Source organism: Bacillus sp. M5A3_1b, from assembly GCF_053345335.1.
Genome location: NZ_JBKEZY010000012.1, coordinates 57,672 through 115,342 on the forward strand (window position 1 = coordinate 57,672; position 57,671 = coordinate 115,342).

51 protein-coding genes, 2 pseudogenes and 4 riboswitches (1 of these 57 only partly in view) are annotated in these 57,671 nt (G+C 35.4%); of the genes and pseudogenes, 37 read left to right on the top strand and 16 right to left on the bottom strand.

Annotation, left to right across the window (positions count from 1 at the left end):
- Positions 1 to 408 carry the end of a M20 peptidase aminoacylase family protein gene (locus ACLBWW_RS24945; RefSeq protein WP_048542007.1) on the top strand. 708 nt of this gene lie to the left of the window's left edge, so only the last 408 of its 1,116 coding nucleotides appear in the window; its start codon lies off the left edge, out of view; the stop codon is at positions 406 to 408.
- A gap of 214 nt (positions 409 to 622) precedes the next feature.
- Positions 623 to 1,231 (top strand): SAM-dependent methyltransferase, encoded by a 609-nt coding sequence (locus ACLBWW_RS24950; protein ID WP_048542006.1) that lies wholly within the window; start codon positions 623 to 625, stop codon positions 1,229 to 1,231.
- Positions 1,232 to 1,279: 48 nt separating this feature from the next.
- Here ACLBWW_RS24950 and ahpF read toward each other — a convergent pair whose 3' ends face one another.
- Together ahpF and ahpC are read right to left on the bottom strand one after the other, a co-directional pair.
- The gene (gene ahpF / locus ACLBWW_RS24955; RefSeq protein ID WP_098633423.1) at positions 1,280 to 2,806 is read right to left on the bottom strand and encodes an alkyl hydroperoxide reductase subunit F; all 1,527 of its coding nucleotides are present in this window, start codon (positions 2,804 to 2,806) and stop codon (positions 1,280 to 1,282) included.
- A 14-nt stretch (positions 2,807 to 2,820) separates the two neighbouring features.
- Positions 2,821 to 3,384 carry an alkyl hydroperoxide reductase subunit C gene (gene ahpC / locus ACLBWW_RS24960; protein WP_000924420.1) on the bottom strand — a complete coding sequence of 188 codons (564 nt, stop codon included), beginning with the start codon at positions 3,382 to 3,384 and terminating at the stop codon, positions 2,821 to 2,823.
- A gap of 585 nt (positions 3,385 to 3,969) precedes the next feature.
- Here ahpC and mtnK point away from each other — a divergent pair.
- The 5 genes from mtnK (at position 3,970) to ACLBWW_RS24985 (ending at position 8,682) form a co-directional block, all read left to right on the top strand.
- A complete protein-coding gene (mtnK, locus tag ACLBWW_RS24965) occupies positions 3,970 to 5,199 on the top strand; it encodes an S-methyl-5-thioribose kinase (protein WP_098221309.1) in 1,230 nt (409 codons plus the stop codon).
- Positions 5,200 to 5,211: 12 nt separating this feature from the next.
- The gene (gene mtnA / locus ACLBWW_RS24970) at positions 5,212 to 6,255 is read left to right on the top strand and encodes an S-methyl-5-thioribose-1-phosphate isomerase (RefSeq protein WP_098068503.1); all 1,044 of its coding nucleotides are present in this window, start codon (positions 5,212 to 5,214) and stop codon (positions 6,253 to 6,255) included.
- Positions 6,256 to 6,309: 54 nt separating this feature from the next.
- Positions 6,310 to 6,951: an L-fuculose-phosphate aldolase gene (locus ACLBWW_RS24975; protein WP_000926561.1), complete on the top strand. Its 642-nt coding sequence runs from the start codon at positions 6,310 to 6,312 to the stop codon at positions 6,949 to 6,951.
- A 416-nt stretch (positions 6,952 to 7,367) separates the two neighbouring features.
- Positions 7,368 to 8,309, top strand: a complete 942-nt coding sequence (locus ACLBWW_RS24980) for a hypothetical protein (protein WP_447614290.1) — start codon at positions 7,368 to 7,370, stop codon at positions 8,307 to 8,309.
- A complete protein-coding gene (locus tag ACLBWW_RS24985) occupies positions 8,278 to 8,682 on the top strand; it encodes a hypothetical protein (RefSeq protein ID WP_223265779.1) in 405 nt (134 codons plus the stop codon). The genes ACLBWW_RS24980 and ACLBWW_RS24985 overlap by 32 nt, the downstream gene beginning before the upstream one ends.
- Positions 8,683 to 9,021: 339 nt before the next feature.
- Here the strand turns inward: ACLBWW_RS24985 and ACLBWW_RS24990 are convergent, their stop codons facing one another.
- From ACLBWW_RS24990 to ACLBWW_RS25000, 3 genes are read right to left on the bottom strand one after another with little or no spacing between them, the layout of a single operon-like run.
- On the bottom strand, positions 9,022 to 10,029 hold the full coding sequence (locus ACLBWW_RS24990) for a FecCD family ABC transporter permease (RefSeq protein ID WP_048541994.1): 1,008 nt from the start codon (positions 10,027 to 10,029) through the stop codon (positions 9,022 to 9,024).
- Positions 10,026 to 11,066 carry a FecCD family ABC transporter permease gene (locus ACLBWW_RS24995; RefSeq protein WP_048541986.1) on the bottom strand — a complete coding sequence of 347 codons (1,041 nt, stop codon included), beginning with the start codon at positions 11,064 to 11,066 and terminating at the stop codon, positions 10,026 to 10,028. The genes ACLBWW_RS24990 and ACLBWW_RS24995 overlap by 4 nt, the downstream gene beginning before the upstream one ends.
- Positions 11,067 to 11,114: 48 nt before the next feature.
- Positions 11,115 to 12,032, bottom strand: coding sequence for an iron-hydroxamate ABC transporter substrate-binding protein (locus tag ACLBWW_RS25000; RefSeq protein WP_000732569.1), 918 nt, complete (start codon positions 12,030 to 12,032; stop codon positions 11,115 to 11,117).
- A gap of 331 nt (positions 12,033 to 12,363) precedes the next feature.
- Here ACLBWW_RS25000 and ACLBWW_RS25005 point away from each other — a divergent pair, with 331 nt between their 5' ends.
- Positions 12,364 to 13,413, top strand: coding sequence for an NAD(P)/FAD-dependent oxidoreductase (locus ACLBWW_RS25005; RefSeq protein ID WP_048541985.1), 1,050 nt, complete (start codon positions 12,364 to 12,366; stop codon positions 13,411 to 13,413).
- A gap of 273 nt (positions 13,414 to 13,686) precedes the next feature.
- On the opposite strand, the gene ACLBWW_RS25010 is transcribed toward ACLBWW_RS25005, so the two are convergent.
- Complete coding sequence (locus ACLBWW_RS25010; protein WP_048541984.1) at positions 13,687 to 14,055, bottom strand: hypothetical protein; 369 nt, start codon at positions 14,053 to 14,055, stop codon at positions 13,687 to 13,689.
- Positions 14,056 to 14,234: 179 nt separating this feature from the next.
- On the opposite strand from ACLBWW_RS25010, the gene ACLBWW_RS25015 reads away from it, so the two are divergent.
- From ACLBWW_RS25015 to ACLBWW_RS25045, 7 genes and pseudogenes are all read left to right on the top strand, one after another.
- Positions 14,235 to 14,474: a helix-turn-helix domain-containing protein gene (locus ACLBWW_RS25015; RefSeq protein ID WP_002006755.1), complete on the top strand. Its 240-nt coding sequence runs from the start codon at positions 14,235 to 14,237 to the stop codon at positions 14,472 to 14,474.
- 232 nt (positions 14,475 to 14,706) lie between these two features.
- On the top strand, positions 14,707 to 15,222 hold the full coding sequence (locus tag ACLBWW_RS25020; protein WP_048541983.1) for a hypothetical protein: 516 nt from the start codon (positions 14,707 to 14,709) through the stop codon (positions 15,220 to 15,222).
- A gap of 19 nt (positions 15,223 to 15,241) precedes the next feature.
- On the top strand, positions 15,242 to 15,691 hold the full coding sequence (locus tag ACLBWW_RS25025; protein ID WP_048541980.1) for a hypothetical protein: 450 nt from the start codon (positions 15,242 to 15,244) through the stop codon (positions 15,689 to 15,691).
- 163 nt (positions 15,692 to 15,854) lie between these two features.
- Complete coding sequence (locus tag ACLBWW_RS25030; RefSeq protein WP_001004279.1) at positions 15,855 to 16,523, top strand: hypothetical protein; 669 nt, start codon at positions 15,855 to 15,857, stop codon at positions 16,521 to 16,523.
- Positions 16,524 to 16,760: 237 nt separating this feature from the next.
- Positions 16,761 to 18,026 (top strand): S-adenosylmethionine decarboxylase related protein, encoded by a 1,266-nt coding sequence (locus ACLBWW_RS25035; RefSeq protein ID WP_098633425.1) that lies wholly within the window; start codon positions 16,761 to 16,763, stop codon positions 18,024 to 18,026.
- Positions 18,027 to 18,235: 209 nt separating this feature from the next.
- Positions 18,236 to 18,397 (top strand): annotated as a pseudogene (locus ACLBWW_RS25040) (ATP-binding protein); the annotation flags it as partial.
- Positions 18,398 to 18,621: 224 nt separating this feature from the next.
- Entirely contained in the window at positions 18,622 to 19,002 is a 381-nt protein-coding gene (locus ACLBWW_RS25045) for a hypothetical protein (protein ID WP_000424111.1), read from the top strand.
- Positions 19,003 to 19,029: 27 nt separating this feature from the next.
- On the opposite strand, the gene ACLBWW_RS25050 is transcribed toward ACLBWW_RS25045, so the two are convergent.
- Positions 19,030 to 19,662: a cyclase family protein gene (locus ACLBWW_RS25050; RefSeq protein WP_048541972.1), complete on the bottom strand. Its 633-nt coding sequence runs from the start codon at positions 19,660 to 19,662 to the stop codon at positions 19,030 to 19,032.
- A gap of 84 nt (positions 19,663 to 19,746) precedes the next feature.
- Positions 19,747 to 19,859: riboswitch (SAM riboswitch) on the bottom strand.
- A 150-nt stretch (positions 19,860 to 20,009) separates the two neighbouring features.
- Here ACLBWW_RS25050 and ACLBWW_RS25055 point away from each other — a divergent pair.
- Positions 20,010 to 21,119 carry a PRK06851 family protein gene (locus tag ACLBWW_RS25055; RefSeq protein WP_048541970.1) on the top strand — a complete coding sequence of 370 codons (1,110 nt, stop codon included), beginning with the start codon at positions 20,010 to 20,012 and terminating at the stop codon, positions 21,117 to 21,119.
- A gap of 121 nt (positions 21,120 to 21,240) precedes the next feature.
- On the top strand, positions 21,241 to 22,023 hold the full coding sequence (locus ACLBWW_RS25060) for a nucleotidyltransferase domain-containing protein (protein WP_048541968.1): 783 nt from the start codon (positions 21,241 to 21,243) through the stop codon (positions 22,021 to 22,023).
- Between the two features lie 15 nt (positions 22,024 to 22,038).
- On the opposite strand, the gene ACLBWW_RS25065 is transcribed toward ACLBWW_RS25060, so the two are convergent.
- Positions 22,039 to 23,340 carry an MFS transporter gene (locus ACLBWW_RS25065; protein WP_048541964.1) on the bottom strand — a complete coding sequence of 434 codons (1,302 nt, stop codon included), beginning with the start codon at positions 23,338 to 23,340 and terminating at the stop codon, positions 22,039 to 22,041.
- A gap of 142 nt (positions 23,341 to 23,482) precedes the next feature.
- Positions 23,483 to 25,009, bottom strand: a complete 1,527-nt coding sequence (locus ACLBWW_RS25070; RefSeq protein WP_048541963.1) for an FAD-dependent oxidoreductase — start codon at positions 25,007 to 25,009, stop codon at positions 23,483 to 23,485.
- A gap of 580 nt (positions 25,010 to 25,589) precedes the next feature.
- Between ACLBWW_RS25070 and ACLBWW_RS25075 the strand changes: the two genes are divergently transcribed.
- Positions 25,590 to 26,675 (top strand): fatty acid desaturase family protein, encoded by a 1,086-nt coding sequence (locus ACLBWW_RS25075; protein WP_048541961.1) that lies wholly within the window; start codon positions 25,590 to 25,592, stop codon positions 26,673 to 26,675.
- Positions 26,676 to 26,726: 51 nt separating this feature from the next.
- Here the strand turns inward: ACLBWW_RS25075 and ACLBWW_RS25080 are convergent, their stop codons facing one another.
- From ACLBWW_RS25080 to ACLBWW_RS25090, 3 genes are all read right to left on the bottom strand, one after another.
- Positions 26,727 to 27,419: an amino acid ABC transporter permease gene (locus ACLBWW_RS25080; RefSeq protein ID WP_000461606.1), complete on the bottom strand. Its 693-nt coding sequence runs from the start codon at positions 27,417 to 27,419 to the stop codon at positions 26,727 to 26,729.
- Positions 27,420 to 27,512: 93 nt separating this feature from the next.
- Positions 27,513 to 28,307 carry an ABC transporter substrate-binding protein gene (locus ACLBWW_RS25085; protein ID WP_048541958.1) on the bottom strand — a complete coding sequence of 265 codons (795 nt, stop codon included), beginning with the start codon at positions 28,305 to 28,307 and terminating at the stop codon, positions 27,513 to 27,515.
- A gap of 121 nt (positions 28,308 to 28,428) precedes the next feature.
- Entirely contained in the window at positions 28,429 to 29,151 is a 723-nt protein-coding gene (locus ACLBWW_RS25090) for an amino acid ABC transporter ATP-binding protein (protein WP_048541956.1), read from the bottom strand.
- Positions 29,152 to 29,521: 370 nt separating this feature from the next.
- Here ACLBWW_RS25090 and ACLBWW_RS25095 point away from each other — a divergent pair.
- Positions 29,522 to 29,707 (top strand): annotated as a pseudogene (locus ACLBWW_RS25095) (HAMP domain-containing protein); the annotation flags it as partial.
- Positions 29,708 to 29,722: 15 nt separating this feature from the next.
- Positions 29,723 to 30,649, top strand: a complete 927-nt coding sequence (locus ACLBWW_RS25100; RefSeq protein WP_407707385.1) for a methyl-accepting chemotaxis protein — start codon at positions 29,723 to 29,725, stop codon at positions 30,647 to 30,649.
- Positions 30,650 to 30,681: 32 nt separating this feature from the next.
- Here ACLBWW_RS25100 and ACLBWW_RS25105 read toward each other — a convergent pair whose 3' ends face one another.
- The gene (locus ACLBWW_RS25105; protein WP_447614291.1) at positions 30,682 to 32,013 is read right to left on the bottom strand and encodes an FAD-binding oxidoreductase; all 1,332 of its coding nucleotides are present in this window, start codon (positions 32,011 to 32,013) and stop codon (positions 30,682 to 30,684) included.
- A 243-nt stretch (positions 32,014 to 32,256) separates the two neighbouring features.
- On the opposite strand from ACLBWW_RS25105, the gene ACLBWW_RS25110 reads away from it, so the two are divergent.
- The 4 genes from ACLBWW_RS25110 to ACLBWW_RS25125 all read left to right on the top strand — a co-directional run bounded on the left by ACLBWW_RS25110 (position 32,257) and on the right by ACLBWW_RS25125 (position 39,783).
- Entirely contained in the window at positions 32,257 to 33,921 is a 1,665-nt protein-coding gene (locus ACLBWW_RS25110; RefSeq protein WP_048541949.1) for a glycoside hydrolase family 13 protein, read from the top strand.
- 206 nt (positions 33,922 to 34,127) lie between these two features.
- Positions 34,128 to 35,765: a PTS transporter subunit IIBC gene (locus ACLBWW_RS25115; protein WP_048541948.1), complete on the top strand. Its 1,638-nt coding sequence runs from the start codon at positions 34,128 to 34,130 to the stop codon at positions 35,763 to 35,765.
- Between the two features lie 4 nt (positions 35,766 to 35,769).
- Entirely contained in the window at positions 35,770 to 36,561 is a 792-nt protein-coding gene (locus tag ACLBWW_RS25120; protein ID WP_048541946.1) for an endonuclease/exonuclease/phosphatase family protein, read from the top strand.
- 306 nt (positions 36,562 to 36,867) lie between these two features.
- Complete coding sequence (locus ACLBWW_RS25125; protein WP_048541944.1) at positions 36,868 to 39,783, top strand: YhgE/Pip domain-containing protein; 2,916 nt, start codon at positions 36,868 to 36,870, stop codon at positions 39,781 to 39,783.
- 41 nt (positions 39,784 to 39,824) lie between these two features.
- Here ACLBWW_RS25125 and topB read toward each other — a convergent pair whose 3' ends face one another.
- Entirely contained in the window at positions 39,825 to 42,014 is a 2,190-nt protein-coding gene (topB, locus tag ACLBWW_RS25130; RefSeq protein WP_098221303.1) for a DNA topoisomerase III, read from the bottom strand.
- A gap of 428 nt (positions 42,015 to 42,442) precedes the next feature.
- Positions 42,443 to 42,552: riboswitch (TPP riboswitch) on the top strand.
- A 63-nt stretch (positions 42,553 to 42,615) separates the two neighbouring features.
- On the opposite strand from topB, the gene thiM reads away from it, so the two are divergent.
- The gene (gene thiM, locus ACLBWW_RS25135; protein ID WP_338390610.1) at positions 42,616 to 43,431 is read left to right on the top strand and encodes a hydroxyethylthiazole kinase; all 816 of its coding nucleotides are present in this window, start codon (positions 42,616 to 42,618) and stop codon (positions 43,429 to 43,431) included.
- A 16-nt stretch (positions 43,432 to 43,447) separates the two neighbouring features.
- Positions 43,448 to 44,107 (top strand): thiamine phosphate synthase, encoded by a 660-nt coding sequence (gene thiE / locus ACLBWW_RS25140; protein ID WP_098641708.1) that lies wholly within the window; start codon positions 43,448 to 43,450, stop codon positions 44,105 to 44,107.
- 115 nt (positions 44,108 to 44,222) lie between these two features.
- On the opposite strand, the gene ACLBWW_RS25145 is transcribed toward thiE, so the two are convergent.
- Complete coding sequence (locus tag ACLBWW_RS25145) at positions 44,223 to 45,536, bottom strand: anaerobic C4-dicarboxylate transporter family protein (RefSeq protein ID WP_000498712.1); 1,314 nt, start codon at positions 45,534 to 45,536, stop codon at positions 44,223 to 44,225.
- A 283-nt stretch (positions 45,537 to 45,819) separates the two neighbouring features.
- Positions 45,820 to 45,904: riboswitch (cyclic di-GMP riboswitch) on the top strand.
- A 143-nt stretch (positions 45,905 to 46,047) separates the two neighbouring features.
- Here ACLBWW_RS25145 and ACLBWW_RS25150 point away from each other — a divergent pair.
- From ACLBWW_RS25150 to ACLBWW_RS25175, 6 genes are all read left to right on the top strand, one after another.
- Complete coding sequence (locus ACLBWW_RS25150; RefSeq protein WP_098641709.1) at positions 46,048 to 47,787, top strand: methyl-accepting chemotaxis protein; 1,740 nt, start codon at positions 46,048 to 46,050, stop codon at positions 47,785 to 47,787.
- A gap of 61 nt (positions 47,788 to 47,848) precedes the next feature.
- A riboswitch (TPP riboswitch) is annotated at positions 47,849 to 47,950 on the top strand.
- A gap of 100 nt (positions 47,951 to 48,050) precedes the next feature.
- Complete coding sequence (locus ACLBWW_RS25155; RefSeq protein ID WP_000082897.1) at positions 48,051 to 48,371, top strand: MTH1187 family thiamine-binding protein; 321 nt, start codon at positions 48,051 to 48,053, stop codon at positions 48,369 to 48,371.
- On the top strand, positions 48,343 to 49,116 hold the full coding sequence (locus ACLBWW_RS25160) for an ABC transporter permease (protein ID WP_048541932.1): 774 nt from the start codon (positions 48,343 to 48,345) through the stop codon (positions 49,114 to 49,116). Before ACLBWW_RS25155 ends, ACLBWW_RS25160 begins: the two co-directional genes overlap by 29 nt.
- Entirely contained in the window at positions 49,113 to 50,111 is a 999-nt protein-coding gene (locus ACLBWW_RS25165; RefSeq protein WP_048541931.1) for an ABC transporter substrate-binding protein, read from the top strand. Before ACLBWW_RS25160 ends, ACLBWW_RS25165 begins: the two co-directional genes overlap by 4 nt.
- On the top strand, positions 50,108 to 50,857 hold the full coding sequence (locus tag ACLBWW_RS25170; protein ID WP_098132553.1) for an ABC transporter ATP-binding protein: 750 nt from the start codon (positions 50,108 to 50,110) through the stop codon (positions 50,855 to 50,857). Before ACLBWW_RS25165 ends, ACLBWW_RS25170 begins: the two co-directional genes overlap by 4 nt.
- Before the next feature lie 396 nt (positions 50,858 to 51,253).
- Positions 51,254 to 52,798, top strand: coding sequence for an ABC-F family ATP-binding cassette domain-containing protein (locus ACLBWW_RS25175; protein WP_048541927.1), 1,545 nt, complete (start codon positions 51,254 to 51,256; stop codon positions 52,796 to 52,798).
- A gap of 446 nt (positions 52,799 to 53,244) precedes the next feature.
- Here ACLBWW_RS25175 and ACLBWW_RS25180 read toward each other — a convergent pair whose 3' ends face one another.
- Positions 53,245 to 55,269 (bottom strand): glycosyl hydrolase family 18 protein, encoded by a 2,025-nt coding sequence (locus ACLBWW_RS25180; protein ID WP_447614292.1) that lies wholly within the window; start codon positions 55,267 to 55,269, stop codon positions 53,245 to 53,247.
- A gap of 505 nt (positions 55,270 to 55,774) precedes the next feature.
- Here ACLBWW_RS25180 and ACLBWW_RS25185 point away from each other — a divergent pair.
- The 5 genes from ACLBWW_RS25185 (at position 55,775) to ACLBWW_RS25205 (ending at position 57,622) form a co-directional block, all read left to right on the top strand.
- Complete coding sequence (locus tag ACLBWW_RS25185; RefSeq protein WP_048541924.1) at positions 55,775 to 56,146, top strand: DnaJ family domain-containing protein; 372 nt, start codon at positions 55,775 to 55,777, stop codon at positions 56,144 to 56,146.
- A 10-nt stretch (positions 56,147 to 56,156) separates the two neighbouring features.
- Positions 56,157 to 56,471, top strand: a complete 315-nt coding sequence (locus tag ACLBWW_RS25190) for a thioredoxin family protein (protein WP_048541922.1) — start codon at positions 56,157 to 56,159, stop codon at positions 56,469 to 56,471.
- A gap of 13 nt (positions 56,472 to 56,484) precedes the next feature.
- Positions 56,485 to 56,736, top strand: a complete 252-nt coding sequence (locus ACLBWW_RS25195; protein WP_048541920.1) for a hypothetical protein — start codon at positions 56,485 to 56,487, stop codon at positions 56,734 to 56,736.
- 80 nt (positions 56,737 to 56,816) lie between these two features.
- Complete coding sequence (locus ACLBWW_RS25200) at positions 56,817 to 56,960, top strand: hypothetical protein (protein ID WP_048541918.1); 144 nt, start codon at positions 56,817 to 56,819, stop codon at positions 56,958 to 56,960.
- A gap of 80 nt (positions 56,961 to 57,040) precedes the next feature.
- On the top strand, positions 57,041 to 57,622 hold the full coding sequence (locus ACLBWW_RS25205; RefSeq protein WP_048541915.1) for a TetR/AcrR family transcriptional regulator: 582 nt from the start codon (positions 57,041 to 57,043) through the stop codon (positions 57,620 to 57,622).
- The last annotated feature ends 49 nt before the right edge of the window (positions 57,623 to 57,671 follow it).

A 57,671-nucleotide genomic window follows, 5' to 3' on the forward strand; every position in this document is an offset into this window, starting at 1 on the left:
AGCTTAGATGTTAGGGCAGAGAGTAATACATTATTAGAAGAATTGAAGAAAAAAATAGAGCATGTAATAGAATCGGCCGCATCGATGGGATCGAAAACCTCATACAAATGGATCGACCTTGCACCAGGAGCTGAAGTGTCAGAAGAAGCTGAGCGCTTTATGCGAAAAGGAATTCTTGAAGTATACGGGGAAGAGGGATGCACTGGACCGCTGTATACGACAGGAAGCGATGATTTTCATTACTACACAGTGAAGAGACCACATTTAAAAGCTGTCATGCTTGGACTAGGGGCAAACTTACAACCTGGATTACACCATCCATATATGAAGTTCGATCATAGGTGTATTATGGATGGAGTAGAAATATTGAAACAAACTGTATTGAAAGTGTTAGAAGGCAGGGGCTAGAGAGCTCCTGTTTTTTTGTAGGAATTTGTCGTTAAGTCGATATCCTTTGTCGAAACGTCGATATATTGAGAAAATCGTTGATATATTTGAAATTACGATAGATATATTGAGAAAATCGTCGATATAATTTCACGTACCTATTGACTTGATGAAAAATGAGTCTCCAGTACATGGTGTATAATAATAAGTACCATTTCTTAATAGGAGAAGTCGAATGAACGAACAATATTATGATGCAGTTTTACATATAAAAACAGTCGGTGAGCAAAAAGGATTTAACAAGTCTATGCATTATCATCGTTATGAACCGACGCCGTATAGCGGATTAGATGAGTTATTGAATCAATATGAAATAAGAAGTAGCGACCAGATTATAGACTTTGGATGTGGAAAAGGACGATTGAACTTTTACATGCACCATAAGTGTGGTGCTTCAGCGATTGGAATTGAAATGAATGAAGAGTTTTATAAAGAAGCGTTGGATAATCTTGATCGTTATGCACGCAAGGTAAGAAACAGTAAAGATAAAATTCGGTTTGAATGCTGTTTAGCGCAGGAGTATGAGATTAATCCACGTGATAACCGGTTTTATTTCTTTAATCCATTTTCTATACAAGTATTTATGAACGTAGTAAATAATATTTTACTTTCGGTAGAAGAGGCGGAGAGAGAAGTTGATATTATTTTATACTATCCTTCTGAAGATTATATTTTCTTCTTGGAGAATCAGACTGCGTTTGAGCTGAAGAGGGAAGTAAGGTTGCCTGGGGCTTATGAGAAGAATGGGAATGAGAGGTTTTTAGTTTATACATTAAGATTATAAAAAAGCAGGTGCCGAGGCACCTGCTTTTCTTTACTCACGTCTATATAATTAGTTACGGATTAAGTAATCAAATGCACCTAAAGCTGCGTTTGCACCTGAACCCATAGAGATGATGATTTGTTTGTACGGATTATTTGTACAGTCACCTGCAGCAAACACTCCTGGTACATTTGTAGCGCCGTGCTTGTCTGTTACGATTTCACCGCGAGCGCGTTCAACTGTTTCGCCTAACCAGTCTGTGTTTGGCACAAGACCGATTTGTACGAATACACCTTGTAATTCAACGTGATGAACTTCTTCAGTTTCACGATCGATGTAAGAAATACCGTTTACTTTATCAGTACCAGTGATTTCTTTCGTTTGAACGTTTTTCAGAACAGTTACGTTTGGTAAGCTGTTAAGACGCTCTTGTAATACAGCATCAGCTTTTAATTCTGGCATGAATTCAAGAACAGTTACGTGCTTAACGATACCTGCTAAGTCGATAGCTGCTTCAATACCAGAGTTACCTCCGCCGATAACTGCTACGTCTTTTCCGATGAATAATGGACCGTCACAGTGTGGGCAGTATGCTACACCTTTATTTTTGAACTCAGCTTCACCTGGTACGCCAACGTTACGCCAGCGAGCACCTGTTGAAACGATTACGCTTTTACTTTTCAAAATAGCGCCGTTTTCAAGTTCCACTTCAATAAGTTCTTTTTTCTCTAAACGTTTCGCACGTTGTAGATTCATTACATCGATGTTGTATTCTTTTACGTGCTCTTCAAGGCTTGCTACTAGCTTAGGACCTTCAGTGCGTTTTACGCTGATGAAGTTCTCAATGCCCATAGTATCCATTACTTGACCACCGAAGCGCTCAGCAACGATACCAGTGCGGATGCCTTTACGTGCTGCATAAATTGCTGCACTTGCACCAGCAGGGCCGCCACCAACAACAAGAACATCGTATGGATCTTTATCAGAAAGCTCTGATGCATCTGGACCGTTACCCATTTTAGCTAAAATTTCTTCAAGTGTCATACGACCGCTTCCGAAAGATTCGCCGTTTAGGAAAACTGTTGGTACTGCCATGATGTCTTTGCTTTCTACTTCCTCTTTGAATGCAGCGCCATCAATCATAGTATGTGTAATACCAGAGTTTAGAACGCTCATTACGTTAAGAGCTTGTACAACATCAGGACAGTTATGACAACTTAGGCTGATATAAGATTCAAAATGATATTCGCCTTGAATGTTTTTAATTTGATCGATTAATTTTTGTTCAACTTTTGGAGCGCGTCCACTTACTTGTAGTAAAGCTAACACTAATGAAGTAAATTCGTGTCCTAATGGAATACCAGCGAATACTACACCAGTGTCTTCACCAGGGCGATTTACGCTAAAGCTTGGTGTTCTCTCTAATTCAACTTTTTCTACTGTAATCTTAGATGACATAGTAGCTAATTCGTCTACTAGAGCTAACATATCTTTAGATACGTCGTCGTCTCCAGCGCTTACTTTAAGTAAAATATCGTTCTCCATTAACTGAAGGTATTGGGATAGTTGTGTTTTTATATCTGCATCTAGTATCATTTTGATCGAACTCCTTAGATTTTGCCTACAAGGTCAAGGCTTGGTTTAAGTGTTGCAGAACCCTCTTGCCATTTAGCTGGGCAAACTTCACCTGGGTTGTTACGTACGTATTGAGCTGCTTTAATTTTGTTAACAAGAATGCTTGCGTCACGGCCGATACCGTCAGCATTGATTTCCATAGATTGGATAACGCCGTCTGGATCGATGATGAATGTACCACGAGCAGCAAGACCTTCTTCTTCCATTAAAACGTTGAAGTTTGTAGTGATTGTGCGAGTTGGGTCACCAATCATAATGTATTCGATTTTGCCGATAGTTTCTGAGCTATCATGCCATGCTTTGTGAGTGAAGTGAGTGTCTGTAGATACAGAGTATACTTCAACGCCTAAGTCTTTAAGAGTTGCATATTGGTTTTGTAAGTCTTCAAGTTCAGTTGGACAAACGAATGTGAAGTCAGCTGGGTAGAAACAAACTACACTCCATTTTCCTTTTAAACTTTCGTCAGTAACTTGGATAAATTCTCCATTATGGTAAGCATTAGCTTTAAACGGTTTTACTTCTGTGCCGATTAATAACATATTAAAATTCCTCCTAAATGTTGGTTTTGAGCATCAAAAAATAGTGTGCTCATAAAATATATTTTTTAATTAACTATAATAATTCTAATTCGATATTAATTATCATATAGAAGTGGTTATTTTGTCAAGAGAATAAACCAACTTTATATCAATTTAATTAATATTTATTCTCAATTAAGGGTGTTAGAGAATGAAAAGGTAGTTTTCATGTAATCGATTTTCAATGAGTATGTAAAAGTGTAGTGTGTATGTTAGAGACATGGTGTAAGTATAAATTGTTAGGAAGAGAATACTTCTTAGAAGTTGTGGAGTTGAAAAGGATTGCTTATTTCTATTTTACAAAGAATTGTGTGATAAATAAAATAAAATGAATTAAAATCTTTTTGAACAATTTTTATCATCTCAAATATATAATTAGGAAGTATATTGCAATGATAGAGAAACATTGACTCAAGATGTTAACAAGATATAATAAAACCTAGATATACCTTTCAAAAAGACGATATAATATAGGATGAAAAAATTTCAACCTATTATTTTTTATAGCTTTTAGAAAACGCTTACAATTGGTGTGGAGGGGAAACCATGTCTAAGTTCACAAAGTATTTTTTAATGGAAGCTAATGATGTGATTGTATATGTGAAAGAGAAATTATGTAAGTTTGAGGATGCAAAGGGGTTACAGTGTAAAGAAATAGGTGATGGTAATTTAAATTATGTATTCCGCGTTTGGGATGAACAGAAGAACATTTCTGTCATTGTAAAACAAGCTGGGGATACTGCAAGGATTTCAGATGAGTTTAAGTTGTCGACGGATCGTATTCGTATAGAATCAGATGTTTTGCAGTTAGAGGAGGAGTTAGCACCTGGGCTCATTCCAAAGGTGTATTTGTTTGATAGTGTGATGAATTGTTGCGTAATGGAAGATTTATCGGACCACACAATATTGCGTACAGCACTTATAAAACATCAAATGTTTCCGAAGCTTGCGGATGATTTAACGACCTTTTTGGTAAATACACTTTTATTAACATCGGATGTTGTAATGAATCATAAAGAAAAGAAGGAGCTTGTGAAAAATTATATAAATCCTGAATTATGTGAGATTACAGAAGACCTCGTATACGCTGAGCCATTTACAAATCATAATAAGCGTAATGAGTTGTTTCCGTTAAATGAAGGATGGATTAGAGAGCATATTTATAGTGATAAAGAGCTTCGTATGGAAGTCGCAAAACTTAAGTTTTCTTTTATGACGAATGCACAGGCGCTTATTCATGGTGATCTGCATACTGGTTCTGTTTTTGTAAAAAATGATTCCACAAAGGTTATTGATCCTGAGTTTGCCTTTTATGGACCGATGGGATATGACGTTGGGAATGTAATGGCGAATTTAATGTTTGCTTGGGTGAATGCAGATGCGACCATGACGCCTGGCGCTGAGAAGGATACGTATATGAGTTGGCTACAAGCGACAATGGTAGAGGTAATTGATTTGTTTAAGAAGAAATTTTTAGAGGCTTGGGATATTCATGTGACCGAGATTATGGCGAAAGAAGAAGGCTTTAACGAAGTATATTTACAATCTGTATTAGAGGATACAGCTGCAGTGACGGGGCTTGAGTTAATTCGTCGTATTGTTGGGCTAGCGAAAGTACAGGATATTACTTGCATCGAGAATGAGGAAGCACGTGCTAGAGCAGAACGTATTTGTCTTCAAGTAGCGAAGAAATTTATTTTACGGGCTAATCAATATAAAACAGGCACAAGCTTTGTAGAAACGTTAAAAGAACAGTCAATGCACTATGCAAAGTAAGGGGAGAAGATGATGGAAGAGCAATTAATACCCATCCAGTGGAAAGGTGATTCTTTAGTTTTATTAGATCAAACATTATTACCAAATGAGGTTGTCTATGAATCTTTCAAGACAGCTGAAAGCGTTTGGGATGCCATTCAAGTAATGAAAGTAAGAGGAGCGCCAGCAATTGGTGTTTCAGCAGCGTATGGTGTGTATTTAGGAATAAAGGAAGTTATTCAAAGTACGATGGAAGACTTTATAGAGGAAGTCAAAAAGGTATGTGCATATTTGGCAACATCAAGGCCGACAGCAGTAAATTTATTCTGGGCACTTGAAAGAATGGAGGCAGTCGCAGCAGAGAACTCACATTTATCAATCGCTCAGTTGAAAGATAGATTACTAGAAGAGGCAAAAGAGATTCATAGAGAAGATCAAGAAATTAACCGTCAAATCGGAGAACATGCATTAACATTATTCCATGATGGAATGGGAGTATTAACACATTGTAATGCTGGTGCGTTAGCGACGACTAAGTATGGTACTGCAACAGCTCCAATGTACTTAGCGAAAGAAAAAGGATGGGACTTAAAAATTTATTCAGATGAAACTCGTCCTAGATTACAAGGTTCAACGTTAACAGCATTAGAACTACAGCGGGCGGGAATTGATGTTACAGTCATTACGGATAACATGGCAGCTATGGTCATGTCACAAGGGAAGATTGATGCGGTAATCGTTGGGTGCGATCGTGTGGCAGCAAACGGTGATGTAGCAAATAAAATTGGTACATTAGGCGTATCTATTTTAGCAAAATACTACAACATTCCGTTTTATGTAGCAGCACCAACACCGACAATCGACTTAAAAACACCGACAGGAAAAGAAATTCCAATCGAGGAAAGAGATGCTTCTGAAGTGATTAATCGCTTCGGACAATATTCTGCTCCGAAAGAAAGTAAAGTATATAATCCGGCATTTGATGTCACGCCACATGAAAATGTAACAGCGATTATTACGGAAAAAGGGATTGTAAAAGCACCGTTTACGGAGAACTTAAAAAAGCTATTTCAATAAGTAGATAGATTTAAAAGGTCAGTCATCATAAGCTTCATACTTAGGGGGATGTATATGTTATTACAAAAAGAAAGAGAAGAAATTGTAGCGTATGGAAAGAAAATGATTTCTAGCGGTTTAACAAAGGGGACTGGGGGTAATATTAGTATTTTCAATCGTGAACAAGGTCTTGTTGCGATTAGCCCAAGTGGTTTAGAGTATTATGAAACAAAACCTGAAGATGTAGTTATATTAAACTTAGATGGTGAAGTGGTAGAGGGAGAGAGAAAACCGTCAAGCGAGCTCGATATGCACCTTATTTATTATAGAAATCGTGAAGATATAAATGCGCTTGTGCATACACATTCACCTTATGCGAAGACAATTGCATCATTAGGGTGGGAGCTTCCTGCTGTATCATATTTAATTGCTTTCGCAGGCCCGAATGTACGCTGTGCACCGTATGAAACATTTGGTACGAAGCAATTAGCAGATGCTGCTTTTGAAGGCATGATTGATCGCCGTGCCGTTTTACTTGAAAACCACGGTTTAATTGCAGGTGCAAATAACATAAAAATGGCGTTTACTGTTGCAGAAGAAATTGAGTTTTGTGCGCAAATTTATTATCAAACGAAAAGCGTCGGAGAGCCGAAGCTATTGCCAGAAGATGAGATGGCGAATTTGGCGAAGAAGTTTGAAGGGTATGGGCAGCAGTAAAATGGAGCAAAAACTGAAGTGAACCCGAATAGTGGTATATGAAAAAATACCTCTGGAATTCGCATACTTAGTATGCGAATTCCAGAGGTGTTTTCGTTTGAAGACAAGAGGATTCGGGTGCGGAAATTTCAAGGTAATCACAAGTGTGATCCAAAATTTAGATACACCGATACCGTTACTTTAAAAAGGTGTGTAATTGGTATTGGGAAGAAAAAATGGTTCAAATGGACGCACTATCAGTCTGATATTGTGGTTACCCCATTTTTAAAAATGACTAAGTGTCTAATAGGGTCATCAGTTTTTTGAATGTTCTATATATTCATCTTATCATAATAAATAAATGTATTGTAGACTATTAATCGGATTAGTTATTATTTATAATTAAGGAAAAAAATTACTAAAAAGGAGAATGTTATATGAATTTTTTATCGAAAAAGATTTTAACAGGGCTAATTGTGGGAGCTATGAGTATATCTGTATTAACTCCATCAATTAATGCTGAGATTAACGACTCGCAAAAAGAGGCAAACTCTACAGCTCAAATAATTGAAAAAAACACAGGAATCGATGATGTTTTAAAGGATTTTAAAATGGGATCAAAAGAAACAAAAATTATTGAAAATGCATCAGGTACAGTGAATATTCCAACTACATTAAACTCAGAACCTATTACTATTAAGGATAGAGCGGAATCTTTACATATTTCTCTTCCAGACCTGAATTCAAGTGAAGTTATTCAAACAGATAATGGAACTCTTATTTATCAAGATGAAAATCAACCAGCTGATTTAGCGGTACAAACTACTAAAGATGGTGTTCGATCGTTAATTAAAATTAAAAATCAATCCGCTCCAAAAGAGTATGAGTTTGCTATTGATATTCCAAGTGGTGGTAAACTAGTTGCATCTGCAGAATATTTGGGTGAAGAATTTGATACAGGCGAAGTATTTATAGTTGATTCGGAAAATATTATTCAAAGTGTCTTTTTACCAGCTTGGGCGAAAGATGCAAATGGAAAACCGGTTTCTACACACTATAAAATCGATGGGAATAAATTGATTCAAGTGGTAGATTTTGATGAAAACACTGCATTTCCAGTGATTGCTGATCCAGATTGGATGAAAATAGCTAAATGTTCAGGTGCTTTAGCTGCTTTTGTAGGTGGAAATTTAATTGCTGTTTCTAAATTAATTAAAATTAAACAATATATTAAATCATTAGGTGGTTTTGGTGAAGCTGCAAGAGCTCTTGTAGGAGCGTCTACTTGGGAAGAAAGAATGCGTGTTGGTGGAAAAGCTCTTGTAGGCCTAGCTGGAGAATTAACTGGTGCTACAGCTGTTTGGGCTGCATGTAAATAGGTTTTTTATGATGGAATGGATACTTGTAGGGATTAATGTTTTATTTGGCTTATTTATTTTGATATCTGGATTAATATATCTTAAAAATACAGTTATGACTTATAAAGAGGATATTGAAACTAAAAATAGTAATAAAGAATCTGATTTTTCTAGTGTAGTAGATATTGTTATTGTCTGTATTTTTATACTTATGCCAACTTGGATTAATAATTCGAAGGTTGATTTTTTAGTAGATATAATATTACCTGGTTTTATTATCGCAGGTGGCATAAAAAGCATTCAATATCTTTTTCCTAATAGGATATCAGGCACAAAATATCTAAAATATCTCATATTTATTATTTTAGGTGTTTTAAATGGAATACTTATTTAATGCTAAGATAGGAAACTAAAAAGTCTAGCTAGTAATACTAAAGTGAACCCGGATAGTGGTACATGAAAAAAACACCTTCTGAATTCGCATACTAAGTATGCAAATCCAATGGAGGTGTTTTTCGTTTGAAAACAAGAGTTTATTCCCCAGAAGAAATAAATTGGAAAGTGATTGAAATGAAAAAGGATGCTTATTCAAATTGTACTATTATGGGAAAACCTGGAATTAAAAATGTTTCCCAAATTAAGACATGGATGAAAAAGAATTTAGGAAACAGATGGTTTAGGTGGTTTGATAAGTGTCCCTTTTTCGGGGTCACTTCACTCTTGAGGGTGTTTCTTACGCCTTCTTAAGCAACAAATACATAAAGTAAGGAGCACCAATTAAAGCAACGACAATACCTGCTGGGATGCCATTAGGATCAACGATGTTTCGTCCGATTGTGTCTGCTAATAGCAATAGCCATCCGCCGATTAAAAGGGCGATAGGCATGAAAATTTGATGTCTTGGACCTACTAAAGATTTCGCGATATGAGGAGCCATTAGTCCGATAAAGCTAATTCCTCCTGTTACGGAAACAGCTGCAGCTGCAAGCGCAACGGCTGCAACTAATAAGTATCTGCGTTCTTTTTCAATTTCAATTCCAACACCGATTGCGACTGGCTCGTTTAATGCTAGGATGTTTAATCGATTTGCTTTATAGAAAACGAACGGAATTAATACGATTAACCATGGGAGCATTGCTAAAACGAAGATCCAGTCATCTCCCCAAATATTTCCGGCAATCCATTTTGAAATAAAGTCCACTTTCATACGATCAGCGGATGAAATAAGGACAATCATCATTCCAGATAGTGCAAATGAAAAACCGATACCAGTTAATGTTAATCGTATTGGCTGAAGTCCAGTTGATTTACTATATGAAAATACGTAAATTAGAATAGCTGTCAGAAAAGCCCCGATAAATCCAACGACAGGTAGTAAGTAAAGGAATGAACCTACATCTATTGGAAAGTATAAAAAGAAAATAGCGACAGCAACACCGGCCCCAGAGTTGATTCCGAGAATACCAGGTTCAGCTAAATCATTTCGAGTAATTCCTTGCAGAATAGCCCCTGATAAAGCGAGAGCCATACCAGCTAATAATGTAATAACAATTCTAGGTAGTCTTAAAGAGTATAAAACAAACTCCTCTTTAAAAGTCCCCTGTCCCATTAATGTTGGGAGTAGTCGATCATAAGATAAAGATGCTGCACCAAGTCCCATTCCAACTACAATGGTGGTGATGGTCAGTATTAGTAAAGCGAGTATAATAAGACGTTGTTTTCTTAGAATAGATTGCATCATGAGAATGTTTTTCCTCCTTTACGTACAACGAATAGGAAGAATGGCAGCCCTACAATTGCGACAATAGCGGCAACTGGTGTTTCGTATGGAGCGTTAATAGTACGTCCGATTGTATCTGCAAGTAGCATAAAGGAAGCTCCAGCAATTGCTGACATCGGTATAACAAATCGGTAATCTGGACCGACAATTGGGCGTACCATGTGAGGTACCATTAAACCGATAAATGCCATATTTCCGACAAGCGCTACAGAAGCACCAGCAAGTAAGATAATAATGATAAATAGAATGGTTTTAATAACAATAATTTTTTGACCTAGTCCAATAGCCACTTCTTCACTGAAGCTAAGAACTGTCAATTTTTTTGCTAGTAAGATAGCGATAAAGATACTAATTGAAATGACTGGAATAATAATTTTCAATTGGCCCCAAGTTGTTCCAATTACGCCCCCAGCAGTCCAAAGTGATACCTCTTGTGAAATTTTAAAGTAAATGCCGACACCTTCTGAAATTGCAAGGAGAAATGCGGAAACGGCAGCACCAGCTAATACAATTCGAAGAGGAGAGAGCCCACCTTTTTTCACCATGCCAATGCCAAATACCATAATTGCGCCAATTGCAGCACCGATAAAGCAAGCAAATGTTAAGTAAAGATAGCTGATGGAAGGGTTGAAGGCTAGCGTTAACGCTAGTGCAGCATTTGCTCCACCAGATAGCCCTAATAATCCAGGATCTGCAAGTGGATTTCGTGTTAATCCTTGCATAATTGCTCCAGAAACAGCAAGTCCAGCTCCTACAAAAATAGCAGCTACTTCACGTGGTAAACGAATTTCGCGAATAATAGATATTTTGTCCCCTTTAGCGGAGGATGTGAGCGCTAACCATACGTCTTTTATTGAAGTATCTGCGGCACCTAATACCATTGCCACCATAAAAATAAGAAAGAATGCAATTAAGCTCAAAATGAGTTTGTATGTAAAAGCTATAGAACGTGGATTGTCGTGATCTTTTGTCATTCGTTTCACATCTTTTCTGTTCATAGAATAAAGGAAGAGGAATTCTTAAATTAAGAATTCCTCATGTTTGTATTATTTACCAAGAAAGCTCTTCTTGAAGAAATCTAGTTGGAAATCTAATGTAAGTGGATCATTGAAATAGAATTCCATCATGTTTGCTTCATATACGCGATTATTTTTTACTGCTGGGATGTTTTTATATGATTCTGTCTCTTGGAATGAGTTATCAGTATCTTTGTTCTTACTTACGATTAAGTAATCACCAGCAAATTCAGGTAATACTTCAGTAGATAATGCGTAGTAACCTTCTTTTAATGCTTTTTCTTTTACTTTTTCAGGCATTTTTAATTTCATTTCTTGGTACAGAATTTCTGTTCCACGGCCCCAGTTCTCGCCGTATACATAAAGCTGTTTGTTGAAGTTTTCTACAACAGAAACTGTTGCATCTTCACCGATTTTTGCTTTAATTTCTTTACCAGCGTCTTGTGCACGTTTCTTGAAGTCATCAACCCAAGTTTTTGCTTCTTTTTCTTTGTTTAATAATTTACCGATTTCTAAATGCTGTGTTAAGTAATCAACTTTTCCGTAAGTGTACGTTACAGTAGGAGCGATTTTCTTTAACTTATCGACATTTTTAATATTTGATAAACCAATGATTAAATCTGGATTTAGTTCAGCGATTTTTTCAACGTTTTCATCTGATACTTCAGCAACATCTTTCAGTTTGCTATCAAAGCGTGGGTTTTGTTTAGACCATGAATCTACCCCAACAAGATTTACATCTAATGACATTACGTTACCAGCGAATGATGATAAAACAACAACGCGTTTTGGGTTTGCAGGAACTTCTACTTTACCATTTTCAGATTGGTATGTAATTGTTTCTGATTTACTACCTTTTGCATCGTTCTTTTTGTCTGTAGAGCCATTGCTACAAGCGCTCATAACAAGAACGAAAAGAACTGTTAGTGAAATAAATAACTTCTTCATAGTCTTTCTCCTTTAGCATAGATGATATGTGTATACAATAATTTGTTTAACTGCAATCTGTTTGAAAGAGTAGTGGTAATGCAAAATACTTATTAAAAATCTTGAATATGAGATTTTACAATATAGTATTAACCATATTAGTGAAAGAAGATGTAATCTCAAATTTGCTAATTATTAACAAAATGATAATGATTATCACTATTGATTCTTTAAATACTATAATTTTATATAGGTGTATTGTCAATAGTGATTTTGATTGTAAATTTTGCGGAAACAGGTTATATTTTATTGAGAATGATAATCAATAACTAGTAGCTGAGGAGTGACACGAATGAATCAAGAAGAATTGTTTGATGTAACTGTGATAGGCGGAGGACCTGCAGGGCTTTATTCAGCTTTTTATAGTGGACTCAGAGAGATGAAAACGAAAATAATAGAATTTCAACCACAGTTAGGTGGAAAAATACATGTTTACCCGGAGAAGATGATTTGGGATATTGGCGGACTATTACCGGTTACTGGTGAAAAATTAATTGAGCAACTGGTACAACAAGGTTTAACATTTCAGCCTGAAGTGGTATTGGATACAAAAATAGAATCGATTATTCGTAACGAAGATGGCACTTTCACATTAAAAACAAGCACTGGAGGAGAACATTTTTCAAAAACAGTGATTGTTGCAACTGGAAGTGGTATATTGAATCCACAAAAGTTATCAATTGAAGGTGCGGAGCGATTTGAGGTATCAAACTTAAATTATACAGTTAAATCGTTAAAACGTTTCAAAGATAAAACGGTCATTATTTCAGGCGGAGGTAACTCGGCAATTGATTGGGCAAATGAGTTAGAACCAATTGCGAAAAAGGTTTATTTAACATATAGAAAAGAAGAGTTATCTGGTCATGAAGCGCAAGTGAAGCAACTTATGAACAGCTCAGCGGAGTGTTTCTTTAATACCTCTATTACAAAATTAATTGCTGGTGATAATCATGAAGCAATTGAATATATAGAATTAACGAATCATGAAACAAGTGAAATTTCACATTTACCTATTGATGAAGTGATTATTAACCATGGATATGAACGTGACATTACGTTATTAGAAAATAGTGAGTTAGACGTTGCAATTATAGATAATTATTATATTGCAGGTAATGCGAATAGTGAGTCCTCTGTAGATGGATTATATGCTGCGGGAGATATTTTAAAGCACGAAGGGAAATTACACTTAATTGCGGGAGCATTCCAAGATGCTGGAAATGCTGTAAATAAAGCGAAACAATTTATTCAACCTGATGCAAGTGAGTACGGAATGGTTTCTTCGCATAATGAAGTATTTAAGAAGAGAAATCGTGAATTGATCAAGCAGATGATGAAATAATAAAGTGAAACTGTAATCAGTGGGGCCATAATCAGTGGGGCCATTCTCCGCTGATTATGGCCGCACACTAATAGCGGGATAAAGAAACAAGTAACCCCCATTTACTTCTCTATTCGAGTGACGAGAGAGGTAAATGGGGGTTTTCCTGTTTACTATATTTTCAATCATTATAATGACACCGGTTTCATCAGTTCATGTGATATGAACGTTTTATTTGTAAATCTTCCTAGAAAACAATGAATCTATGTTTTGCTGACGCAGAACAGTATTACATTATGCTGTCCCTTTAGCTCGTTCGTTAGGAAATGGCATATTTAATATAGACGCAATATACTGTTTTCCATGCATTCGAGCTAATGATTCTAATATTTGACGGACGCGTTTTGTAAGATGTCCTTGTCCCTTTATAGCTTCACAATATGCGTCATAGAAAGCGTATTTAGCCCAAAGGAAATCGTCTTGTTGGAATAAAAAATGATTTTTGTACCATTCCCCAATTGTATGGTAACAATTGTTTTCATGTATTACTGAGCTTTGAGAAAGAATACGATCAGATAAAGATGTAGTTAAATGAGAAATTGTGTTTTCTGTTTCAACCTGTAATGTTTTTTCTAACATTGTAATGATGTGACGAGTAGCCATATGTTAACTCTCCTTTGTGTAAATGGGTAATACCATTCTATATTTAAAAAATCCTTACTATATTATTATACAATATATGGAATGCATCCACCTTCTTTTTAAATTGCATTTACAAAATCTTTTTTATTTGTTTACAAAAATAAAGTAAGATACAGTATATAGGAAAAAATAATAAAGGAATGAACGCGTTGTATATAACAGTAGAAGAAGCTGCAGAGTATTTGAATTTACCAAAGTCGTATATTGAAGAGCTAATTCAGCAAAAGAAAATTCGTGCATTATTTGATGGAGAGCAATATTTATTAAATAAAGAACAATTCAATACACATTTAGAACAAATGGAGAAATATAAGCAATTAGTGGAAGATATATTGAACGAACCAATTCCAGAAGATATGGATGTTAAAGACGAAGATTAAACTATGGGAGATCCCGTATGAAGATATGCAGAAATGTATCTTCATACGGGATTTTTTTGAAGATATTAAAAGCCTAAGGAGCGTTTAGCATTTATTCGAATTTTGATAGGTAGTAGTCTACCATGTTAAAAGCATATTTTTTTCTAGCTAGGACAAACATAGAGAACGTAACCTGTACAGATACATATACTATCAGTGCAAAAGCTTATAAATTAATGGAAGGGGTTTTCTCGTGAGTTTATTTCATTGTGATTTTCTGAAAGATTTAATTGGATCTTTTGTAAGAGTAAACAGGGGTGGTCCAGAATCTCAAAAAGGGACAATAGTCGCAGTATGTTCGGATTACTTTGTATTAAAGAATGAAAAAGGAGAGCTCTATTACTATCAGATTCGTCATCTGAAAAGTGTTACAAAAAATGCGAAAGATTGTAAAGCAGATGATTGCGGATGGTTTGAATGTGAATGTGAAGATGACTTTGAAAAGCTACTTCAAAGCTTCAAATATCGCTGGGTGAAAATTAATCGTGGCGGTCCAGAGAAAGTTGAAGGTATTTTACAAGATGTTTCTTGTGAATTTGTTACATTAATTGTAAAAGAAGAAGTTATATTAGTTGCGGTATCCCATATTAAGAGTGTCACAGTAGAGTGTAAAGAGAGCGATGAGAGCGACGAGAGCGACGATAGTAAGGAAAGTAGCAATAATTCAGGTCGCGCTCGTGCACAAAGACAATCAAGTAGAGGAAGATAATAAGAAAGGGGATATAAATTTGGAGAGTGTATTATGCTGTGAGCAAATTAAATGTTTAGTCGGTGAGACTGTAAAAGTAAATCTCCGTGGACCAGAGAGTCGAGTGGGGGTACTTGTATCGTTAGGGAGAGATTATCTTACATTACAACTACCTCTTGGTGAATTAGTATATTACCAATTGAAACACGTGAAAAGTCTAGTGAAGAAAGTGAAAGAAAGTAAATGTGGCGATTGCTATGTTTCATGCTTCTGTTCTGATGATGATACTTTTGTCGATGTATTACGTGACTTGAAGTATAAGTGGGTAAAGATTAATCGTGGTGGCCCAGAGTGCGTGGAAGGTTTATTAAGTGAAGTGCATGAAGAATGTATTACACTAGTAAACTGCGATGAAGTTATTTATATCATTAATTATCATATTAAGAGTGTAAGTCAAATAGTTAAATGTAAAAAGAATGAAGAAGAATAATGTTTGATAAATAAGAGGGGCATTATGGTTGAAGGTGAAGAACGATTTCTTATTTCGGATAGTATGAAAAGGAAGTCCTTACTCTTAAGACGGAACATTGCCCCTGATTATTTTTTGGAATGGAGAATAGGAAAGCAAAAAATTTATAGGAAGGAGGATATAGATGAATGAATTAAACAAAAGTATTGGAGAAAATATATATGTTAAACTAATCGGTGAAAAAAGATTTAAAGGTGTATTAATAGACGTAGGAAATGATATTGTTGTTCTTTACAATGGACAAGACTACGTATATATATCTTTATACCATGTACAATATTATAAATTTTTAAGACCATATGATGAGGAAATATCAAAACCAGATGTTGATTCTGTAATTAAGAGGGAATCGCCTTCTATTTCTTTAAGAAAAGTATTAAGCACTTCTAAAGGGATTTTTACAGAGGTTTATGTAGCAGGAAATGCTCCAATACATGGTTATGTTACAAGTGTAATGAACGATTATATTGTTTTTTATAGTCCAGTTTACAAAACAGTATATATATCTTTAAAGCATTTGAAATGGTTAATTCCGTATAAAGAAAATCAAGTCCCGTACGCCCTCAATAAAAATGAACTCCCCGTGAATCCATTAAATATTACGTTAGCTAGAACATTTGAAGAACAGCTAATTAAAATGTCCGGCAAAATCATGGTGTTCGATTTAGGTGAGGAATCTAATAAAATCGGAAAGATGGCAAAGATTGATGAAGGGCATATTGAAATATTAAAAGCACGTGATGCAAAAATGTATGTGAATATTCAACATGTGAAATCTGTCCATTGTCCGTAGACTAGTTGAAAGGGCTGGCTTTTTCTTTTATATGCAGAAGAAAAGGTCGAGCCTATTTATTTAGTTTGATTTGGATGTGAGGGGAAAAATGAATTGAATATAAATGTATTAGCCAGATCTATGAAGAGCTAATCTTGTGCAAAATTATAAAAAATATGTACGAGCCATTTTTTCATATATTCAATTTATTTTTTTGAGGGAGAACTGTTCAACTACTATATTAAAGGGGTTTTGTTGGTGGAACAGTTTTCAAATTCGTTATCGATTACATTGCTTGGTAGTGCTGGTGGAGCAGCAAAAGCAGTTTTAGCAATTTTAAATCAAGCGATAGCAAATGAAAAAGACCCGATTTATGAAGCGATAAAGAATGTTACATTTCATTTGGTTGATATAAAACAAAAAGATAGGACGTATTATGACGAGTTGTTTCCAAATTTGAAAGATCAATTGTTTTTATATGAAATTGACCTTCAAGATGTAGTGAAATTCAAACAACATTTGAAAGAAAAAAGCACGGGTGTTGTTATTGATGTTTCGGGGGCAGATACAATCAGAGTATTAAGTTGTTGTAATGAACTTGGAATTTGTTATATTAATTCAGCTTTGGAAAATGAGGAAGTAGATCAGGACGATAGTTTAATCGGTTTTCAGCTTACGGAAAGATATACGAGGTTTGAGAAGGAGAAAGAGAAATTTACAAATACAAAAGCAATTATAGGCTCAGGTATGAATCCAGGTGTTGTTCAATGGATGGTTGTTGAACTTATGAAGGAACGTCCAAAAGAAAAGCCAAGAGCATGTTATATAGTAGAACATGATACGTCATTTTTAAATGATACAGCACTTATAAAGCCTCATACACTTTATGCTTCATGGGCAGTAGAGCGATTTCTAGACGAAGCGATATGGAGTTATCCGATGTATATGAGTCATCATCGTCCTCTTTATTTTTATGAAGATGTATATGCTTCAGAGTATAAAGTAAAGTTAGGAGAGAAAGAGTTTTATGGCTGTTTAATGCCACATGAGGAAGTTTTAATTTTAGGAAAAAACTTCAATATGGAAGTGGGTTTTCTTTACCGAATTAATGAGTATACGACTAATGTAATTAGACAGAACTTAGATCAAGTAGAAGATTTATGGAGTTGGAAGCGTAAAGTATTTAATCCAGCCGAAGAAGAGATTGCCGGCGAGGATCTAGTAGGTGTATTACTCGTTTATGAAAATAGTGAGACATATATGTATAACGTGATGAATAGCAGTCAAGTTTTTCATAAATATAAAACGAATGCGACTTACTTCCAAGTAGGATGCGGAATTTATGCTGGCTTGTGTAGTTTACTGTTCGATAACTTTAAACAAGGTGCCTATTATGTAGAGGAATTATTATTAAATACAGAGAGTAAGTACGGGGAATATTTGAATTTATATATGAAGGATTTTGTAGTGGGCGGAAATGACTTTACGGATGGATTGCTACATGATCGGGTAAGATGGATATAAGTTGTGACGAAAAGGAAGGGGAAATCTCCTTCCTTTTCGTATGATAAGGTTACATCTTACCCTGAAAGCAATTTCATACTTATAATTTAAGGAGATAATATGTAGGGCTTTTGTATTGAGTATGAGGAGTATTTATATGAACAAATTTAAAAGCTTGATATATGAGGAAAGAGAAGCTTTTAAAGTATTTAAAAAAATTAACGGATTTGTTAGAGAAAATCGGTAAAGCTTTTTACAAAACAAAGGAGAATGGTACGGGACTGGGGTTAATGATTACATATAAAATCATTGAGGAACATCAAGGAAGTATCGCGATTCAAAGTAGCATGGGAATAGGAACGAAAGAGGAAATTTTTTTACCGACAGCATAATGTGCTAGAGAAAAATATTTTTCAGAAAAGTGTTCTTGTTGTGTAAATATAAACATTTTATAAAATGTTTCAAGAAGGGTTTTTTTTATAAAATACTTCGTTTATAATGGAGGAAAATATCGACATGAGATTTGTTATTCATGTAACGGTTCGGTAGTGTTAGAGAAAGAAGGGGTGCACGCGCATCCTTTTTTCTATGCAGATATTATGAAAGAGGTGGTATGATGGAATTAACATTAAATTCGACTGTATGTTTACACACGATTCAATTTCGAAAAGAGCAAAAGAATTATATTGTAAAAGATACAATTACAGGAGAAAAATATGAAATGCCGCCACTTTGGATTGATGCATTGGCAATGATGCGTGACGGTTTTTTATTGGGGGAAATTGAGGAGAAATTAAAAGAAGAGTATCCAGATGAAGAAATAAATATGTTAGCATTTACGAGGCAACTGTTAGAGCTAGAGCTTGTCGGAATGGTAGATGGGGAAGAAATAGCTTGTACAAAGAAGAAAGAGAAAGATTATTTAGCTTGGTTACGTCCTCGTGTCGAGCAATTCTTTCTTAGTTTAAATAAAAAAAATAGAAGCAAAGGTCAGTGATGATCTTTGCTTTTTTGTATAGTTTGTTTAAAAAATTACAGCGAATGCCCTTGCGAAAGCACCGTCGCTATCTTTAATTTTTAAAGGTGCCGCTGAGAAAAAGAAACGTTTCGTGTTAATTGCATCTAAGTTGGTTAAGTTTTCGATTAAATAAATATTATTCCCAAGTAGTATGTGATGAATTGGCGATGTTTCTGTCGTTACCTCATCAGGAGAGATGAAATCTAAACCGACAGATTTTACTTTTAATTGAACTAGTTCTTCAGCTAATTCTTCAGAAAGATAAAAAGCTTCTTTCTCATATGCTTCTGTATTCCATTTCGTAGAGAGATTGGAATGGAAAATGACAATATCACCTTCTTTTATGTCAGCGTTGTGTAATACTTCTTTAGGTATTTTTCGTTCTTGTACATGAGTTACATCAATAAGAACAGCTTCGCCTACAAATTGATCTAGGGGTAATTGATCAATAGTCGTTGCGCCTGAAATGAAATGAGCAGGAGCATCACAATGCGTGCCAACATGAACGACAGAATGAAAGTCTGTAACTTGATAGCCTGTCTCTTCAACGCTTGTAATGGCTCCTAAATTGATTTTTGGTGTTCCAGGGAATTGGGACATATTGTTTTCAAATGTTTGTGATAGGTCAATTACTTTCATTTTAAATACCTCCAATATATGTTTTGAAATAAAAAAACTCACCTTTCATAATCAAGAAAGATGAGTTTTGTACACAATAGTTACGTTTTATCTTTCAAAATGCAATGCATTTTGCAGGAATTAGCACCTATTCAGTTTGTATAAACTGAGGTTGCTGGGCGTCAAAGGGCCGGTCCCTCTGCCTCTCTTGATAAAGACATATTAAGTTTTCATTTCTGAATATTCACTACTTTTTAAATTGTAATTCATTTCCTTTTTTCGTGCAATACAAAATAGGTATTCACCCAAATAAAGTTGCTCGCATATTGTAGCTTATGTAAATAGAATGCTGCGAAGGAGTGAGTGCAGTGACAGGGAATGTATTGAATTATTACGCTGGTGGAAATACAGCTAGAGGATTTCATAATTTATACGATGAGAATTTAAAAGGGCTAAACAGGTTATTTATTTTAAAGGGTGGTCCTGGGACCGGGAAATCTTCTTTAATCAAAGCAATAGGTCGCGAGTGGGTTGAAAAAGGATATGATATTGAATTTTTACACTGCTCTTCTGATAATAAATCGGTTGATGGTGTAATTATCCCGAAGTTAAAAGTAGGAATTGTTGATGGAACATCACCGCATGTTATTGAGCCGAAAATGCCAGGAGTTGTGGAAGAGTATATTAATTTAGGGGTTGCTTGGGACTCAGATAAATTAAGAAAGCAGAAGGTGGAAATTGAACGATTTGTTTCAGAAGCAAGCAAGGCTTTTCAAACTGCTTACGCTTGTTTTAACGAGGCACTAGTTATACATGACGAGTGGGAGAAAATATATATTAATAATATTGATTTTAATAAAGCAAATGAACTAACCGATCAGCTGATTCAGAAGTTATTTACAGATAAAGGCGGGAAACAATCGCTTGTGAAACATCGGTTTTTAGGGGCAGCTACACCGAAAGGAGCAGTTGATTTTGTTCCTAATTTAACAGAGGGATTACCACATCGTTATTTTATAAAAGGACGCCCAGGATCTGGGAAATCAACAATGCTTAAAAAATTAGCTAAGGCAGCAGAAGAAAAAGGATTTGAAGTTGAAGTATATCATTGTGGATTTGATCCAAATAGTCTTGATATGGTTATCGTAAGAGAATTAGGGTTTGCAATTTTTGATAGCACCGCACCACATGAATATTTTCCGAGCCGCGAAGGTGATGAAATTATAGATATGTATGCCTTGATTGTGACACCAGGGACAGATGAGAAGTATGCGACAGAAATTCGTGACGTGTCGATTCAATATAAAGCAAAAATGAATGAGGCGATGTCTTTCTTAGCGAAAGCGAAATCAGTTCGTGATAAATTAGAACGAATATATATTGCTGCTATGGATTTTTCAAAAGTAGATGCATATAAAGAGGAGATTCAAAAAGAGTTTGAACGAATTGCGGTTAGTGTAAAAGAAAAGAACAAGTAAAAAATAAAGGATTTTGGTAGGCTGTCGGGAATTTTCTGACAGCTATTTTAGTATGTAGTAAAATTAGGGGTATATTTGTCGAATTTCCAAGGAAATAATCAAAAAATGGAGAGGGTATGAAATGAGAGAGAAAATTAGAGTGGAGTTAGCAAGAATTGAACAAGAGAATGATGTGAAAATTTTATTTGCAGTGGAATCAGGGAGTCGTGCTTGGGGATTTCCATCGAAAGATAGTGATTATGATGTTAGATTTGTTTATATGCATCCGGTAGAGTGGTATTTATCAATTCATGATAAACGAGATGTAATTGAGTATCCGATTAGTGATGATTTAGATATAAGCGGATGGGATATAAAAAAGGCGTTACAGTTATTCGCAAAGTCAAACCCAGCTTTACTCGAATGGATTCGATCACCGATTTTCTATTCGAAAAACTCTCATTTTCCAGAACAGCTTCAGCAAATGAGTGATAAGCACTTTGATCCAAAAGCAACGATATATCATTACTTACATATGGCTTCAAAAAATTATCGTGAATTTTTGCAAGGTGAGAACGTAAAATTGAAAAAATACTTTTATGTATTGCGTCCTATTTTAGCTTGTAAGTGGCTAGAGGAGAAAACAACTTTACCACCTGTAGAATTCGATCGATTGATTACAGAATTATCGTTAGAACGTAGCGTATTAGATGAAATTGAACAGTTGTTAATAAAGAAAAAGGCAGGTACTGAATTAGATGTTGGATTAAAAATTGAGGTGTTGAATCAATTTTTAGAAGAACAAATTCATTACTATCAGCAATATGTAAAAGGAATTGAAAAGGGATCAGGAATTGATATTGAGAGTTTAAATACATTGTTTCGAGATATGTTGTTTGAAGTATATGAAAAAGAGCACAAGTGAGTTTGTGCTCTTTTTTTATTTTGTAGGAATAAAGAAAACAGATATAGCTGCAAGAAGACCCGCGAATGAGAATAAGTAAAAATTCCATGCTAAGTCATATTGCATTGTCATAATAATACCGACAAGAATAGGACCAGCAATCGCACCAACTCGGCCAAGTCCAAGTCCCCAGCCTAAGGAGGTAGCTCGGATATGGGATGGGAAGTATTGTGTTACATATGCATTTAATATTTGAGTAATACCGACTGATCCAATTCCAGCAAGGCCGATTAAAAGATAAATGATTGTAACAGATGGTTTAATTGTTAATAGTCCAATACATATAGCTGCCATAAGATAGGAGATGCTAATAACAAATTTAGCCCCTATACGATCCGCGATTGCTCCAGCAAATAATGCACCGATAGCGGCAGTAACATTTAGCATAAGTAAAAATGATAGACTAGATCCAAGAGGGTATCCTGCTTGGCGCATCATCTGCGGTAACCAAGTGTTTAAACCGTATATTAAAAACATTCCCATTATATAAGTAATCCAAAAAAGCAGCGTCGCTTTTATGTACTCTTTTGAGAATAACGTAAGAAATCCATTTTTCTTTCGTATATTAGGTGGGGCTTGATGAGTTTCCTCTTTTGCATTGAATTCAATTTGAAAACGATTAAGGATTTGTTCCACTTCTTCTTGTCGATTACGTGATAACAAAAATTGAATGGATTCAGGTAAATAACGAATGATGAAAGGAATGAGGAGTAGTGGAATCATTCCGATGCCAAACATAATTCTCCATCCGAAATCTTCTAACATAAACATAGACAAAATAGCACCTAACACGATACCTAAAGGATAGCCAGTAAACATAAGAGCATAAATAAAAGATTGTCGCTTTTTTGGTGAATATTCAACAGTAAGTGCTGAAGCTGTTGGAATAACACCGCCTAATCCGATTCCTCCGATAAATCGAGATAAACCAAATAGTTCAGGGGAAGGAGCAAGTGCAGCAAGGCCCATTGTGATGGAGAAAAGTGCTAAACAGCATATAAGCGTCCATTTTCGTCCAATTAGATCTGTAATGGTTCCAACTAGAATAGCACCAATAAACATCCCAAATAAAGCATAGCTAGCAATTGTACCAGCGTGTGCTGGTGAAAGTGCCCAGCTTTTGTCTTCTAGGAGCTTTGGCAGAACGGCACCGTAAATACCTAAATCATATCCATCAGCTAGAATGGCTAGCCAACAAATAAAAACAACAAGTTTTGTAATAGAGCTTGAAAAGATAGTTTTTGTAGATTCTAGATGAGGTGGAGCTGAAGTTTGCATAGTATTCCCTCCTTTTATTTATAGATAAATATATTATTTTATTTGATGTTAATATTTCCCTTATTATGTCGGAGTTTATCTGAAAAGGTTTTATAACAAATAAAGAAGTTCAACAGGATTCCTGTTGAACTTCTTTATTTGTTTACTCATGATCAACTCGTTTTAACGGTTGATCTGCTGGACCTTCCATAACATCTCCCTCAATTGAAAAGCGGGAACCATGGCAAGGGCAGTCCCAAGTACAATCACCATTATTCCATTCAACTTCGCAGCCGAGATGTGTACAAGTTGTATCGACAATATGTAATTTCCCATCTTTGTCCTTATAAGCACCTGCTCGTTTCCCATTAACATGTACGACAGATCCTTCACCAACTTCGAGATCTTCTGGCTTACGTAATGTGGTTTCAATCTTTCCTTCAATTAAATGTTTCGCAACATCAATGTTCTGGGAGAGGAATGTTTTTATATCTGGATTTGCATGGAAGCGTGATGGTGCATACAGTTCCTTATAGGGATTGTGGACTTTTAGAATGGAGTCCTTCAGTAAATGAGCGGCAGCAGTTCCAGTTGTCATTCCCCATTTACGATATCCAGTTGCAACAAATATATTTGGATTTCTTTCGTTAATATGTCCGATATAAGGAAGCTTATCTAGCGTGATTAAATCTTGTGCTGACCATCTATAGGGAACTTCATCTACTCCAAACGTTGCTTCCGCAAAAGAATACAGTGCTTCATAATGAAGCATTGTGTTTATTCCTTGTCCTGTTTTATGACTTTCTCCGCCAATTAAAATTAATTTTTCCCCATTGTTTGTTGTATAGCGCAAGGAACGTTTTGGGTCATCAATACTTAAATACATGCCACCTGGATAATCTGTTTTTGCTTTAATGGCAAGAGCATAAGAGCGTTCTGCGTACATTCGCGTAAAGAAAAAGCTATTCGCATCATAGAAAGGAAAATGTGAACAAGAGACAACATATTCACAAGTGATGCGATGTCCGCTCTTTGTAATGATTTGTGGATAATCACCCTTTTCCACATCAATAGCTGTTGTTTGTTCATAAACTTTTCCACCCATCTCCACAAATTTTTCTAAAAGTGTTTTCAAATAAAGGAGGGGATGGAATTGTCCTTGTTTTTTCATGACAAGTGCAGATTGTACTGGAATCTGAATCGATAGAGATTGAACATAGTCACAAGGTATATTTAATTTTTGATAGGCTTCATATTCTTTTGATAAATTTCTTAATCCATTATCAGTAGTTGTATATAAAAATGAATCTTCATTTGAGAAATTACAGTCGATTTTATATGTTTTCACTGTCTCATTTATGAATTGTAGAGCATGATTATTTGATTCATAGTAAAGTCTCGCTTTTTCCAAACCAAAATGATTTATTAATTCATCATAAATAAGATCGTGTTGTGCTGTTACCTTTGCTGTTGTATGCCCAGTCGTTCCATTTAAAATAAGACCAGAATCAATTAAAACAACATCGATGCCTTCTTTCGCAAGTAAATAGGCAGTAGTAATACCTGTAATACCGGCACCGATAACGGCAACTTTTGTCTTTACATTTTCAGATAAAGGGGGAAAAGCAGGGATTTGAGTAGATTCAATCCAATAAGATAATGGGAATTGTGGAAATGTATCGCTTGTCATTATAGAACCCTCCCGATTTTAGAACAATTTTCCTTTTAATATTTCCATAAGATATGAAATTCATGTGTGCTGTTTTAGAGAGAGCCTATTTTTATTAAAAGAAAGATAAAATTATTTTAATATAATTTTGGTGTTGTCGGTATGAAGAGATAGGAGTTGTGCAAAGCTAGATTCAGGTGAGTTTATTTGTTGTGTACACAGAGAGTTCTTGAATAAGATAGAGTCTATAGTATGTCAGCATATATATATGCATAATGGATAAAACCCTATAAAATCTATGTTTTTTCTTTAGTGGAATAAAGTATGATTATAAAAATATAACCAACTTTTATTACTAGGTCATAAAAGTTGTTGACAATATGGAAATTCTATTGATATGATTCATCATGTGGAAAGGTTGATAGAGAGTAAAAAGAGAAATGTTTTTCATTGATAATAAAAGCGAAAAGATAAGTGACGATAGAGTGAGTATATTTTCCTTATACATAGATGCTTTTTAATCAGCTAGTAAAATCAATCTGGAAGCAAGAATTGATATATGTAAGTTGCGCAAGACGCGGCATAAGAAAGGGGCAAAAGGATGAAGGAGCTTCATACGTTTGGGTGGTATGCAGCACGTGTATCACCACATTTGCCGAAAAAAGCATTTAAACCAGTTCCTACACGTTTATTTGGTGGACTGGCTTATTTGCTTGTGGCATTGGCGGGGTTAATATCGATTGGTGTATTTGAATTGAATGTGTGGGCGAATCTAGGAATTGCGATTGTTCTTGGATTATGTTTTGCTTCACTTGGATTTTTAGGACATGAAATTTTACATGGAACTGTTGTAAGAAAAGCATGGCTTCGTGATTTTTTAGGCGCGATAGCATTTATGCCATTATCAACTGGCCCGAAGCTTTGGAGAAAGTGGCATAATGCAACGCATCATGTTCATACACAACATGAAGAAAATGATCCAGATGCATGGCCTACACTTGAGAAACTGAAAAAGAGTAAGTTTTTAAGGTGGGTATATCGCATGCCTCTTCATGTTCGTTCATTCTTTAGTTTTCTGTCACTAACCATTCAATTTACGTTACATTCGACTCGAATGTTCTTTCATTTTATAAAGGAATTTAAGTCATCCAATCAAAAATCTGTATGGCTTCAACTTCTTTTGCCTTGGACTGTTTGGATTAGTTTATTGTTTATTATGGGACCTGGAAAATGGTTATTTGCATATGTAATTCCATTGTTAATTGCTAACTTTATTGTAATGGCATATATCGCAACAAATCATCGATTAAATCCAATTGTTCCAGTAAATGATCCGTTAGCGAACTGTTTATCAGTAACAGTGCCGCACTGGGTAGACGTTTTACATTTCAATTTCTCATATCATACAGAACACCATTTGTTCCCTGCTATGAGCTCTAAATACTATCCGTTAGTAAAAGAGAAAATTAAAGAAATGTGGCCGGAACGCTATCATGAGATGCCAATGACAAAAGCTTTGGCAGCGCTATGGAATACACCACGTGTGTATTATCAAGGAAGTGAATTAGTGGATCCGCATAGAGAGCATTTCTATGGTTCTTTAGGAAATGGACTAGATCCTCATAATATTTCATATCGTGAGGAACATATAGAGGAAGAAGAGAGTATTAAAAAAGTAAATCAGTAAAAATTGATATATTTTGCAGTGAAAAAGCAAGCCATTTCAGGCTTGCTTTTTTTATAAAGAGACTTCTTTTTTATTCTTTTTGCTAAATTGAACTGAATTGGTTTCTTTTCTTTGTAATCGTTTCTCTAAAAGATTAACAAAATAAGTAAATAGAAGAACAAGTACGAGGTAATATAAACCAACGATTATGTATGTATCTAGTTGTTGGAAGTTACTTGCAGCAATTGATAAACCTGATCCCCATAATTCGGACAACCCTACATATGCAACGAGAGAAGAGTCCTTTAATCCAATAATAAACTGATTTCCTAAAGGAGGAAGAGATTGACGAAATGCTTGCGGTAATACAATACGGCGCATTGCTAAAGGATAAGGCATACCTAAAGAACGAGCGGCTTCCAATTGTCCACGGTCGACAGATTGAATGGAACCGCGGAAAATTTCAGTAATATATGCACCGTTATGGATTGCTAAAGCAATTGCTCCTGCCCAAAAAGGAGTGAAGACAATAATCGATGTAATACCGAAATAGAGAATGGCAATTTGAACAATTAAAGGTGTACCACGAATAATGGCGATATATACATGAGCAATACTATTTAAAATCTTATTGTTAGAGATTCGAAAAAAAGCGAATAGTAATCCAATTAGTGAACCAAGTAATAAGGATGTTAGTGTTAATTGTAATGTGACAATAGTAGCCTTTAAGAGTGTGGGATAAGTAGACATAAAAATTTCAAACATATGTGTCACCTCATATTGTATGGATTTTGGTAGGGAATGAAATACCCCACATAAAAAGTGGGGCATAATGTATGAAACATTTGACTAGCTAATTTACTTCGTTTTTTCTTTTTCACCGAGAATATTACGCCCAAACCATTTTTTACTGATCTTTTCATACGTACCATCTTTAATGATTTCATCTAAAGCTTTATTTACTTTCTCAACCATTTCTTTATCATCTTTACGAATAGCAATTCCCATTTCATCAAGATTTAATGGTTTTCCAGCTTCTTTTATATTTGATTTACCTTCTTTGATCATACGTAAACCGACCATTTGATCAGTGATTACTGCATCAATACGCCCAGGCTCTAAGTCCATAAGTGCAGTAATATCGCTGTCATATTCTGTGATTTGATCTGTATGTTTTGCAACAAGGTCTTTAAAGGTACTAGCTTTTACAACACCAATTTTCTTACCTTTCAAATCTTCTGGAGAAGAGATAGATGTATTCTTTTTAGCCACAAAAATTTGGGCACCAGAACGATAATAAGGATTTGAGAAACTAACAGCTTTTAAGCGTTCTTCTGTAATTGCCATACTGCCCAATATAGCATCATATTTTTTCGATTGTAGACCTTGAATTAGCGTTTCCCATGGATTTGTAATAGGAGTGGGTTTCATATTCATTTTTTTCGCAAGTGCCTCACCAATTTCCACATCAAAACCAGCAAGCTTTCCGTCATTTTCTTTATAGTTAAAAGGTTTATATAAGCCACTCATCGCATAACGAAATTCTTTTTCACCATTTGAAGAAGTAGTAGCACTTTCCTTACTACAGGCTCCTAGTATGAAGGATGTACATAATGTAATACTCGCAACAATGGTTAATAGTTTTCTTTTCATAAAACCCCTCCTATATATTGATCATACGGATGGTTTTAAGTATGTTACTGAGATATTTTATTTGGACAATTAGTTGTGCACCGTATGAATGTATTTCTTTTCATTTGAAACAGAAGTTACATTATAAAACGTTGCGTAAAAATTGTTTTGCTCGTTCATGTGATGGAGCTGAAAAGAATTGAGCTGGCGGAGCGTCCTCTACAATCTTTCCGTCATCCATAAATATGACGCGATCAGCTACATCTCTTGCGAAATTCATTTCATGAGTAACGATAATCATGGTCATTCCTTCTTCAGCAAGTTCTTTCATAACTTGCAATACTTCTCCAACAAGTTCAGGATCTAAGGCTGAGGTAGGTTCATCAAATAGCATAATTTTAGGATTCATAGCAAGAGCTCGTGCAATGGCAATACGCTGTTTTTGACCACCTGATAGGAGGTGGGGAGTTACATCTGCTTTATCTTGTAGGCCGACTTTTTGCAAAAGCTGATTTCCAATTTCCTTTGCATTTGTTGTTTCTAATTTTTTTACATGGATAGGTGCTTCTATGATGTTTTCTAGTGAGGTCATATGAGGAAAGAGGTTAAAGTGCTGAAAAACCATTCCGACATTTTCACGGACTTTGTTTAAATTTGAATGCTGTGGATCAATTCGTTCACCTTGTAAATGAATTTCACCTTCATCGTACATTTCTAAAAAGTTAAGACAGCGAAGTAATGTACTTTTACCGGAACCACTGGCACCAATTAAAACAACAACTTCTTTTTCTTTTACTTCTAAATCAATTCCTTTTAAAACATCAAGTGAGCCAAATGATTTTACTAGATTTCGAACCTGAATCATACAAAACCCCCAGTCAAAATATATTTTACAAATGTTGACCCTTATTTCTGTTATTAGTCATAAATTGTCAGAATCCTTTATTTTTTTCGGGTAATTTGATATTCAAGGGAATAATGATTTTTAAAATCCCTATATCTTTCTATAACGAAAATATGGATAATAATATATAGATAGTATGTATATTATTTATGGGGAGGAATGAGAAATGGAAAAGGAGAAGAAAACTTTTTCCTTTGGTTTACGTACACAACTTATGCTATTTACTACAGTTTTAGCTTTTATTACATATTCAACAAGTATATTTTTTATTTACGTGATATACGATTATTTTCAAAGTTATGTAAGTCAAACTGTTTATAATATTATCGTTATGTTATTAGGTGTAGTATGGTCTGGAATTTTAGCGTATGGAGCAGCAATCTTTTTAATTAAACCACTTCGAAAGTTGGAGGAGGCTGCAAGGAAAGCGGCCGATGGCGATATTCGTGAAGATGTCCCGTTACCAAAAACAGATGATGAGATTAAATCTTTAAGTGTTGCATTTAATATGATGCTAGGGAACTTAAGAGGTATGGTAAAAAATATTGATACTACATTTTCGTATACAAATAATCAAGTTCAGCAAATTAGAAGGCAAACAGGGGAAGCAACAAAACAAGCACGAGGTGTGTCTGAAACCCTTGCAGAGATTTCTTCTGGCGCTGAGCAATCAGCAGCTTCCATTCAGGCGATTGTTTCTGCTGTTGATACAACAACTTCTATTGCGAGTGAAGTAGAAGAAAAAGCAAAACAGTCTGACGAGCTGTCTTTAGAAATGGTTCAAGCTTTAGGGCAAAGTACACGAGTCTTTACTTCTTTAATTCAAGGTATTCAAACATTGGCAAAAGAAAATGAAAATTCGATGCAAAATGTACAGAAATTAGAAGAACGAATGAAACAAGTAGAACATATTGTTTCTGTTGTGAGTGAGATTGCTAGTCAAACGAATTTATTAGCACTGAATGCTTCTATTGAGGCGGCTCGTGCTGGAGAGCATGGAAGGGGCTTTGCAGTCGTAGCTGAAGAAGTACGTAAACTTGCCGATGAAAGCGATCATTCTGCAAGAAATATATCGCAGTTATTACGGAATATGCAAGAAGAAGTGCAACAAGTCGCATTGAAAATGACAGAGCAAGTGAAAACGGCTAAAGAAGAGGCGAAACGTGGGGAAGCTACTGAATTAATTTTAAAAGAAATGTCATCAAGTATTATGGAAGTTGCCGATGCAACGAAGCAAATTAGTGGCTATATGAACGAACAAGTGAGTCACATTCATCAAACCGGAGCACAGACGAAGGCTGTAGCAGCAATTGCTGAGGAAACATCAGCTGGTTCACAAGAAGTAGCACGTGTGACGTTGCAACAATCTAAAAATATGGTAGTAATCGATCAATTGTTAAAGGATTTAGAAAAGCAAGCAGCAGACTTGAAACAAACAATTGAACGATTTTCAATGTAAAAAGGAAGAACAGCATTCTGTTCTTCCTTTTTTTACGTATGAAAGGGTGGGATACTTTGTTGAAAACGAAAAACATTGCAAGGATCATATATGGTTTTCACTTTACGCAATCTTTGAAAGTTAGGGCCGTAATAACTAGTTTGCCAATTTTTAATGTCGATATCGGGCCAATTGACATAGTCACCTAGTGTATAAGGATCTAAGCTTTCTCGTAAATCTTTAACCCAGTGTATATTGCGATTTTCTTCATCATCGCATTTCCAAGAGGTAATGTATTCTTGCGCAATAATTGCTTTACGATGGAAATAAGCTGTTTCAGTAGGGGGAATATTTTCAACAGCACCTACAAGCGATTGGTGCCAAATACTCGCATCTTTATTTGGAGCATGAGAAAGAAAATGTTGCATGATTTGAATTCCTTTAAGGGGAATCGGTTTATATACATAGGAACCGGAGCGCTTGAAGTTTTCAGGGATGTTACCACTATTAAAAAATTCAACAGCCTTTATATAAGGAACTTCATCTATAAAGAGAGAGGGGGTACCAGTTTCAAGAAGAGGAGATAATAAGGAATGGAGTTCAGAGGGGGAGCCAACAAATTCACCTTTTACTTCAATTTTATTTCGTTGCTTTGCGAATAATTCAATTGATGAAGTGAGACGTTTGTCTATATAAGGTGCCCAGTTTTGCCACGCTTGAAATGCAGCGATAAAATCTTCCCATTCCCATGTAATTGAGAAGATTGATACATTTTTTATAGGATGGACTCGAAAAGTTAAAGAAGTAACAATTCCGAAGTTTCCACCACCACCGCAGCACGCCCAAAACAAGTTATGGTTTTCATGTTCGTTTGCGCGAAGGATTTTTGCTCCAAATTTACCACACGCTTGTACTATTTCAACTTCTACTAATTGATCACATGTTAATCCAAATAGGCGTGAAAGCATACCGATGCCACCGCCAAGGGCTAACCCAACAATTCCAACGTTTGCACTTGTACCAGCCGGTATTGTCACACCAAAAGTCCAAAGCTCTTTATAAACAGTGCCAAGATTTGCACCAGCTTCAATTGTTGCTGTTAATTTATCTGTATTAACAGTAATACGATGCATTTCACTCACATCAATAATAAGTCCTCTATTTAAAAGAGAAAAATTTTCATAGCTATGACGTCCGCTTCTTAAGCGAAATGGTACATGACATTCGCGTGCCCATTTTAAGGCGTTACAGACATCATTTTGATTTTGACAAAAAACAATAACGCAAGGGAGTTTTGGAATGCTTAAATTTAAATTCATTCGGGCTACGTCATAGTCCGGGTCTGAAGGAACGACGATACGACCTGTTAATTTTGTTTGTTTCAATTTATCACTCCTTTCTAAAACAAGCAGTGCTTTTTATTAATATATGAAAAGTGTATGTAACGTGCGTGGACAAGAGCAGGTGAGGAATGAGATTTGCTTTTGTGAGAAATAAATAAAGCATAAGAATAAGGAATCTACATAGAGTTCAATGAAAACAGTTGCAAACTATTTATATTTTGTTATGATAGTGTTACGAAAACGTTTGCATAAAATTCTGATGGGATGCAAAAGGAGAGAATGACTATGAAAAAGACATGGTGGAAAGAAGCGGTTGCGTATCAAATTTATCCGCGTAGCTTTATGGATTCAAATGGTGATGGTATTGGAGATTTACAAGGTATTATTGCAAAACTGGATTATTTAAAAGATTTAGGTATAGATGTAATTTGGATTTGTCCAATGTATAAGTCACCTAATGATGATAATGGCTATGACATTAGTGATTATCAAGATATCATGGATGAATTTGGTACGATGGAAGACTTTGATGCTTTACTAGATGAAGTTCATAAGCGTGATATGAAGCTTATTATTGATTTAGTTATTAATCATACGAGTGATGAACATCCATGGTTTATTGAGTCACGTTCATCTAAAGACAATCCGAAGCGTGATTGGTATATTTGGCATGATGGTAAAGATGGTGCGGAACCAAACAACTGGGAAAGTATTTTTAATGGTTCGGCATGGGAATATGATGAAGTAACAGGACAATATTATTTACACTTATTCTCGCGTAAACAACCAGATTTAAACTGGGAGAATAAAGAAGTTCGCGAAGTGTTATACGATACAGTTAATTGGTGGCTTGATAAAGGAATTGATGGTTTCCGAGTGGATGCAATCAGCCATATTAAAAAAGAAGATGGTTTCAAAGATATGCCAAATCCAAAAGAATTAAAGTATGTACCATCTTTTGATAAACATATGAATGTGGATGGTATTCAACCTTTATTAGAAGAGTTAAAAGAAAATACGTTTTCTAAGTATGATATTATGACTGTTGGTGAAGCGAATGGCGTTAAGATTGAAGATGCTGAGCTTTGGGTTGGAGAAGAGAAAGGTAAGTTCAATATGGTATTCCAATTCGAACATTTAAGTTTATGGGATGCAGAAAAGAAGAAAGATCTTGATGTTGTAGGTTTGAAAAAGGTATTAACGAAATGGCAAAAAGGGTTAGAAAATAAAGGATGGAATGCTTTATATATTGAGAATCACGATAAGCCACGTATCGTTTCAACTTGGGGAGACGATAAACAATATTGGCGTGAAAGTGCAACAGCTCTTGGAGCAATGTATTTCTTTATGCACGGTACACCGTTTATTTATCAAGGACAAGAAATTGGGATGACAAATGTTCAATTCCCAAATATTGAAGATTATGATGATGTAGCAATTAAAAATTTATATCGAGAGAAAATTGCAGAGGGCGTATCACATCAAGATATGATGGAAATTATATGGGCTTCTTGCCGCGATAATTCACGTACACCTATGCAGTGGAACGATGAAATGAATGCTGGCTTTACAACAGGTGCATCTTGGTTTGGTATGAATCCAAACTATAAAGAAATTAATGTTGAAAAGCAAAAGAATGAAGAGAACTCTATTTTCAATTTCTATAAGAAAATGATTGCCTTGAAAAAAGAGCACGATGTACTGAATTACGGTACGTATGATTTACTTTTAGAAGATGATCCGCAAATTTATGCATATACTCGTACATTAAACGATGAAAAAATCGTTGTAATTAGTAATATTTCAAAAGAGGTAGCTGTGTATAATGAAGGTTCATTTGCACTAGAACGCAAACGTTTGCTTTTAAATAACTATAAAGTTGCGGAAAATGAACAAGTAACTTCAATCACGTTAAAACCTTATGAAACAAGGGTTTATCGCATTTCATAATAAAAAAGGATGCTCTTAGAGCATCTTTTTTTATGAAAAAAAATAAATTTCTATTGCAAAGTGAAAACGCTTTTATTAAAATAGATTTATGAAAACGGTTGCGTAAAGGATAAAAATAAAGTAACGTAAGGAATCGTTTTCATAATAGAAACAGAAATTATCATTTAAATCATTATGTTGTTATAAATAAAGGGGAGGAAGAACAGATGAAAATTACGTCTTTTGATTTTTGGCAAAAGTTCGGGAAAGCATTATTAGTTGTTGTAGCTGTAATGCCAGCAGCTGGTTTAATGATTTCTATCGGTAAGTTAATTGGGATGTCTGCTGGGGATATTAACGCAGTTCATACAATCGCTCGCGTAATGGAAGACATCGGTTGGGCAATCATTACAAATCTACACATCTTATTCGCAGTAGCAATTGGGGGATCTTGGGCGAAGGATCGCGCAGGTGGTGCATTTGCAGCGCTATTAGCATTCGTCTTAACGAACAGAATTACAGGAGCTATATTTGGCGTAAACGCTGAAATGTTAGCGGATTCAAAAGCGACAGTTTCTTCAGTATTAGCAGGAGATTTAGTTGTAAAAGATTACTTTACTTCTGTACTTGGTGCACCAGCATTAAACATGGGAGTTTTCGTAGGGATTATCACAGGTTTTTTAGGAGCTACTCTATATAACAAATATTATAACTATAATAAACTACCACAGGCATTAGCATTCTTTAACGGAAAACGATTCGTACCATTCGTTGTAATTGTTTGGTCTACAGTCACTGCAATTGTATTATCACTTTTATGGCCGTTCATCCAAAGTGGATTAAATGAATTCGGTCGCTGGATTGCAGCATCTAAAGATAGTGCACCGGTTGTTGCACCATTTGTATATGGAACGTTAGAGCGTTTACTATTACCATTCGGTTTACATCATATGTTAACGATTCCGATGAACTACACAGAGCTAGGCGGAACATATACGATGTTAACTGGCTCAAAAGTTGGACAAATTGTAGCAGGACAAGATCCTTTATGGCTTGCATGGATTACAGACTTAAATAATTTACTAGCAAATGGAGATACGAAAGCATATAACGATTTATTAAATAACGTTGTACCAGCTCGTTTCAAAGCTGGACAAGTTATTGGCTCAACAGCAGCGTTAATGGGTATTGCTTTCGCGATGTTCCGTAATGTTGATAAAGAAAAACGTGCAAAATATAAACCAATGTTCTTATCGGCTGCATTAGCAGTATTCTTAACAGGTGTAACAGAACCAATTGAATTCATGTTCATGTTTATTGCTCCAGTATTATATGTTGTATATGCAATTACAACAGGACTTGCATTCGCATTAGCAGATTTAATTAACTTACGTGTTCACGCATTTGGATTTATTGAATTAATTACTCGTACACCGATGATGGTTAATGCAGGATTAACAAGAGATTTAATCAATTTCGTTATCGTTTCATTAGTGTTCTTCGGTCTGAACTTTACATTATTCAATTTCTTAATTAAAAAATTCAATTTACCAACACCAGGACGTGCAGGTAACTATATTGATAATGAAGATGAGTCATCAGAAGGAACAGGAAATGTACAGGATGGTTCATTAGCAACAAAAGTTATTGATTTATTAGGTGGTAAAGAAAATATTGCTGACGTAGATGCTTGTATGACGCGTTTACGTGTAACAGTAAAAGATTTAGAGGTTGTTGCACCGGAAGCACAGTGGAAACAAAATGGTGCTTTAGGACTTATCGTAAAAGATAAAGGTGTACAAGCAGTATATGGTCCGAAAGCTGACGTATTAAAGTCAGACATTCAAGATATGTTAGGTGCGTAATAAGATGAAATTGCTAACTTTAAACTGTCACTCTTGGCAAGAAGAGAATCAAATGGAAAAGATAAAATATCTTGCTAAAGTCATTCAAGAAGAAGAGTACGATGTCATCGCATTGCAAGAAGTAAGTCAGTCGATACAAGCTGAAAATGTATGCGGTAACAAGAAAGAAGATAATTTTGGACTTTTACTATTAGAAGAGTTAAAAGCGTTACATGTAAAAGATTACAATATTACTTGGGATTTCTCTCATATTGGTTATGATGTGTATGAAGAAGGATTAGCGATTATAACGAAGCATAATGTTGTAAAGGAAGATACGTTCTTTATTTCAGAAAATAAGGATACAACGTATTGGAAAACACGCAAAATTGTAGGTGCGACAATTGCTTATAATGATAAGAACATAACGTTTTACTCTTGCCACCTCGGTTGGTGGAATGATGAAGAAGAATCATTCAAAGATCAAGTTAATCGTTTGATGGGGCGTGTAGATAGTAATGAACTTTCCTTCTTAATGGGTGATTTTAATAATAACGCCCGTTTACAAGGTGAAGGTTATGAATATATGATGCAAAAAGGTTTGTATGACACATATGAACTAGCAATAGAGAAGGATGAAGGAACAACTGTCCAAGGTGAGATTGCTGGTTGGGATGAAAATAAACATAACTTACGAATCGATCTAATATTGTGTAACCAAAGTGAAAAAGTTCGTTCTTCAAAAGTCATTTTTAATGGTACGAACAGAAATGTAATTTCAGATCATTTCGGTGTAGAAGTACAAGTAGATATATAATAGAAGAAATCCTCACAGATGATGAAAAGCTGTGAGGATTTTTTTGAGGAATACAAGTATTTCCAAGAGAAAATACTTGTATTTTTTATGACATTTCCTATATATTTGTTATTATTGAATGTAAAACTAATTTGGTCATTTTGTATGCATACTTTTTTTACTTCGTTATATAATGAAGTAAGTGAAATATTTAATGGGAAAAATAGTGTATTTTCGTTTAATCCACGATGTAGAAAGTGATATAATTGCAAAATGTATGTATCATTTTCTAAAGAAGGAAAAATATATAATTAGGTGATAAATTCTATGAAACAAATTTGGCGTATTTATAAGACAGATTTACGGAATGTAGCTAAACATTGGGCTGCAATTGTTATTGTTTTAGGATTAATGATTTTACCATCGTTATATGCATGGTTTAACATTAAAGCTTCTTGGGATCCTTATGGAAATACAAAAGAGGTTCCCATTGCCGTTTCTAACCAAGATGCAGGCTCTAATTTAAGAGGGAAAGATATCAATATCGGGGACGAGATTGTAGATTCTCTAAAGAAAAACAAGAATCTTGGTTGGAAATTTGTAGACCAAAAGCAGGCGATTTACGGAGTTGAGCGTGGGGATTATTATGCAAGTATTACAATCCCAAAAGACTTCTCTGAAAAAATTGCAACTGTTCTGGATGAAAATCCACAAAAGCCAGAACTTGATTACTATGTAAATGAAAAAGTAAATGCGATTGCACCGAAAATTACAGCAAAAGGTGCATCAGGTATTACAGAAGAAATTAGTAAAAACTTCGTTAAAACAGCGAACGGTGAGATTTTTAAAATCTTCAATGACCTTGGAATCGATTTAGAAACAAACTTACCAAGTATCGAGAAAGTAAAAGACCTTGTCTTTAAGTTAGAAGCGCAGTTCCCAGAAATGAATACACTGATGGATAAGGCGTTAGATGATGCGACTCGAGCAGAGGATGTAGTAAAAGTAGCGCAGAAAGAATTGCCGGTTGTAGAGAGTGTTATTAATGATGGTCAGGATACACTTAAGAGCTTAGATGCATTCTTTGCGAGAAACGATGAAACATTGAATCGTGCTCCAGGAACTATTAAGAATAATTTAATTGCAATGCAAACAGGTTTGAATAGTGCGGCGGCGATTACGGATTTCTTAAAAAATCCATCTTTTGATTTCAATATGGCACTTCCAGATCCATCTAAATTCCCAGTGTTACCTAATATAACTATTCCACAGATACCAGAATTACCGCAGGTGAATGGTCAATTATATAAAGATATAGCTAAAAATATTGATCAAACTGTAAATAATGTATTCGGCTCAATACGTGTTGGAACAACTTATGCACAGGGAGTTATAAACGGGTTACAAAATGGTAATTTTGATCCAGAAAAAGCGAAACAAGATCTTAATAAGGTTTCTGAGAATCTTCAAGGTCGTGTGGATAGTGTTTCATATGTAATTGATATCTTTACTAAATTTAAAGAATCCGCACCAACTGATTCTGGAAAAGACTTCTTCCAAAAACGAATAGATAAATTAACGAATCTTAAATCAGCTATCGAAAATGCAAATGGCGGCGTTAAAGATATCGCTAATATTATAGGTACAGGGCAAGAAGTGAAACAAGATGTAAGAGATGCTACTAATCAAAAGTTAAATGCAATAAATAATTTAGTAAACCAAGCGGAGGCAGATTATAATGCGACGTTTGTAGCGGATTTTGAAAAAGCGGTAAGTACGGCTGAACAATTAAAAGATAAAGCTGGAAATGCACAACAGAATTTAAATCAAGAAATAAAAAAAGTTAACGAGATATTAGACAATGGTAGAGAAGGCTATGATCAGGCTGTAAATAATTACAGCAGATTAAAAACAGAGCTTGAAAAAGCTAGAGAAGACTTAAGTAATAAAGGTGTTAACGGACTAGATTCTACAAAAGTAGCTTTAAATGATTTAAATGGCCAGTTCAAAGCCGGGCTAAATTTAGTTAACGATATGATTCCTGTTATGGAAAATACGAATAAAGTTTTAGCAGATGTAAATAGTGATAAGAACACGAATAACATGATTTCTAAATTGAATAAAGTAAAAGATGGTCTTCAAAAAGGAATCGATTTAACTGATAAAGGAATTGACGCTATTAATAAAGGTCAAAAACCAGCGGCAGATGTTATTGAGAGTATTAATGAAGTATCTAAAAATGTTTCGGGTCAAATAGGTGACATCTTAGCTAAGTACGATTCAGAAATCGTTCCAAACTTTAATGAAGCAATTGCTCGTACAAAAGAGATGTCGAAAAACACATCTCAAATTTTAAAAGAAGCAGACAAAAAGCTTCCAGATGTTAAAAAGCTACTAGAAGATTCATCAAAAGGCTTAGTAGACGGTAAAAAGAAATTAACAGACATTAAGGCTGACATGCCGGAGACTGAGAAAAAGATTAAAGACTTAGCAAATAAAATTCGTGATTTTGAATCTGAAGAGGATATAAAAGACATCATACGCTTATTGAAAAATGATGTTGAAAAGCAAAGTGATTACTTCGCGAATCCAGTAAATTTAAAAGAGAATAAGTTATTTGCGATGCCAAACTATGGTTCAGCGATGTCACCATTCTATACAGTGCTTGCATTATGGGTAGGCGCATTATTAATGGTTTCATTATTAACGGTAGAAGTGCATGAAGAAGGCGCGAATTATAAGAGTCATGAAATTTACTTCGGACGTTTATTAACATTCTTAACGATAGGTCTTTCACAAGCGTTTATCGTATCGATGGGAGATATATTCTTACTCGGTACGTACGTAGTCGATAAGTTCTGGTTTGTATTATTTAGTTTATTTATTGGCGGGGTCTTCGTTTGTATCGTATACTCACTCGTTTCTATTTTCGGAAACGTTGGGAAATCGATGGCGATCATTTTACTTGTACTGCAAGTAGCAGGATCGGGCGGAACATTCCCAATTCAAATGACACCAGCGTTTTTCCAAGCACTTTATCCGTTCTTACCATTCACATACGCAATTAGTGCAATTCGTGAAACAGTGGGTGGAATGCTTTGGGATATAGTAACTAGAGATTTACTTGTGTTAAGTGCTTTCGTAGTAGTTATGATTGTAGCTGCGTTATTACTGAAAACACCAATTAACAAATCGAGTGAAAAGTTTGTTGAGAACGCAAAAGGAAGTAAAATTATTCATTAATAATAAAAGGTTCCTACCGAGAGTGGTAGGAACCTTTTTGTTTAATCAAATTTTAATTTCTTTAAAGCTTCTGCGAACGGATTATTTAATGGTTCTTCTTCTTTTTTCTGTTGTTTCATATATTTTTGAACGTCACGCTTATCAGCCTTGCTTCCAGATTCCTTTTTACGTCTTTCTTGGAATGTGGATAATTTCTCGCGATAGCCACATTTACATGCAAAGGTTTGTCCCGCACCTTCACCACGTAATTCTAACTTCTTCTTACATTGCGGACAACGAGCGTTTGTTGTACGAGATACGTTTTTACGATGACCACATTCACGGTCTTGGCAAACGAGCATTTTTCCTTTTTTGCCGTTTACCTCTAGCATTGGTTTACCGCAATCTGGACAAGACTTCGTTGAAATGTTGTCATGTTTATATTTTTTATCACTCGATTTTATTTCAGCAACAATTTCTTTCGTATAGTTCTTCATTTCTGAAATGAATACTTCTTTCTTTAATTTTCCTTTAGCGATAGCTTCTAACTTTTGCTCCCATTCGCCAGTTAGTGTAGGAGATTTCAGTTCTTCTGGCACTAAATCAAGTAACTGACGGCCTTTTGAAGTAATATGAATATCTTTACCACGTTTTTCAAGTAAGAACGAATTGAATAACTTGTCGATAATATCAGCACGCGTTGCTACAGTACCTAATCCACCAGTTGACTTTAACGTATCAGCAAGTTGTTTATTTTGCGTATCCATATATTTCGTAGGATTCTCCATTGCTGAAAGTAAAGTCGCCTCATTAAAACGTGCAGGTGCTTTCGTTTGCCCTGATGTTTGCATAATTAACTTTACAGTTAATGTATCGCCTTTTTCAATGTGAGGTAGAAGTTGTTCTTTTACGTCATCAGTTACATCATCATCTTCAAAGCGATTTTCATATACTTCTTTCCAACCGGCATGTAGAATAGTTTTTCCACGTGCGATGAACGTTTCATTGCCAACTTTTGTGCGTAACGTTAGTTGCTCGTATTCGAATGCTGGGAATAAAACGGCTAAGAAACGTTTTACAACTAAATCATAAATTTTACGTTCTTTATCTGTGAAGGCTGAGAAGTTAACGTATCCTTCTGTCGGAATAATTGCGTGATGATCACTTACTTTACTATCATCAACAAATGACTTATTAGACTTGATAGGCTTTTGTAATACTTTATGTGCTAAAGGACGGTACTCTCCAACGCCACATGCTTTTAGACGCTCTGGAAGTGTCCCAACGATATCAGATGAAATATAGCGTGAATCTGTACGAGGGTATGTTAGCACTTTGTGTTGCTCATACAATTTCTGCATAATGTTTAATGTTTCTTTCGCAGAGTAACCGAATTTTTTATTGGCATCACGTTGCAATTCAGTTAAATCGTAAAGACCAGGAGAGAATGACTTCTTCTGTTTTTTATCAATTTCCACAACAGTAGCATTATGCTTATCTAAACCTTTTACGATACCATCAATTTTTTCTTTATTAAAACTGCGGCTATTACCATTTGCATCTTGCCAAGTTAGTTTTAACTGATTCGTTGTTTGTGCTTCGATACCGTAGTAAGTTTGAGCTTTGAAGTTCTTTATTTCATCTTCACGATTAGCGATCATAGCGACAGTAGGTGTTTGTACACGGCCGCAATTCAGCTGGGCATTAAAGCGAGTCGTTAAAGCGCGAGTCGCGTTAAGACCGATGTACCAGTCAGCTTCTGAACGTGCGACAGCCGAAGCGTATAAATTGTCATATGCTTTACCTGGTTTTAAATTTGCGAAGCCATCTTTAATTGCTTTGTCAGTAACAGATGAAATCCATAAACGCTTAATAGGCTTCTGTATTTTAACTTTATCGATAATCCAACGTGCGACTAATTCGCCTTCACGTCCAGCATCTGTCGCTACAATAATTTCATTTACATCTTTTCTAAGAAGTTGGCTTTTTACAGCGTTAAACTGTTTCCCTGTTTGTTTAATAACGGTTAGTTTTAAACGCTCGGGTAGCATCGGTAAATCTTCTAAATTCCACTTTTTATATTTCACATCATAGCTTTCTGGATCTGCTAATGTAACGAGATGACCTAAAGCCCAAGTTACAATATATTTACTACCTTCAAGGTAGCCATTTCCTTTTTTATCGCACTTAAGTACACGCGCAATATCTCGTGCAACGGAAGGTTTTTCAGCGATTACAACGCTTTTTGACATATTAAAAACATCCTTTCAAATTTCCATACGTTAACTATAGCATACATCTTCTTGAGATTCAGTTTCGCTCCAGATTTGAACGTTTTTTAGTGGTATGAACAAAAATTGTTTGAAATCAAATGATGGTGATAGAACATAATCTACACGAGGATGAGACTATGAAAAATAGATACTTATTTATCCCGCATTAACAGGCAGTAAGACCCCTGCCTCAAAATTCAGCAGAAGCAAAGAAGTTAGGTAGGGGATCAACTGCCCATAAAAGCCCGATTGGTTCAACTAATAATCAGTGGGGGATGAACAAAACCCCCACTGATTAAAGTTTCACTTTATTATGCGTATTGTTTTATCAGTTGCTTCTATATGAAATAGAAAAGTAAAGAACTTGTTATTTTACTAGAATAAGAGTAGACTTTGAAGTAGATGAATAATAAGCACATGGGAGTTTGTGGATGCAAACTGAGAGTATGACTAATCCGTCATTGACCATTTGAACCTGTTGGATAATGCCAGCGTAGGGAGAGTGTAAAAGCACATGTTCAGGCACTTTGCGTACGCGCAAAGTGCCTTTTTGTGTATCTCCCATCACTATAGTTAGGGGATGAGAAGGATGAATATGAAAGAAATTAGTAAAGTAGTGGATTTGGTGAGAGAATCTAATCCGCTCGTTCATAATATTACAAATGTTGTTGTAACAAACTTTACAGCTAACGGTTTGTTAGCGTTAGGGGCATCGCCTGTAATGGCGTATGCAAAAGAAGAAGTAGCAGAAATGGCTAGCATTGCTGGAGCATTAGTATTAAATATGGGGACACTCCGTCCTGAAGAAGTAGAAGCGATGTTACTTGCGGGTAAATCAGCAAATGTGAACAATGTACCAGTACTGTTTGATCCAGTTGGTGCAGGAGCAACATCGTATCGAACAGAAGTTGCGAGGTATATTCCGACTGAAATCGAGTTAGCGATTATTCGCGGGAACGCAGCTGAAATAGCGAACGTTATTAATGAGAGCTGGGAAATTAAAGGGGTAGACGCCGGTGTTGGAAATGGCAATGTTGTAAGTATTGCAAGGCAGGCAGCGGATGAATTAAATACAGTAGCGGTGATTACTGGAAAAGAAGATGTTGTTACAGATGGAGAGCGAACGATTCTTATTCGAAATGGTCACTCTATTTTAACGAAGGTTACGGGAACTGGTTGTTTACTAACTTCTGTAATAGGAGCATTTGTAGCAGTAGAAAAGGATTATGTAAAGGCAGCAGTAGCGGCATTAACGTTTTATGGTGTAGCTGCGGAACTGGCAGCTGCTAAGACAGTGGAAAAGGGACCTGGTAGTTTCCAAATTGAATTTTTAAATCAGTTAGCGAATACTACTTCAGGTGATATTGAGAAGTACGGGAAGATTGAGATTATATAGTAAGGAGGGGAACTAGATGCCCTGTATTACAAAGGCTGACATGTCCAGGTTGTTATCAGTATATTTTATAATGGGAAGTAACAATTGTGCGAAAGAGCCGCTACAAGTATTGAGAGATGCACTCGAAGGCGGTATAACAATTTTTCAATTTCGTGAAAAGGGAGAAGGCGCTTTAACAGGAGAGGAACGCATTTGTTTCGCAAAAGAACTACAAGCAACTTGTAAGGAGTACGGTGTACCGTTCATCGTAAATGATGATGTGGAACTAGCTCTCGAGTTAGATGCTGATGGCGTGCATGTTGGACAAGATGATGAAGGGATTACTTCTGTTCGTGAAAAAATGGGGGATAAAATTGTTGGTGTATCTACACATACAATTGAAGAAGCACGCTGGGCAATTGAAAACGGAGCTGATTATTTAGGTGTTGGCCCTATTTTCCCAACGAGTACGAAAAAAGATACGAAAGCTGTGCAAGGAACGAAAGGCTTAGCTCATTTTAGAGAGCAAGGAATTACAATACCGATTGTCGGGATTGGTGGCATTACAATTGAAAATACAGCATCAGTTATAGAAGCGGGTGCAGACGGTGTTTCCGTTATTTCTGCGATTAGTTTAGCGGAATCTGCGTATGAAAGTACGAAGAAGCTAGTTGAGGAAGTAAATAGGGGTTTGTAGGAAAACGGAACTTCACAAAAATAGTAAAAAACATAATGGACAGTTAAAAATATTTAAACAAACGTTTGATTAAAAAAGCACAAACCCTTTAAAACTTTGGGTTTGTGCTTTTTCTTTAAAACATAATTGAAATTAAGAGCATTCCAATTCCGATAGAAGTGAATGTTGCGATTAGGCCTGGAATCATAAAGCTATGATTTAAAACATATTTACCAATACCTGTTGTACCAGTACGATCGAAGTTAATGGCAGCAACGATTGTTCCATAGTTTGGAATGAAGAAATATCCATTTACTGCAGGGAACATTGCGATTAGTAGCGCTGGTGGAATACCGAGTGATAATCCAAGAGGCATTAAAGCACGTACTGTTGCTGCTTGGCTATATAGTAAAATAGATAGAATGAATAATGCGATGGCAAATAGCCATGGTGCACTTGTTACTAGGTGCTGTATTGATCCTTGAATCATATTTAAGTTTCCGTTAAAGAAAGTATCTCCCATCCAAGCGATACCGAAAATAGCAACAACTGCTGTTGCCCCCGCTTTAAAGACGTTACCAGACACGATGCTTTCTACATTTGGTTTGCAGAAAATAATAATAAGAGCTGCGATAGTTAACATAACCATTTCAATTGTGTTTGGCATGGAAAGACGAATTAACTTCCCGTCAACCATCCATCCTGGACGAAGTGCTTCAAATGAACCGAGAAGTACGACAAGGAAAGTTCCCACTAAGAAAAGGATAACGGATAGTTTAGCGCCTTTTAAACCAACAAATTCTTTCTTCTCTTCAATTTTAGGAATCATTCCTTCTTTTAAACGTTTCAAGTATTCAGGGTCTTCATTTAATTCTTTCCCCATTTTGCTAGCAACAAATGCAGCTACCATACAAGCGATGAAGGTAGAAGGAATACTTACTTTTAAAATATCCAATAAGGTGATTTTATAGTCAGCTAGCATTGCTAAAAGTGCAACTGTTGCAGCTGATATAGGGCTAGCTGTAATTGCTTGTTGGGAAGCGATTACGGCAATTGACATTGGTCGTTCCGGCCTAATCCCAGATTCGCGAGAGACTTCTGCGATAACAGGAAGTACAGAATAAGCAACGTGACCAGTTCCTGCGCACAGTGTAAATAAATAAGTAACAATTGGAGCAAAGAATGTAATGCGCTTTGGATTTTTTCGCAATGCTTTCTCAGCTAGATGAACAAGGTAGTCCATTCCTCCAGCGGCTTGCAGTGCACCGGCAGCTGTAATTACTGCTAAAATCATAAGCATTACATCAATAGGAGGAGCTGTAGGTTGTAAGTGGAAGACAAAAACAAGTATTGCCATACCAACGCCACCCATTACTCCTAGACCAACTCCGCCTAGGCGTGCGCCAATAAAAATGCAGAGTAGTAACGTAAGAAATTGTAGCCAAAACATGATAAACTACCTCCGAAATTCATTAGTTAAGATATATTTGAATAATTTAATTTGAACGAAAATTAAAACAAATACTCAAAATAATCCTTGTGTTATATACATTTTTTATTATATAACACAAGAAATGTAACATTCACGAACTTTGTTAAGTTATTTCGAAAAAATAATACATTGAAACTTTACATTTGCATCTCTAAATAGGTAGACATTTTAATTCTTATGTTGTAATCTTTGATAGAGAATAATTTAATTCTCATAGAACTCCCATATCGTTCAACTCGTTCAGCGAGAAAGGCAAACTGATGGAAACATTAGGACGCAAAACTACAGGAGCTAAGGTCGAAAGGCTATGCTAGCCAGTTACCGGACGGATAGGGTTGGTCTTGACCAATGCTCTTTTCATTGGTCTTTTTTTTGTTTATAAACAAATGAGAGACGTTATCGTTTATTAATAAGGTGTATATTTTAATAGCGTTACTTTATAGTAAGTTAATTAAGAAAGGTGATGTTAATGAGAAGGTGTTGGCATAAACTATCATTTCTTCAAAAAAATGTATTGTTAACTGTGTTAGTTATTTTGACGCTTGTCGGTACTATGGGAGCGTTAAGTTTTAACATGTTTCAAAATAGCATGATGTCTATATTTGAAAGGCATTCTTTTGAAACAGGGGATACGGTATTACATAAATTAGACGGAGAAATATTGAGAGATGTTGCAAAAGACCCAACGGCAGAAAGAGAAAAGAGAGAGAAGTTAACAGAGAAATTAGATGAATCAACGGAAGAATTGAACAGTGTTGGACAAACCTATATTGTTGGAGCGAAAAAAAATGAAAAAGGTGAGCTACAAATCATTGATTTATCTACAGGTTTAGCAAATGTTGTTGAAGTAAGGCCGGGAGAATATTATAAACAACCAGACCTTTGGATGAAAGCATATGATAAAGTAATGAGCACAAAAAAAGCAAACATGACAGAAGTATATGAAGACGCATTAGGAACATGGGTAACGATATTAGAGCCAATTAAAGATGGAGAAGGTAATATTGTGGCACTTGTTGCAGCTGATGTAGATGCTTCTATTGTTCCTAGTACAAAAGAAAAGTTCATTATACAAGGTTTAATGTTTATTTGTATTTCTGTTTTAATTGCAACTTTTATTCAATTCTTAATTGTGCGTAACGCACTTGCTCCATTGCGAGATTTACGTGAAGGATTGCGCAAAGTCGGTGAAGGTGATTTAAGTATTAAATTAGAGGAAAGACCAGATGATATTGGTATTATTAATGCGTATTTTAATAATACCATCGAGAAGTTTAAAGGAATTATAGATAAAGTGAAGCAGACAGCAGAACAGGTTTCCTCATCTTCACAAGAATTGTCAGTGAGTACGAAAGAGAATAGCATGGCAGTTAAAGAAATCGTAAGTTCTATGGTTGAGTTAAGAGCTGGAGCTCGGTTACAAGAAACTGCAGCACCACAGTATTTAGGCGCTGTATATGAAATGGAAGATAAGATGGAAGAGATAACGAATGCTGCAGAACAAATAGCGAAAGAGTCTGAAGGTACAAAGTATCATTCAGTAAAAGGAAATGGTGTTATTGAGCAGGCGATTAATCAAATGAACATAATACAAAATGCAGTACAAGATTTATCTTCTATCATCCATTCTTTGGAAACAAGATCAAAAGAAATTAGTGATATTGTAAATGTAATTACAGGTATTTCAAATCAAACTAATTCCCTAGCTTTAAATGCTTCTATTGAAGCTTCACGTGCTGAGGCAACCGGAAAGGGATTTGCTGTTGTTGCTGATGAAGTGCGTAAATTAGCAGAGCAGACGGAAGCATCAGCAAAAGATATAGCGAAATTAATAGGGGAAACACAAGTTGAAACGGAAGAAGCTGTTGTTTCAATGCAAAAAGCTTCAAAAGAAGTAGAATCTGGAATAAAACTTGTTGAAAGTAGTGGTGCTTTCTTTGAAAAAATTTCAAAATCAGCACAATCTGTTACAAATCAAGTTAGAGTTGTTTCTAGCAATTCAAGTGATATATTGCAAAATAGCCAAAATATTGTTCGTGTTGTAAATGAACTATCACTTATTGCAAATACGTATGCAAATAGTAGTAATAATATTGAAGAAAGTATGAAAGAGCAGGAAATGTCTGTACAAGATATTGCTGAATTAGCTAGTTCTTTAAGCTGGCTTTCACAGGAGTTACAAGAGTTAATAGGGGAATTCAAAAGTTAAATGAAATGATTATACGTGCTTTTGTTTGTTCAATAAAATAAATCATGCTACAATGAAAACGAATTAAGGACCGGGGAGCCAATTGGCTGAGAGGATGTAAACAAACATCGACCCTCAACCTGATCTGGATAATGCCAGCGTAGGGAGTTACTTAAAGTGATGTAGCATATGTTATTCTATAATAACTTGCATACAAGGCTTTCCTACGCAGTAGGAAAGCCTTTTCTTGTTTTAATATTTCATTTTATAAGGGGGATTTTACTATGTCACAACAAGTTACAATTTCATTTTCAGTAGTACCACAAGCGAAGAACAAAGATGTGTATTCTGTTGTTGATAAAGCAATTGAAGTTGTACAACAATCGGGAGTTCGTTATGAAGTAGGGGCAATGGAAACAACGCTGGAAGGAGAATTAGATGTACTTCTTGATATCATTAAACGTGCGCAACAAGCTTGTGTGGATGCTGGAGCAGAAGAAGTGATTACTTCTATTAAAATCCATTATCGTCCAAGTACTGGTGTAACGATAGATGAAAAGGTTTGGAAGTACCGTGATGAATATGCAAAACCAGAAGCAATCTAAAACAATTACAACAATTTGGCTTATCCTTCTCATAGCGATATGGGAAGGATCTGTTTCATTATTTAAAATTGAACCGTGGATTTTACCGAAGCCTTCTGCCATTGTTCAAGAATTAATTGGAATGAAAGATTTACTATTACCGAATACGATGCAAACGTTACAAGAGGTTCTAATTGGACTGTTTTTTGCGATTTTAATTGGGACAAGTATTGCAATTATTATGGATGTTATCCCTTTATTTCGTATTTTAATAAATCCGTTGCTTGTTATTTCGCAAACGATTCCAATCGTTGTACTTGCACCGTTATTTATTATTTGGTTTGGATATGGAATGCTACCGAAAGTAATGGTAGTAATACTCGTTTGTTTCTTCCCGATTGCGCTTAGCATTTTAGAAGGTTTTCAAACGGTAGATAAAAATATGTTGAAGTTGTTGCAAACGATGAAGGCAACGAAATGGCAAGTTTACCAGAAAGTAAAGTTTCCAGCAGTGTTGCCATACTTTTTCTCAGGTTTAAAAATTGCAGTTACATATAGCGTAATGGGAGCAATTATTGGGGAATGGCTCGGTGCAAGTGAAGGATTAGGAGTTATGCTTACAAGGGCTACAAAATCCTTTTTAACAGCCCGAGTATTTGGTGTGGCAGCAATTATTGTTATGGTGACATTATGTCTGTATTTTATCGTGGAGTTTATGGCAAGAATAACAGCACCATGGATATATAGAAAGGACGGCAGAAAATGAAAAAAGGTTTAAAAGTTATGTTGGCTGCCTTATTAGCAGTAGGTGTAGCTGGATGTAATCCGGCGAAGAAAGAAGAAAGTGCAAGTAAAGATCAAAAAGTAAAAGTAGTATTAGATTGGTTTCCGAATACGAATCATACTGGCCTATATGTAGCGCAAACGAAAGATTATTATAAAAAGCAAGGATTAGATGTAGAGATTATTCAGCCAGGTGATAATGTGACAGCGGAGCAAATGATAGCTTCCGGAAAAGCTGACTTTGCAATAAGCGCACAAGAAAATGTAACGTTGGCTCGTGTGGAAGGTATTCCTGTTGTATCTGTAGGAGCAATCATCCAACATAATACTTCAGCTTTTGCATCACTTAAAAAAGATAATATGACGTCACCAAAAGATTTTGAAGGTAAACGTTACGGCGGCTGGGGAGGACCAGCAGAAGAAGCGACGTTGAAGACAATCATGGAGAAGCATCAAGCTGATTTTAATAAAGTTGAAAAAATCATCTTAGGACAAACAGATTTCTTTAAATCAATCGGTCGTGATGCAGACTTTGAATGGATATATTACGGATGGGATGGAATTGAAGCGAAGCGCCAAGGAAAAGAGTTAAATACGATTATGGTGAAAGACTTAGACCCAGCGCTTGATTTCTATAGTCCTGTTATTATTACGAGTGAAAAACATACGAAGCAAGATAAAGACTTTGTGAAAAAGTTTATGAGTGCAACGACAGAAGGTTATAATTTTGCAATTAAAGAACCGAAAGAAGCTGCTGATATTTTAATTAAAGCAGTTCCAGATGTGAATAAAGAATTAGTACAAGAAAGTCAAAAATGGTTAAGTACGAAGTATCAAGATGATGCAAAAGTGTGGGGAGTACAGAAGGAAGAAGTTTGGACGAATTACATGAATTTCTTATATGATAACAAAGTTATTAAGAAGAAAATTGATGTGAAAGATGCCTTTACAAATGAGTTCCTTCCAAGTGAAAAATGAGTGGATTACAAATAAAAGAGATCGTAAAAGCTTTTGATGGAAAGAATGTATTGGAAAATATTAGTGCTTCTATACGAGAGGGAGAGTTCGTTTCCTTTGTAGGACCGAGTGGTTGCGGGAAAAGCACATTATTAAATATGATTGCAAATGTTGAAAATCCAACAAGTGGGAATGTAACGTATAAGGATAGGCACGTACAAGAGCAAGATGTTGTAAGTTATATGCCGCAGCAGGATTTATTACTACCGTGGCGATCAGCTTTGCAAAATATAGTTCTTCCATTGGAAATCGAAGGGAAACCGAAAAAACAAAGGCTAACAGAAGGAATGGAAGCATTAAAGCAATTTGAACTAGATGAATATGCAGACCATTATCCAGATGAATTGTCTGGTGGTATGCGTCAAAGGATTAGTTTTCTGCGCACATATTTATGTGAAAAGCCAATTATGCTACTTGATGAGCCTTTTGGAAAATTAGATGCCTTTACAAAAATGGAAGTACATAGTTGGCTTTTAAACTCTTGGCACCAAGAGAAGCAAACAATTGTTATGGTTACACATGACTTAGATGAGGCAATCTTACTGTCGGATCGCGTATTTATTTTATCTCAAAGACCAGCATCAATAGTTGGAGAGGTACAAGTGAAATTACCTAGACCAAGAACGATGGATATGTTAACATCACTTGAGTTAAAGAAGGATAAGGAAGAAATTCTGAGAGTATTAGCTCCTTATATGAAAAAATAGAAAAAGCTCTTACCAGATTTAAATATAATTGCTGGTAAGAGCTTTTTTTATAGAACATGAAAAGAATGAGAAGGAACAAAAGAAAAAATAGAGAATAGAATATAACAGAGTAGTTTATACTCTTAATATAACAAATGTTAAAGGAGTGAAAGGATAAAATGACTTTATCAACTGTTCTTCAAATGGTTTTAGCTTGATGCGGGAGAAGTCTGCCCATTTTTAATGATTAAGCTAAATTGAAGACAGCAGGTAAAGAACCTTAATCCTTTTTTACGATAATATGTAATGGGTAAGGTGTATTCACCTTACCCATTTTTTATATATACAATTAAATAAGGCTTTATACTGTTGCTCTCTCTATTTAGCTTATGAACTATAAGTAGAGGAGAGAAAAAAATGAGTATATTAACAGTAGAAAATTTAAGTCATTCGTATGGTGAGAAAACCATTTTATATAATGCGTGTTTTCGACTATTAAAGGGCGAGCATGTTGGGTTAGTTGGGAAAAATGGAATTGGAAAATCAACCTTGTTAAGGATTTTAACAGGAGAACTTATACATGATGACGGAAACATTGAATGGTTTCCACATGTGAAGATAGGCTTTTTACAGCAACATATGGATTTACAAGAGGGGATAACAATTGAAGGATACTTACAAAGTGCATTTTCTAATTTGTATAGGATTGAATGCGAAATGTTAAAAATTGCTGAAGAAATGAATGGAGCAGGAGAAGTAGAAAAACTGTTAGTAAAGTATGGAGAATTACAAACTATATTGGAAAGCTCTAATTTCTATCAAATTCATACAGAAATTGAAGAAGTAGCAATCGGTTTAGGTTTATTTGAAATAGGGTTGAAAAAGGATGTTTCAAAGTTAAGTGGAGGACAGCGAACAAAGTTATTACTTGGGAAGCTCCTTTTAGAAAAAGCTGATGTTTTATTGCTAGATGAGCCAACAAATTATTTAGATACAGCCCATATAGAATGGTTGCAATCGTATTTGAGACTGTATGAAAAAGCTTATGTGATCATTTCACATGACGAAGTATTTTTGAACAGTATTACGAATGTTATTTATCATCTAGAAGAACGGAAAGTGAAGCGGTACGTAGGAAATTATGAAAAATTTGTGCAAAGTTATCAATTGCAAAGGAAACAATTACAATCGGCGCATGCGAAACAGCAAAAAGAAATTGCTCAGTTAGAAACATTTATTCAAAAAAATAAAATTCGAAAAGCGAAACAGGCCAAAAGTCGAGAGAAAGTATTGGAGAAAATGCAAAGGGTTGAAAAGGTTAATCATGTACCTCGATCCCGTTTTGATTTCAATGTTTATGAGGAGCCAGTGAGTCGCATATTACAGGCTGAAAAACTAAGGATAGGATATAGTTCTCCGTTATGTCCAGAATTGAATTTGCAAGTGAAAAAAGGAGAAAAGATAGCGATTGTTGGTCATAATGGAATTGGAAAAACGACAATGTTAAAAACGTTATTAGGTCAAATAAAGCCGTTAAGCGGTTCAATTTCTGTTGGAGAACGAGTAAATCCTGCTTATTTTGCGCAGGAAGAGTTTGCTTCAGAAACAACACCATTAGAAAAAGTTTGGGCAGAACGACCAGATATGACAAAGAAAGAAGTACGCCAAGCATTAGCAAAGTGTGGATTGAAAGAAGAACATGTATTAAAACCTATTCGTTTATTAAGCGGCGGGGAACAAACGAAAGTACGTTTATGTGAACTTATCGTAACGAAAAGCAATGTTTTAATTTTAGATGAACCGACTAATCATTTGGATATAGAAACAAAGAAGTCTTTGCAGGAAGCGTTACAACAATATAAAGGAACAGTTTTACTTGTCTCACATGAGCCTTCTTTCTATGAAGCATGGATAACAAAAGTATGGAATATAGAAGAATGGGATGCTGAACGATATGAATAAAGAAAAGGCATTAGCTTGTATAAGCTAATGCCTTTTCTTTGTGATTAACATGATTTTCGAGAACTCTTACATGAGAATTGTATGAAGAAGCACTCTTATGGTGCGCTTATAAGCGTGCTTTTTCTTATGTTATGTTTATATTTAGATGCCTTTCCCTAACAGGCGACTATCATTCTTTATATATATAGATAGTTTGAAGTGGAATAAAAATAATTCCTATATGTAAAGGATAATGTGATTAGTATAGGAAGACAATAGAACTTAAAGGAAATTCATGTAAAATTCATATGAACTTCACATGAACTTCATATTAGAAACTAGATATAATTATAATAGGTTATTGTAATGTTAATTTGTGATTTTTCATAAAATTAAAAGTTTGAATTTAGGATAGAGCACTCAAACCTAAATTCAAACTTTAGTGAAATAATTAATGGAGGTTACGCTTAGTTTTCGCTAATGGATGCATTTACAAGTTCGGCGGGAGTGCCTGTTCCTGCCCCTCCGATTGTAACGGATCCACCAGGAGGAATTTCACCATTCCATCCTGCATTCGTAATTACGTAATGAGTATTTATTTTACTACTAATTTTAGAATCCCAAACTTGTGTTAAATTGCCGTTATAATCAAATTCTAATTTCCAGTTTTTAATAGAGGTCGTTCCACTATTTTTAATTACAATCGAGAAGTTGTAACCACTTCCCCAATTGGAAGTGACTGAAAAGGTAGCATTACCATTTCCACCAGGAGGTGTTGTATCAGTATCATCTGTTTTTATAATGATAGAAGTAGGCTGTGATTTATTCCCGGCAGCATCTTTTGCTATTATTGAAAATGTGTATTCGGTATTAGATTTTAAGTTTTTGATTGTAATGCTATTTGTTGTTGTACTCCATTTCTCTTCTCCGGCAGTAATTTCATATTCCGTAACTCCTACGTTATCAGTAGATGCAGTCCAGTTTAATTGAACGGAGTTTGAATTTTTATTTGTAACAGCAATATTTTTTACGTTTGTTGGGGGCTCAGTATCTTTTTGAGTAATAGGTCCACCAAGTAATTCTTTTACTAACGTATCAAGCAATTTTGGTCCACTGCAACTATATTTTGGACTTGTACGGCAATCCCCGCTTAGTTCCCAAAACATTGCGCCACTTAGACCCTTTGTCTTTATATAGTCTGTTTTATATTTCATAGATTCGTTGTCATCATAGCTAATAAACGTGCCTGTAGTCGCATTATATAAATAAGGTACTTTCGCTACATCGTTCCAGTGGCGAACAAAACCATTTTTATTAACATAATTAGCTGCTAAATCACCATAATCGTACACACCTGTGTCACCGGTAGAATAATCATCCCAAGTACCTTTAGAAGCGAGCTTTCCGTCACTACCTGGTTTACAAGGTTGGTATTGTCCATTATTTTCTTTTCCGCAACTTTTCCATCCACGTCCGTAAAAAGGTACACCTAATACGAGTTTATCCGCTGGAACCCCTTCATTTGTATAAATGTCTATCGCACCATCTACATAAAATTTTGTATCCGCTGCTGGGTCATTTGGATCTTTGTATAGTGCTGCATTATGGTTAGAAGTAGCTTCCCATCCACCGTGGAAATCATATGTCATAATATTAATCCAATCAAGTATTTGAGAGATCTTTTTTAGCTCTGTATGATCCGCATAACGTTGGCTTGCACCTGATGCGATTGTTAGTAAATATTGTTTCCCATCTTCTGCAGTAGCTTTCGTTAATGCATTTCGAACATCTTGAAGGAGTAGGGTGAAGTTTTGCTTATCTTCAGGACGATAACTACCACCAGGAATCGTTTCAACGCCCGGATATTCCCAATCTAAATCAACGCCGTCAAATCCATATTCACGAAGAAAAGCTACTGTAGATTCAACGAATACTTTTCTTGTTTTTTCATCAGCTGCCATATCAGAAAAGCGGTTAGACCAAGTCCAGCCACCAACTGAAATAATTGTTTTTAAGTGAGGATACTTAGCTTTTAATCGTTTCAGTTCTCCGAAATTTCCACAACGGGCGTATTTATCACAATCTTCCCAAGTTGTACCTGATCCTGGATAAGATTTTGTGACATCAGCCCATGGTTCACCGAGTACGAGAGTGCCATTAGGAACCTCTTTATTTTGCAGTGGTACACCAGACTCTTTACAGTTCCACGTTTGTTTATTTGGATTATCGGGGTGAGTAGAAGGGTTTCCATGTTTTCCATTCCAGCAAATATCAGCGAAAGCATAGTTTAAATGAGTTAGCTTTGATGCATCAATGTCTGCAACTTGATAATTACGTCCGTAAATGCCCCATGAAGGAAAATACCCAACAATTTTTTGACCTTGCTTTGGTGAATCTGCTAATGCAACATTTGGAGTAATAAAGTTTGTAAGAAAAAGAGGTAAGAAGAGTAGTAGGGATAGTAATAGCAGTGTGAATTTTTTGGAGCTCATAGTCATTTCTCCTTTCAAAATAAAAGATATATTTAAAGGCATGCGCCAATAAACCAAAGTGAATCTAGACGTATGAAACTTTAATCAGTGAGGGGGCTTCATCCCCCACTGATTATCAGCCCTCACCAATCGGACTTTTATGGGGAGCCCCACCCCCACCTAACTTCTTTGCTTTCGCTAAATTTTGAGGTGGGGGTCTTACTGCCCATTAAAGCGGGATAAAAATGATCAGACATCACGAAGTCTATACAAGGGAGCAGGGGGTGATTAAATCGTAGCAAATGTAAGATTTGGTGTAAACGCTTTATTTGATTCGCAAAGATTTTCTCAATATGAAATGGCTCTAATACAGACTACACATGAAAATAAAATATTGATTAGGAAGGAAAAGGCTCCTTGTAATTAAATTTGAGAAAAAATTGTATGAAGTCAATTTGTAATAGCGTAGCAAGATGAGAAAATATCATGTAAAATAATAGTAAAAATATGTAAAGGAGCGAATGGTGTGGATGTCTTTTTGAACATTGCTGAAGAAAAAATTCGACAAGCAATACGGAATGGAGACCTGGATCATATTCCGGGAAAAGGAAAACCACTACAATTAGAAGACCTTTCAATGGTACCTCCAGAACTTAGAATGAGTTATAAAATCTTAAAAAATGCGGGTATGATTCCACCAGAAATGGAACTACAAAAAGATATATTAAAAATAGAAGACTTAATTGCGTGCTGTTATGATGAAGCAGAGAGAAAAAAATTACAAGAAGAGTTAACGGCAAAAACGCTGCGTTTTCAGCAGGTAATGGAAAAGAGAAAGATTAAAGAGAGTTCAGCTTTTCGTATGTATCAGGATAAAGTATTTCGTAAATTACGCTAAGAGGGATAAGATGAATACATTTGAAACGATAGAAGAATTAGCGACATATATTGAAGGACAACAATTAGTACTGCTCTTTATTAAAACGGAAAATTGTGGTGTTTGTGATGTTATGCTAAGAAAAGTAAATGGTCTATTAGAGAATTATGATTACGTAGAGAAAGTAGAAATATTACTACAAGACATGCAAGAGATCGCGGGGCGATATGCAGTATTTACAGGACCAACAGTTTTATTATTTTATAATGGAAAAGAGATCCTTCGTGAATCGCGCTTCATTTCACTTGAAAATTTAGAGAGAACCATTCAATTATTCGAAGATTAAGGGAGGCTTTTATATGGAATTTATTATTGTCATACTATTATTTGTTGTAGTTGGAACGATCGTAACGGCAGTTCGATCAAACAAAAAGAAGGTAAATCTTACGAAACAAAATAACATTCATAATTCATCTAACAGTTCGTCACCATTATTTTTCTTTGCTGGATCTGATAATGATAGCTCGCATGGAGGTTCACATGATTGTGGAGGATCTTTCGTTGGAGATAGCGGAGGCAGCTGCGATGGTGGCGGAGGTGGCGGTGATTGATGGAAATGCGCCTTATATAGGCGTATTTCTTTTTAAACAAACGTTTGATTAATATTTTTAATGTACTAAGGGGAATAGAAATGAAAAGGGAACCGAAAGTGAAAAATAAGGGGAAAGTAGTGTTATTTTTATTAGCTGCGGGAGGCGTATTTCTTGTTAAATTAGGATTTAAAATTGGAATAATACATATGATTCGAACGTGGTTTGAAAGTGCGTTTTTTTAAATAAGGAATATAGCCTCTTGTAATAGAGGTTTTTAATTTGTTATTATTAGACTGAACGGTCGGTTTAAAGAGGTGTAAATATGAGAAGAAGTGCAGAAGAGATAAAGAAAGAAATTGCATATAAAGCAGAAAGTCTGTTTTCACAGAAGGGTTATGCAGCTACATCTATGGAAGAGATTTGTGAAATTACAAAGCGAAGTAAAGGAAGCATTTATTATCACTTTAAAAGTAAAGAAGAATTATTTTTATTTGTAGTGAAACAGCATACGTATGATTGGCTTGAAAAATGGAATGAAAAAGAGAAGTTGTATAGTACGAATACTGAAAAACTATATGGTCTCGCGGAATATCATGTCGAGGACATACAGCAACCCATTTCAAATGCAATAGAGGAATTCTCTATGAGCCAAGTTGTAAGTAAAGAGATTTTGGATGAACTATTGGCTTTAACTAGAGAATCATATGTTATGTTTGAGAAACTAATTGAAGCAGGTATACAGTCTGGAGAGTTTCGTGAAGATAGTACGCGCGACCTTATGTATATTGTGAATGGATTATTATCAGGGCTTGGAGTACTTTACTACGAGTTAGATTATAAAGAGCTGCAACGTATTTATAAAAAGGCAATAGATGTATTGTTAAAAGGAATGGCAGCTGAATAATAAGTCAGTTGCTTTTCTTACAAAACAAATTAGACCGAACGGTCGGTTT

What these genes read in the sequence shown, in the direction of transcription:
- ACLBWW_RS25100 (WP_407707385.1), top strand. Translation starts at nt 29,723, where the DNA reads ATGGTAAAAAATATTGATACTACATTTTCGTATACAAATAATCAAGTT.
- ACLBWW_RS25200 (WP_048541918.1), top strand. Translation starts at nt 56,817, where the DNA reads ATGAAAAGGGAACCGAAAGTGAAAAATAAGGGGAAAGTAGTGTTATTT.
- thiE (WP_098641708.1), top strand. Translation starts at nt 43,448, where the DNA reads ATGCCCTGTATTACAAAGGCTGACATGTCCAGGTTGTTATCAGTATAT.
- ACLBWW_RS25110 (WP_048541949.1), top strand. Translation starts at nt 32,257, where the DNA reads ATGAAAAAGACATGGTGGAAAGAAGCGGTTGCGTATCAAATTTATCCG.
- ACLBWW_RS24975 (WP_000926561.1), top strand. Translation starts at nt 6,310, where the DNA reads ATGTTATTACAAAAAGAAAGAGAAGAAATTGTAGCGTATGGAAAGAAA.
- ACLBWW_RS25155 (WP_000082897.1), top strand. Translation starts at nt 48,051, where the DNA reads ATGTCACAACAAGTTACAATTTCATTTTCAGTAGTACCACAAGCGAAG.
- ACLBWW_RS25090 (WP_048541956.1), bottom strand. Translation starts at nt 29,151, where the DNA reads ATGATTCAGGTTCGAAATCTAGTAAAATCATTTGGCTCACTTGATGTT.
- ACLBWW_RS25000 (WP_000732569.1), bottom strand. Translation starts at nt 12,032, where the DNA reads ATGAAGAAGTTATTTATTTCACTAACAGTTCTTTTCGTTCTTGTTATG.
- ACLBWW_RS24995 (WP_048541986.1), bottom strand. Translation starts at nt 11,066, where the DNA reads ATGAACAGAAAAGATGTGAAACGAATGACAAAAGATCACGACAATCCA.
- mtnK (WP_098221309.1), top strand. Translation starts at nt 3,970, where the DNA reads ATGTCTAAGTTCACAAAGTATTTTTTAATGGAAGCTAATGATGTGATT.
- ACLBWW_RS25180 (WP_447614292.1), bottom strand. Translation starts at nt 55,269, where the DNA reads ATGAGCTCCAAAAAATTCACACTGCTATTACTATCCCTACTACTCTTC.
- ACLBWW_RS25170 (WP_098132553.1), top strand. Translation starts at nt 50,108, where the DNA reads ATGAGTGGATTACAAATAAAAGAGATCGTAAAAGCTTTTGATGGAAAG.
- ACLBWW_RS25050 (WP_048541972.1), bottom strand. Translation starts at nt 19,662, where the DNA reads ATGAAAGTAATTGACCTATCACAAACATTTGAAAACAATATGTCCCAA.
- ACLBWW_RS25125 (WP_048541944.1), top strand. Translation starts at nt 36,868, where the DNA reads ATGAAACAAATTTGGCGTATTTATAAGACAGATTTACGGAATGTAGCT.
- ACLBWW_RS25150 (WP_098641709.1), top strand. Translation starts at nt 46,048, where the DNA reads ATGAGAAGGTGTTGGCATAAACTATCATTTCTTCAAAAAAATGTATTG.
- topB (WP_098221303.1), bottom strand. Translation starts at nt 42,014, where the DNA reads ATGTCAAAAAGCGTTGTAATCGCTGAAAAACCTTCCGTTGCACGAGAT.
- ACLBWW_RS25205 (WP_048541915.1), top strand. Translation starts at nt 57,041, where the DNA reads ATGAGAAGAAGTGCAGAAGAGATAAAGAAAGAAATTGCATATAAAGCA.
- ACLBWW_RS24950 (WP_048542006.1), top strand. Translation starts at nt 623, where the DNA reads ATGAACGAACAATATTATGATGCAGTTTTACATATAAAAACAGTCGGT.
- ACLBWW_RS25010 (WP_048541984.1), bottom strand. Translation starts at nt 14,055, where the DNA reads ATGGCTACTCGTCACATCATTACAATGTTAGAAAAAACATTACAGGTT.
- ACLBWW_RS25190 (WP_048541922.1), top strand. Translation starts at nt 56,157, where the DNA reads ATGAATACATTTGAAACGATAGAAGAATTAGCGACATATATTGAAGGA.
- ACLBWW_RS25005 (WP_048541985.1), top strand. Translation starts at nt 12,364, where the DNA reads ATGAATCAAGAAGAATTGTTTGATGTAACTGTGATAGGCGGAGGACCT.
- ACLBWW_RS25165 (WP_048541931.1), top strand. Translation starts at nt 49,113, where the DNA reads ATGAAAAAAGGTTTAAAAGTTATGTTGGCTGCCTTATTAGCAGTAGGT.
- ACLBWW_RS25045 (WP_000424111.1), top strand. Translation starts at nt 18,622, where the DNA reads ATGGAATTAACATTAAATTCGACTGTATGTTTACACACGATTCAATTT.
- ahpC (WP_000924420.1), bottom strand. Translation starts at nt 3,384, where the DNA reads ATGTTATTAATCGGCACAGAAGTAAAACCGTTTAAAGCTAATGCTTAC.
- ACLBWW_RS25120 (WP_048541946.1), top strand. Translation starts at nt 35,770, where the DNA reads ATGAAATTGCTAACTTTAAACTGTCACTCTTGGCAAGAAGAGAATCAA.
- ACLBWW_RS25115 (WP_048541948.1), top strand. Translation starts at nt 34,128, where the DNA reads ATGAAAATTACGTCTTTTGATTTTTGGCAAAAGTTCGGGAAAGCATTA.
- ACLBWW_RS25175 (WP_048541927.1), top strand. Translation starts at nt 51,254, where the DNA reads ATGAGTATATTAACAGTAGAAAATTTAAGTCATTCGTATGGTGAGAAA.
- ACLBWW_RS25070 (WP_048541963.1), bottom strand. Translation starts at nt 25,009, where the DNA reads ATGACAAGCGATACATTTCCACAATTCCCATTATCTTATTGGATTGAA.
- ACLBWW_RS25195 (WP_048541920.1), top strand. Translation starts at nt 56,485, where the DNA reads ATGGAATTTATTATTGTCATACTATTATTTGTTGTAGTTGGAACGATC.
- ACLBWW_RS25060 (WP_048541968.1), top strand. Translation starts at nt 21,241, where the DNA reads ATGAGAGAGAAAATTAGAGTGGAGTTAGCAAGAATTGAACAAGAGAAT.
- ACLBWW_RS25015 (WP_002006755.1), top strand. Translation starts at nt 14,235, where the DNA reads ATGAACGCGTTGTATATAACAGTAGAAGAAGCTGCAGAGTATTTGAAT.
- mtnA (WP_098068503.1), top strand. Translation starts at nt 5,212, where the DNA reads ATGGAAGAGCAATTAATACCCATCCAGTGGAAAGGTGATTCTTTAGTT.
- ACLBWW_RS25080 (WP_000461606.1), bottom strand. Translation starts at nt 27,419, where the DNA reads ATGTTTGAAATTTTTATGTCTACTTATCCCACACTCTTAAAGGCTACT.
- ACLBWW_RS25160 (WP_048541932.1), top strand. Translation starts at nt 48,343, where the DNA reads ATGAATATGCAAAACCAGAAGCAATCTAAAACAATTACAACAATTTGG.
- ACLBWW_RS24990 (WP_048541994.1), bottom strand. Translation starts at nt 10,029, where the DNA reads ATGATGCAATCTATTCTAAGAAAACAACGTCTTATTATACTCGCTTTA.
- ACLBWW_RS24980 (WP_447614290.1), top strand. Translation starts at nt 7,368, where the DNA reads ATGAATTTTTTATCGAAAAAGATTTTAACAGGGCTAATTGTGGGAGCT.
- ahpF (WP_098633423.1), bottom strand. Translation starts at nt 2,806, where the DNA reads ATGATACTAGATGCAGATATAAAAACACAACTATCCCAATACCTTCAG.
- ACLBWW_RS25030 (WP_001004279.1), top strand. Translation starts at nt 15,855, where the DNA reads ATGAATGAATTAAACAAAAGTATTGGAGAAAATATATATGTTAAACTA.
- thiM (WP_338390610.1), top strand. Translation starts at nt 42,616, where the DNA reads ATGAGAAGGATGAATATGAAAGAAATTAGTAAAGTAGTGGATTTGGTG.
- ACLBWW_RS25145 (WP_000498712.1), bottom strand. Translation starts at nt 45,536, where the DNA reads ATGTTTTGGCTACAATTTCTTACGTTACTACTCTGCATTTTTATTGGC.
- ACLBWW_RS25085 (WP_048541958.1), bottom strand. Translation starts at nt 28,307, where the DNA reads ATGAAAAGAAAACTATTAACCATTGTTGCGAGTATTACATTATGTACA.
- ACLBWW_RS25075 (WP_048541961.1), top strand. Translation starts at nt 25,590, where the DNA reads ATGAAGGAGCTTCATACGTTTGGGTGGTATGCAGCACGTGTATCACCA.
- ACLBWW_RS25065 (WP_048541964.1), bottom strand. Translation starts at nt 23,340, where the DNA reads ATGCAAACTTCAGCTCCACCTCATCTAGAATCTACAAAAACTATCTTT.